The organism is Streptomyces sp. NP160 (assembly GCF_006335115.1).
Lineage (GTDB): Bacteria > Actinomycetota > Actinomycetes > Actinomycetales > Quadrisphaeraceae > Quadrisphaera.
The window spans coordinates 54,698-112,368 of record NZ_VDMJ01000003.1; the positions used below are offsets into that span (position 1 = coordinate 54,698).

Consider the following 57,671-nt stretch of genomic DNA (forward strand, 5'->3'; position numbering starts at 1 on the left):
AGCTGGGCCACCACGACCTGGTGGATCAGCGGCACGTTGGTCTGGACGTCGAAGACGGAGCCCGGCAGCGTCGCGGAGCCGGAGGCGGAACCGTCCGGGCCGATGACGTCGACCGTGCGGTCGGCGGGGGCCGTGTCCAGGATCTCGGTGGTGGTCATGGGGCTCAGCCCTCCTGAGCGGCCTTGGCCGCGGTCTTGAGGACGACGACGGCGCCGCGCGGGCCCGGGACGGCGCCCTTGACCAGCACGTAGCCGCGCTCGGCGTCGACGGCGTGGACGAGCAGGTTCTGCGTGGTCTGGCGCTCGCCGCCCATGCGGCCGGCCATGCGCAGGCCCTTGAAGACGCGGCCGGGGGTGGCGCACCCGCCGATGGAGCCCGGCTTGCGGTGGTTGCGGTGCGCACCGTGGCTGGCCGAGACGCCGGCGAAGCCGTGGCGCTTCATGACGCCCGCGAAGCCCTTGCCGCGCGTGGTGCCGCCCACGTCGATGCGCTGGCCGGCGCTGAACAGCTCGACCGTCAGCTCCTGGCCGGCCGCGTACTGCCCGGCGTCGGGGGTGCGCAGCTCCGCGACGTGGCGGCGGGGGGTGGTGCCGGCCTTCTCGAAGTGGCCGGACAGCGGCTTGTTGACCTTGCGCGGGTCGATCGCGCCGAAGGCGATCTGCACAGCGTCGTAGCCGTCGGTCTCGGGGGTGCGCACCTGCGTCACCACGCACGGGCCCGCCTGGATGACGGTCACCGGCACGAGGCGCCCGGCCTCGTCCCAGACCTGGGTCATCCCCAGCTTGGTGCCCAGCAGGCCCGCGACGCGGCGCGGCGCGTCGGTGGTCGTGCTCATCGTCGTTCTCCTCGCAGCTCTGTCTGTTCCGTGACCAGGCTCAGAGCTTGATCTCGATGTTGACGTCGGCGGGGAGGTCGAGGCGCATCAGCGAGTCGACCGCCTTCGGCGTCGGGTCGATGATGTCGATCAGCCGCTTGTGCGTGCGCATCTCGAACTGCTCGCGGCTGTCCTTGTACTTGTGCGGCGAGCGGATGACGACGTACACGTTCTTCTCGGTCGGCAGCGGCACCGGGCCGACCACCGTCGCACCGGCGTTGCTGACCGTGTCGACGATCTTGCGCGCGGAGCTGTCGATGACCTCGTGGTCGTACGACTTCAGCCGGATGCGGATCTTCTGTCCCGCCATGGCCCGTCCCTCTCTCGTCCCGCTGTGCCACGGGGCGGCCACCGGCCCCCGAGGTCGGGCGTGTCGCCCTTCCCCGAGCGCTCTGGCGCGCTGCCACCTGTGGAGGTCTGCTGTCCTGCCCGGTCTCCCGGGCGCCGGCGATCCGTGATGCGCGCCCGTTGGGGGCCCGCAGCGGGGCGCCCCCGCACTGGGCGGGGGCGCGCACGCCGAACGACCCGCCCATCTTGCCAGACGAGACCCTCGCCGGTCCAATCCGCTGGCGGGGCCCCGGGGCGCCCGTCCGGGGCGGCTCGGCACGCCCACCTCCGCGCCCTGCTCCTGGAGCCCCTCGGCGGGGCCCGGGCAGCACGAAGGGCCCGGGAGCTCAGCTCCCGGGCCCTTCGCCGTCATCGTCGCCCCGGAGGGCTCAGATCACTTGATGATCTTGACGACCTGACCGGCGCCCACGGTGCGGCCGCCCTCGCGGATGGCGAAGCGCAGGCCCTCCTCCATGGCGATCGGCTGGATCAGGGCCACCGTCATCTCGGTGTTGTCGCCCGGCATGACCATCTCGGTGCCCTCGGGCAGCGTGATGACGCCGGTGACGTCGGTCGTCCGGAAGTAGAACTGCGGACGGTAGTTCGAGTAGAACGGGTTGTGACGGCCACCCTCGTCCTTGGACAGGATGTAGACGCGCGCCTCGAAGTCGGTGTGGGGGGTGATCGACTTCGGCTTGCAGACGACCTGGCCGCGCTCGACGTCCTCGCGCTTGAGGCCGCGGAGCAGCAGACCGACGTTCTCGCCGGCCTGGCCCTCGTCGAGCAGCTTGCGGAACATCTCGATGCCGGTCACGGTCGTGGACTGCGACGCGGTCTTGATGCCGACGATCTCGACGGTCTCGTTGACCTTGAGGATGCCGCGCTCGATGCGGCCGGTCACCACGGTGCCGCGGCCGGTGATCGTGAAGACGTCCTCGATGGGCATGAGGAACGGCTTGTCGACCTCGCGCTCCGGCTGCGGGATGGAGGCGTCCACCGCGTCCATGAGCTCCATGAGCTTCTCGCCCCACTCGGCGTCGCCCTCGAGCGCCTTCAGCGCGGAGACGCGGACGACGGGCAGGTCGTCACCCGGGAACTCGTAGGAGGACAGCAGCTCGCGGACCTCCATCTCGACGAGCTCGAGGATCTCCTCGTCGTCGACCATGTCGGCCTTGTTCAGCGCCACCACGATGTAGGGGACGCCGACCTGGCGGGCCAGGAGCACGTGCTCCTTGGTCTGCGGCATCGGGCCGTCGGTGGCGGCGACGACGAGGATCGCCCCGTCCATCTGGGCCGCACCGGTGATCATGTTCTTGATGTAGTCGGCGTGCCCGGGGCAGTCGACGTGCGCGTAGTGGCGCGACTCGGTCTGGTACTCGACGTGCGCGATCGAGATCGTGATGCCGCGCTGCTTCTCCTCCGGCGCCTTGTCGATCTGGTCGAACGGCGTGAAGGGGTTCAGGTCCGGGTACTTGTCGTGCAGGACCTTGGAGATCGCCGCGGTCAGCGTCGTCTTGCCGTGGTCGATGTGCCCGATCGTCCCGATGTTGACGTGGGGCTTGGTCCGCTCGAACTTGGCCTTGGCCACTGGGTGTTCCTCCTCGAGATCTGTCTGTCGATGATGCTAACGAACGACCCGACGGGGTCGACAGGTCACTCGCCGCGAGCCTTCTTGATGATCTCCTCGGCCACGTTGCGCGGGACCTCGGCGTAGCTGTCGAACGTCATGGTGTAGACGGCGCGGCCCTGGGTCTTCGACCGGAGGTCTCCGACGTAGCCGAACATCTCCGACAGCGGGACGGACGCCCGGACGATCTTGGCGCCGGAGATGTCCTCCATGGCCTGGATCTGGCCGCGGCGGGAGTTGAGGTCGCCGATGACGTCGCCCATGTAGTCCTCGGGGGTGCGCACCTCGACGGCCATGACGGGCTCCAGGAGCACCGGGTCGGCCTTCTTGACGCCCTCCTTGAGGACCATGGACCCGGCGACCTTGAAGGCCATCTCCGAGGAGTCGACCTCGTGGTACGCGCCGTCGAGCAGGGTGGCCTTGATGCCCACGAGGGGGTAGCCGGCCACCACGCCGAGCTGCATCGCGTCCTGGATGCCCGCGTCGACGCTGGGGATGTACTCGCGCGGCACGCGGCCGCCGGTGACGGCGTTCGCGAACTCGTACATCTGGCCCTCGGAGGTGTCCAGGGGCTCGAACTTGACCTGCACCTTGGCGTACTGGCCGGAGCCGCCGGTCTGCTTCTTGTGGACGTAGTCGATCTTCTCCACCGTGCGGCGGATCGTCTCGCGGTACGCCACCTGCGGCTTGCCGACGCTCGCCTCGACCTTGAACTCGCGGCGCATCCGGTCCACCAGGATGTCGAGGTGGAGCTCGCCCATCCCCTTGATGATGGTCTGGCCGGTCTCCTCGTCGAGCTGGACCTGGAAGGTCGGGTCCTCCTCGGCGAGCTTCTGGATCGCGGTGCCCAGCTTCTCCTGGTCGGCCTTCGTCTTGGGCTCGATGGCCACGGAGATGACGGGCTCCGGGAAGGTCATCGACTCGAGGACGATCTGCGCCGACGGGTCGCTCAGGGTCTCGCCGGTGGTCGTGTCCTTGAGCCCGATCACCGCGTAGATGTGACCGGCAGCCGCCTCGTCGACGGGGTTCTCCTTGTTGGAGTGCATCTGGAAGATCTTCCCGATGCGCTCCTTCTTGCCCTTGGTCGAGTTGATGACCTGGGCGCCCGAGGAGATCCGGCCCGAGTAGACGCGGATGTAAGTGAGCTTGCCGAAGAACGGGTGCGCGGCGATCTTGAAGGCGAGGGCCGAGAAGGGCTCCTCGTACTTCGCCTGGCGCGTGAGCACCTTCTCCTCGTCGTTGGGGGCGTGGCCCTCGACGTCCGGGACGTCCAGCGGGGAGGGGAGGTAGTCGACGACGGCGTCGAGCATGGGCTGCACGCCCTTGTTCTTGAACGCCGAGCCGCACAGCACCGGGTAGAGCTGCGAGGCGATCGTCATCTTGCGGATGGCGCCCTTGATCTCCTCGGGCGTCAGCTCCTCGCCGCCGAGGTACTTCTCGAGCAGCTCCTCGTCGGACTCGGCCACCGTCTCGATGAGCTGGTGGCGGTACTCCGCCGCCTTCTCCGCGAGCTCGGCCGGGATCTCCTCGATCTCGTAGGCCTCGCCCTTGCCCGTCTCGCCGCGCCACACGAGGGCGCGGTTGTAGACCAGGTCGATGCAGCCGATGAAGGTGCTCTCGGAGCCGATCGGCAGCTGGATGACCAGCGGCGTCGCGCCGAGGCGGTCCTTGATGGTCTGGACGGTGAAGTAGAAGTCCGCGCCCAGCTTGTCCATCTTGTTGACGAAGCAGATGCGGGGGACGTCGTACTTGTCCGCCTGGCGCCACACGGTCTCGGACTGGGGCTCGACACCCTCCTTGCCGTCGAAGACGGCGACGGCGCCGTCGAGGACGCGGAGGTTGCGCTCCACCTCGACCGTGAAGTCGACGTGGCCGGGCGTGTCGATGATGTTGAGCTGGGTGCCCTCCCAGAAGCAGGTGGTGGCAGCCGAGGTGATGGTGATCCCCCGCTCCTGCTCCTGCTCCATCCAGTCCATCGTGGCGGCGCCGTCGTGGACCTCGCCGATCTTGTAGTTGATCCCCGTGTAGAAGAGGATCCGCTCGGTCGTCGTGGTCTTGCCGGCGTCGATGTGCGCCATGATGCCGAAGTTGCGGACCTTGTTGAGGTCCATCAGCACGTCGAGTGCCACGCTGTGGTCCTGCCTGTCCGGCCCGCGAGGGGCCCTAGGGAGTGGTGGAGTGCGTCCGCGCCGCCCGGTGGGCGGCGCGGACGGAAGATCACCAGCGGTAGTGCGCGAACGCCTTGTTCGACTCGGCCATCTTGTGGGTGTCCTCGCGGCGCTTGACCGCAGCCCCCAGGCCGTTGCTGGCGTCGATGATCTCGTTCATGAGGCGCTCGGTCATCGTCTTCTCACGGCGCGAGCGCGCGTAGCTGGTCAGCCAGCGCAGCGCGAGCGTCGTGGAGCGACCGGCGCGCACCTCGATCGGGACCTGGTAGGTCGCGCCGCCGACGCGGCGGGACTTGACCTCGAGGGCCGGGCGGACGTTGTCCATGGCCTTCTTGAGCGCGACGACCGGGTCCTGCCCGGTCTTCTCGCGGGTGCCCTCGAGGGCGCCGTAGACGATGCGCTCCGCGACGGACTTCTTGCCGTCGACGAGGATCTTGTTGACCAGCTGGGTGACCAGCGGGGACCCGTAGACCGGGTCGACGACGAGCGGCCGCTTCGGGGCCGGTCCCTTGCGAGGCATCAGTTCCCCTTCTTCGCGCCGTAGCGGCTGCGGGCCTGCTTGCGGTTCTTGACGGCCTGGGTGTCCAGGGCGCCGCGCACGATCTTGTAGCGCACGCCCGGGAGGTCCTTCACGCGGCCGCCGCGGACCAGGACGATCGAGTGCTCCTGGAGGTTGTGGCCCTCGCCCGGGATGTAGGCGGTGACCTCGACCTGGCTGGAGAGGCGCACGCGGGCGACCTTGCGCAGCGCCGAGTTCGGCTTCTTCGGGGTGGTCGTGTACACGCGGGTGCACACGCCGCGGCGCTGCGGGCTCCCCTTGAGCGCCGGCGTCTTCGTCTTCGTCGCCTTGTCCTGGCGGCCCTTGCGGACCAACTGCTGGATGGTGGGCACTGAGTCTCCGTGGGTCGTGACGTGCGTCTGGCTGTGTCGGGCTGCCGGCGACCGGGGATCCCCCGCCCACCTCTCGTACTGCCTGGCCCCCGTGGTCGGGCACGTCCGACTGCCTGGCGGGCTTCCCCACCGGACCCGGCCCGGACTGCGGTCCTCCTGGGAGCGGGACGGTCCTGGCGCACGGAGGCCCGGGCGCACCCGGGCTTCTGTCGAGGGTACGCGGTGCGCGATACACCAGTCAAAACGCCCCCGGCGGCCGGGGTGTTCCCCTGCCGCCGGGGGCGTCCCGGCGCAGCTCCCGGCGGCCGCTCCCCCTGCGGGGTCGCGGCCACCGGGCGTGCGGTCAGCGGCCGTAGCCGCCGATGTCGTACTCCTCGAGCGGGACGGCCTGGCCGGAGCCGGCGCCGAAGTAGCCCTCGTAGTCCGTGTCGTCGTAGCTCGGGATGGCGTACATCGCGGCCTTCGCCTCCTCCGTCGGCTCCACCTTCACGTCGCGGTAACGCGCGAGGCCGGTGCCGGCCGGGATCAGCTTGCCCAGGATGACGTTCTCCTTGAGGCCGAGCAGCGGGTCGCTGCGGCCGTTGAGCGCCGCCTCGGTGAGCACCCGGGTGGTCTCCTGGAACGACGCCGCGGACAGCCACGACTCCGTCGCCAGGGAGGCCTTCGTGATGCCCATGAGCTCGGGGCGCCCCGCCGCCGGCGTGCCGCCCTCGGCGACCACGCGGCGGTTCTCCGACTCGAAGCGCGAGCGCTCCGCCAGCTCGCCGGGCAGCAGCTCGGCATCGCCGGAGTCGATGATCGTCACGCGGCGGAGCATCTGCCGCACGATGACCTCGATGTGCTTGTCGTGGATGCCCACGCCCTGGCTGCGGTACACGGCCTGCACCTCGTCCACCAGGTGCTTCTGCACCGCGCGCGGACCGAGGATGCGCAGCACCTGCTTGGGGTCGACCGAGCCCTGCACGAGCTGCTGGCCCACCTCGACCCGCTGGCCGTCGGCCACCAGCAGGCGCGCGCGCTTGCTGACGAGGTGCGAGACCTCCTCGGAACCGTCGTCCGGGGTGACCGTGATGCGGCGGGTGCGGTCGGCGTCCTCGATGGACACGCGGCCGACGGCCTCCACGATGGGCGCCTGGCCCTTGGGCGTCCGGGCCTCGAAGAGCTCCTGGACGCGGGGCAGGCCGTGCGTGATGTCACCGCCCTCGGAGGCGACACCACCCACGTGGAAGGTGCGCATCGTCAGCTGCGTGCCCGGCTCGCCGATGGACTGGGCGGCGATGATGCCGACCGCCTCGCCGATGTCCACGAGCTTGCCGCTGGCCAGCGAGCGGCCGTAGCACAGCGCGCAGGTGCCGACCTTGGACTCGCAGGTGAGGACCGAGCGGATCTTCACCTCCTCGACGCCGCGGGCGACCAGGGCGTCGATGAGGACGTCGCCCACGTCGGCGCCGGCGTCCGCCAGCACCTCGCCGTCGACCGTGACCGCAGCGGCCAGGGTGCGGGCGTAGACGCTGGTCTCCACCGTGTCGAGCAGCCGCAGGACGCCGTCGGCGCCCCGCGTGCCGATCGGCAGCGTCAGGCCGCGGGAGGTCCCGCAGTCGTCCTCGCGGACGATGACGTCCTGCGACACGTCCACCAGACGACGGGTCAGGTAGCCCGAGTCGGCGGTGCGCAGCGCGGTGTCCGCCAGGCCCTTGCGGGCGCCGTGCGTGGAGATGAAGAACTCCAGCACCGACAGGCCCTCGCGGAAGGAGGACTTGACGGGGCGGGGGATGATCTCGCCGCGCGGGTTGGCCACGAGGCCCTTCATGCCGCCGATCTGGCGCATCTGCATCCAGTTGCCTCGCGCGCCCGAGGTGACCATCCGGAAGATGGTGTTCTTCGGGTCGATCGAGGACTCGAGGTCCTCGGCGACGCGGTTGGTGCCGACGGTCCAGATCTCGATGAGCTCCTGGCGGCGCTCGTCGTTGGTGATGAGGCCGGCCTCGTACTGCTGCTGGACCTTCTCGGCCCGGGCCTCGTGCTCCTCGAGGATCGCCTGCTTGTTGTCGGGCGAGACCAGGTCGGAGATGGCGATGGTCGTGCCGGACCGGGTGGCCCAGTGGAAGCCGGCCGCCTTGAGGGCGTCCAGCGTCGCGGCGACCTGCACCTTCGGGTAGCGCTCGGCGAGGTCGTTGACGATCGCCGAGAGCTGCTTCTTGTCCACGACGGCGTCGACGAACCGGTAGTCCGTCGGCAGCGCCTCGTTGAACAGCGCGCGGCCGAGGGTCGTCTCCAGGACCAGGGGCTCCCCCTGCGTCCAGCCCTCGGGCACCGAGGCGCCCGCGGGGGGCACGACGCCCTGCAGCCGGATGCGGACCCTCGCGCCGAGGTCCAGGGCCTTGGCGTCGAAGGCCATGATCGCCTCGGACACCGAGCCGAAGGTGCGGCCCTGGCCGGCGCCGTCCTCGACGACCGAGGTCAGGTGGAACAGGCCGATGACCATGTCCTGGGTGGGCATCGTCACCGGGCGGCCGTCCGCCGGCTTGAGGATGTTGTTGCTGGACAGCATCAGGACGCGGGCCTCGGCCTGCGCCTCGGCGCTCAGCGGCAGGTGCACGGCCATCTGGTCACCGTCGAAGTCGGCGTTGAACGCGCCGCAGACGAGCGGGTGCAGGTGGATGGCCTTGCCCTCGACCAGCTGGGGCTCGAAGGCCTGGATGCCGAGGCGGTGCAGCGTGGGAGCGCGGTTCAGCAGCACCGGGTGCTCGGTGATGACCTCCTCGAGCACGTCCCACACCACGGGGCGGGCGCGCTCGACCATGCGCTTGGCCGACTTGATGTTCTGCGCGTGGTTGAGGTCCACGAGCCGCTTCATGACGAAGGGCTTGAAAAGCTCGAGCGCCATCGGCTTCGGCAGGCCGCACTGGTGCAGCTTGAGCTGCGGGCCGACCACGATGACCGAGCGGCCCGAGTAGTCGACGCGCTTGCCCAGCAGGTTCTGGCGGAACCGGCCCTGCTTGCCCTTGAGCATGTCGGACAGCGACTTCAGCGGGCGGTTGCCCGGCCCGGTGACCGGGCGGCCGCGGCGGCCGTTGTCGAACAGCGCGTCGACGGCCTCCTGCAGCATCCGCTTCTCGTTGTTGACGATGATCTCGGGCGCGCCGAGGTCGAGCAGCCGCTTGAGGCGGTTGTTGCGGTTGATCACGCGGCGGTACAGGTCGTTGAGGTCGGAGGTCGCGAAGCGGCCACCGTCCAGCTGCACCATCGGACGCAGGTCCGGCGGGATGACCGGGACGGCGTCCAGCACCATGCCCAGCGGGGAGTTGGTCGTCGTGAGGAACGCCGAGACGACCTTGAGGCGCTTGAGGGCGCGGGTCTTGCGCTGGCCCTTGCCGGTGGCGATGGTCTCGCGCAGCGACTCGGCCTCGGCCTCGAGGTCGAAGGAGGCCAGGCGCTTCTGGATCGCCGCAGCGCCCATGCCGCCCTCGAAGTACAGGCCGTAGCGGTCGCGCAGCTCGCGGTACAGCACCTCGTCGCCCTCGAGGTCGGCGACCTTGAGCTTGGCGAAGCGGTCCCACACCTGGGTGAGGCGCTCAACCTCGGCGTCCGCGCGGCGGCGGATCGCGTTCATCTCGCGCTCGGCGGACTCGCGCAGGCGGCGGCGCACGTCGCCCTTGGCGCCCTCGGCCTCGAGCTCGGCCAGGTCGGCCTCGAGCTTCTGGGCGCGGGCCTCGACGTCGCTGTCACGACGGTCGGCGACCTGCTTCTTCTCGACGTCCATCTGCGCCTGCAGCGACGGCAGGTCGCGGGAGCGCGACTCGTCGTCCACCCAGGTGATCATGTACGCGGCGAAGTAGATGACCTTCTCGAGGTCCTTCGGCGCGAGGTCGAGGAGGTAGCCGAGCCGGGACGGGACGCCCTTGAAGTACCAGATGTGCGTGACGGGCGCGGCCAGCTCGATGTGGCCCATCCGCTCGCGGCGCACCTTGGCGCGGGTCACCTCGACGCCGCAGCGCTCGCAGATGATGCCCTTGAAGCGGACGCGCTTGTACTTGCCGCAGTAGCACTCCCAGTCCCGGGTGGGACCGAAGATCTTCTCGCAGAAGAGCCCGTCCTTCTCCGGCTTGAGGGTGCGGTAGTTGATGGTCTCCGGCTTCTTGACCTCGCCGTGGCTCCAGGTGCGGATCGAGTCGGCGGTCGCCAGGCCGATGCGGATCTCGTCGAAGAAGTTGACGTCGAGCACGGATGTCCTCTCGGTGGTGCTCACGGGGCGCTCAGGGTGCTGAGCGCGGGGTGCTGGGAGAGGGGTTCGTCACCGCGGCCCCCCAGCGGGGGCCGCGGTGACGGGAGGTCAGACCTCCTCGACGCTGGACGGCTCGCGGCGGCTCAGGTCGATGCCGAGCTCCTCCGCGGCGCGGAAGACGTCGTCGTCGGTCTCCCGCATCTCGATGCTCGTGCCGTCGCTGGAGAGGATCTCCACGTTCAGGCAGAGCGACTGCATCTCCTTGATGAGCACCTTGAAGGACTCCGGGATGCCCGGCTCGGGGATGTTCTCGCCCTTGACGACCGCCTCGTAGACCTTGACGCGACCGAGGACGTCGTCGGACTTGATGGTGAGCAGCTCCTGCAGCGCGTAGGCCGCGCCGTACGCCTCGAGCGCCCACACCTCCATCTCGCCGAACCGCTGGCCGCCGAACTGGGCCTTACCGCCCAGGGGCTGCTGCGTGATCATGGAGTAGGGGCCGGTCGATCGCGCGTGGATCTTGTCGTCGACCAGGTGGTGGAGCTTGAGGATGTACATGTAGCCGACCGAGACCGGGTACGGGAACGGCTCGCCGGAGCGGCCGTCGAACAGCCGCGCCTTGCCGGACTCGTCGACGAGGCGGTCCCCGTCGCGGGTGAGCGTGGTGCAGCCGAGCAGGCCGGTGATCTCGTTCTCCGAGACGCCGTCGAAGACCGGGGAGGCGACCGGGGTGTTCGGGGCCACCTCGCGGGCGACCTCCGGGATGCGCGCGGCCCACTCGGGGTCGCCCTCGATCTTCCAGCCCTGCTTGGCGATCCAGCCCAGGTGCAGCTCGAGGACCTGGCCGACGTTCATGCGGCCGGGCACGCCCAGCGGGTTCAGCACGATGTCGACCGGGGTGCCGTCCTCGAGGAACGGCATGTCCTCGACGGGGAGGATCTTGGAGATGACGCCCTTGTTGCCGTGGCGGCCAGCGAGCTTGTCACCGTCGGTGATCTTGCGCTTCTGGGCCACGTAGACGCGCACCAGCTGGTTCACGCCCGGGGGCAGCTCGTCGCCGTCCTCGCGGTCGAACACCTTGACGCCGATGACCGTGCCGGACTCGCCGTGGGGCACCTTCAGCGAGGTGTCGCGCACCTCGCGCGCCTTCTCGCCGAAGATGGCGCGCAGCAGGCGCTCCTCGGGGGTGAGCTCGGTCTCGCCCTTGGGCGTGACCTTGCCGACCAGGATGTCGCCGGGGACGACCTCGGCACCGATGCGGATGATGCCGCGCTCGTCGAGGTCGGCGAGGACGTCCTCCGCGACGTTCGGGATGTCGCGGGTGATCTCCTCCGGGCCCAGCTTGGTGTCGCGGGCGTCGACCTCGTGCTCCTCGATGTGGATCGAGCTCAGGACGTCGTCCTGGACGATCCGCTGGGAGAGGATGATCGCGTCCTCGTAGTTGTGGCCCTCCCACGGCATGAACGCCACGAGGAGGTTGCGGCCCAGCGCCAGCTCGCCCTGGTCGGTGGACGGGCCGTCCGCCAGGACGGTGCCCGCCTCGACGTGGGTCCCCTCGACCGCCAGCACGCGCTGGTTGTAGGAGGTGCCCTGGTTGGAGCGGCGGAACTTCGCCAGGCGGTAGGTCGACGTCGTGCCGTCGTCGTTGGCGACGGTCACGAGGTCGGCGCTCACGGAGGTCACGGCGCCGGGCTTCTCGGCGACGATGACGTCACCCGCGTCCACGGCGGCGTGCAGCTCCATGCCGGTGCCCACCAGCGGCGCCTCGGCGCGCACCAGCGGCACGGCCTGGCGCTGCATGTTGGAGCCCATGAGCGCGCGGTTGGCGTCGTCGTGCTCCAGGAACGGGATCATCGCGGTGGCGACGGACACCATCTGGCGCGGCGAGACGTCCATGTAGTCGACCTCGGCGGCCGGCACGAACTCCGCCTCGCCGCCCTTGGCCCGGACCAGGACGCGCGCCTCGGTGAACTCCTGGCGCTCGCCCAGGGGGGCGTTCGCCTGGGCGATGACGTGCTCGTCCTCCTCGTCGGCGGTGAGGTAGTGCACCTCGTCGCTGACGACGCCGTCGACGACGCGCCGGTAGGGCGTCTCGACGAAGCCGAAGGGGTTGATGCGCCCGTAGCTCGACAGCGACCCGATCAGGCCGATGTTCGGGCCCTCGGGGGTCTCGATCGGGCACATGCGGCCGTAGTGCGACGGGTGGACGTCGCGGACGTCCATGCCGGCGCGGTCGCGGCTCAGACCGCCCGGGCCCAGGGCGCTCAGGCGGCGCTTGTGGGTCAGACCCGCCAGCGGGTTGGTCTGGTCCATGAACTGGCTCAGCTGGCTGGTCCCGAAGAACTCCTTGATGGAGGCCACGACGGGACGGATGTTGATGAGCGTCTGCGGCGTGATGGCCTCGACGTCCTGCGTGGTCATGCGCTCGCGCACGACGCGCTCCATCCGGCTCAGGCCCGTGCGGACCTGGTTCTGGATGAGCTCGCCGACGGCGCGCAGGCGGCGGTTGCCGAAGTGGTCGATGTCGTCGACCTCGACGCGGATGTCCGCCTCGGCGCCGCCGCGGGTGCCCTTCATCGTGCTCTGGCCGGCGTGCAGCGTGACCAGGAAGCGGATGGTGGCGACCACGTCCTCGACGCGCAGCGTCCCCGCGCTCAGGGGCTCCTCGAGCCCGAGCTTGCGGTTCAGCTTGTAGCGGCCGACCTTGGCGAGGTCGTAGCGCTTGGGGTTGAAGTACAGGTTGTCGAGGAGGGTCTGGGCGGCCTCCTTCGTCGGCGGCTCGCCCGGACGCAGCTTGCGGTAGATGTCGAGGAGGGCCTCGTCCTGGCCGGACGTGGAGTCCTTCTCGAGCGTCGCGCGCATCGACTCGAACTGGCCGAACTCCTCGAGGATCTGCGCGTCGGTCCAGCCGAGCGCCTTGAGGAGCACGGTGACGGACTGCTTGCGCTTGCGGTCGACGCGGACGCCGACCATGTCGCGCTTGTCGACCTCGAACTCCAGCCACGCGCCGCGGCTGGGGATGACCTTCGCCGAGTAGACGTCCTTGTCGGACGTCTTGTCGATGGTGTGCTCGAAGTACACGCCCGGGGAGCGCACGAGCTGGGACACCACGACGCGCTCGGTGCCGTTGATGACGAAGGTGCCGCGCGGGGTCATGAGCGGGAAGTCGCCCATGAAGACCGTCTGGCTCTTGATCTCGCCGGTGGTGGCGTTCATGAACTCCGCGGTCACGAACAGCGGCGCGGCGTAGGTCATGTCCCGCTCCTTGCACTCCTCCAGGGAGTACTTGGGCGGCTCGAAGCGGTGGTCGCGGAAGCTCAGGGACATCGACCCCGAGAAGTCCTCGATCGGGGAGATCTCCTCGAAGATGTCCTCCAGGCCGGAGGTGCTGGGGACCTCACCCTCCTTGGAGGCGGCGGCGACGCGCTCGCGCCAGCGCTCGTTGCCGAGGAGCCAGTCGAAGCTCTCGGTCTGCAGGGCCAGGAGGTCGGGGACGTCGAGCGGCTCGCGGATCTTCGCGAACGACACACGGCGGGCTGTCGAGGTGGAACCGTTGGAGCTGGGGCGGAGCGAGGTGCGCGAGGCGACCAAGAGGAGTCCTTCCACGGGCCTGCGGACGGTGCGGGCGCATGCCAGCGAGCCCCTAGCTGGGTTCGACCAGCGTCAGGGCATGCAGGAGTGTGCGCAAGGGGCTAGCGTACTCTCCTGCCTCGCACAAGTCCAGCCGCCGTCACCAGCAGTTCCGGGGCAGCTCCGCCCCGGGCCCGACGTCGTCGTCGAGCTCCTGGATGACCGCGGGCTGCTGGTTCAACTCCGGCGACGTCGAGGATGCCCTCGCTCTCCGCGCGCGTCAAGCAGGCTCGCGGCAGAGCGCCGCCGACCCTGCACGCGGCAGCGGCGCCGACCCCGGGGGCCGGCGCCGCTGCGCTGGGTGGTGCTGGGTGGTCCGGGTCAGCCGGTCGCGGCCTCCCGGACCCGTCTCACTTGACGGAGACGGTGGCGCCAGCGCCCTCGAGCTGGGCCTTGGCCTTCTCGGCGGCGTCCTTGGCGACCTTCTCCAGGACGGGCTTGGGGGCGCCGTCGACGAGGTCCTTGGCCTCCTTCAGGCCGAGGGAGGTCAGGGCGCGCACCTCCTTGATGACCTGGATCTTCTTGTCGCCGGCGGCCTCGAGGATGACGTCGAACTCGGACTGCTCCTCGACCTCCTCGGCGGCGGCGCCGCCAGCGGCGCCACCAGCGGCGGCGACGGCGACGGGCGCGGCGGCGGTGACCTCGAAGACCTCCTCGAACTTCTTGACGAAGTCGGAGAGCTCGATGAGCGTCATCTCCTTGAAGGCGTCGAGCAGCTCGTCAGCAGACAGCTTGGCCATGGTGGTTCTCCTCGTGACTCGTGCGGTGCGGTGTCTGGTGGTGGCTCAGAGCCGTGGTCGGCTCAGGCCTCGTCGGCCGCGGGAGCGGCCTCGTCGGCGGCCTCGGCCGGCGAGCCGGCCTCGACCTTGGCGCGCAGGGCGTCGACGGTGCGGGCGGCCTTCGACAGCGGCGCGTTGAACGCGTACGCGGCGCGGTTGAGGGAGCCCTTGAGCGCGCCGGCCATCTTGGCCAGCAGGACCTCGCGGGGCTCGAGGTCGGCGAGCGCCGTGACCTCGGCCGCGGTGAGCGGCTTGCCCTCGAGGAAGCCGGACTTGATGACCAGCTGCGGGTTGGTGCGCGCGAAGGCGCGCAGGCCCTTGGCGGCCTCCACCGGGTCACCGGTGATGAACGCGATGGCCGACGGGCCGGCCAGCTGGCCCTCGAACGCGTCGACGCCGGCGTTCTTCGCGGCGATCGCGGTGAGGGTGTTCTTGACGACGTTGTAGCTGCCGTTGTCGCCGATCGCGCGGCGCAGCTCCTTGAGCTGCGCGACGGTCAGGCCGCGGTACTCGGTGAGCACGCCGGCGTTCGCCTCGCGGAAGAGCTCGGTGAGCTCTGCGACGGCTGCTTCCTTCTCAGCGGTGGGCACGATCCTCCTTCCGGGGGTGCGTGTCTTCTCTGCGGCGGGCCGCTCCCCCGGTCTCCCGGTGGTGCTGCCCGGCCACCGGCTGGCCCGGACCCGCAGACGACGAGAGCCCCGGCGCCAGGCGCACGGGGCTCGCAGGGGATCTGTCCACGAGGGCGCTCTCGCGCCGACGGACTGCTGCTGGTCTCGCTCACCTGCGCTGGACGCCCGCTGCTGCGGACCTTCGGTCGCTCCGCGCTCTGGGCGCGAGGCGACGACCGGCGGTCTTCGGTGGCCCCAGTCTACACGCGCGCAGCGGTGGCCCTGACCGCTCGGGCGGCGCGGAGGCGCACCACCCGCACGCAGGACGGCCCCCGCCCGGCTGGTGCCGGACGGGGGCCGCTGCGCGGGGAGGGCTCAGGCCGAGGTGACCGCGCCGTCCTCGAGGAGGTTGCGGGTGCGCGCCGGGTCCACGGGGATGCCCGGGCCCATGGTGGTCGCGATGGTCGCCTTGGAGATGTAGCGGCCCTTCGAGGCGGCCGGCTTCAGGCGCAGCACCTCGTCGAGCGCCGCGGCGTAGTTCTCCACCAGGGAGGCCTCGGAGAAGGAGGTCTTGCCGATGATGAAGTGCAGGTTGGAGTGCTTGTCCACGCGGAACTCGATCTTGCCGCCCTTGATGTCCGTGACGGCCTTGGCCACGTCCATCGTCACGGTGCCGGTCTTCGGGTTCGGCATGAGGCCGCGCGGGCCGAGGACGCGGCCGAGGCGGCCGACCTTGCCCATGAGGTCAGGCGTGGCCACGGCGGCGTCGAAGTCGAGGAAGCCCCCGGCCACGCGCTCGATGAGCTCGTCACCGCCGACGATGTCGGCACCGGCCGCCTCGGCGGCCGCGGCGCGCGGGCCGACGGCGAAGACCAGCACGCGGGCGGTCTTGCCGGTGCCGTGGGGCAGGTTGACCGTCCCGCGGACCATCTGGTCGGCCTTGCGCGGGTCGACGCCCAGGCGGAAGGCGACCTCGACGGTGGCGTCGTACTTGGTGACCGAGGTGTCCTTGGCGAGCTTCACGGCCTCGAGGGGGCTGTGGAGGACGTCGCGGTCGATCTTCTCGGCGGCGGCCCGGTAGGCCTTGCTGTGCTTCACGGTGCTCTCTCCTCTGTGGTCAGGCGGACCGGGTCGTCCCCGGCCCTCCCACGACTGCTGGGGGTGCTGCCTCGGTCGGTGCCGGCCGGGAGCAGCGGTGGGGCGGGATCAGCCCTGGACGGTGATGCCCATGGAGCGTGCGGTGCCCGCGATGATCTTGGAGGCCGCCTCGACGTCGTTGGCGTTGAGGTCCTGCATCTTCTGCTCGGCGATGGCGCGCACCTGGTCCGCGGTCAGCGAGGCGACCTTGGTGGTGTGCGGCGTCGAGGAGCCCTTGGCCACGCCAGCGGCCTTCTTGATGAGCTCGGCGGCCGGCGGCGTCTTGAGCACGAACGTGAACGAGCGGTCCTCGTACACGGTGATCTCGACGGGCACGACGTTGCCGCGCTGCGACTCGGTCGCGGCGTTGTACGCCTTGCAGAACTCCATGATGTTGACGCCGTGCTGGCCCAGCGCGGGACCGATGGGCGGGGCCGGGGTGGCCGCGCCGGCGTTGATCTGGAGCTTGATGAGTCCGGAGACCCGCTTCTTGGGGGGCATGGCTCTTCTCTACCTCGTGGACGTGGGACGTCGTGGCGCCTGAGGGGCCCAGGCGCTGGCGACCTGACGGCAGCCGGTCAGATCTTGGCGACCTGGCCGAAGGACAGCTCGACCGGCGTCTCCCGGCCGAAGATGGAGACCAGCACCTGCAGCGTGCGCCGGTCGGTGTTGATCTCGGAGATCGTGGCGGGCATCGTCTCGAAGGGGCCCTCCATGACGGTGACCGACTCGCCCACCTCGAAGTCGACCTCGGTGACCGGGGCGGCCTTCGCGGCGGACTTGGCGCTCTCCTTGGGCTGCAGCGCCGGGGCCAGCATCGAGAACACCTCGTCGGTGCTCAGCGGCACCGGCTGGTGGGTGTTGCCGACGAAGCCGGTGACGCCCGGGGTGTGGCGGACCGCGCCCCAGGACTCGTTGGTGAGGTCCATGCGCACCAGCACGTAGCCCGGGATCCGCACGCGGCGCACGAGCTTCGGCTGGCCGTTCTTGATCTCGCGGACCTCCTCCATCGGCACCTCGACCTGGAAGATGTAGTCCTCCATGTTGAGGCTGCCGATGCGGTTCTCGAGGTTGCTCTTCACGCGGTTCTCGTAACCGGCGTAGGAGTGGATGACGAACCAGTCGCCGGGGGCCCGGCGCAGCTGCGCCTTGAACTCCTCGACCGGGTCGACCTCGTCCTCGTCCTCGTCCTCGTCGGCGTCGTCACCAGCGACCTCGTCGGCGTCGTCACCGGCGACCTCGTCGGCGGCGTCGCCACCAGCGGCCTCGACCGCCGGCTCCTCGGCGGCGTCCCGCTCCGGGGCCGCAGCCGCGCCGTCCGCCTCGAGGGTCTCGTCGGCGGCGTCGGCCTCGAAGGTCTCGGGGGCGTCGTAGGACTGCTGGGACACGATGGGGGGGCCTGCTTCCTGTCTGCGGGTGCTGCTGGTGCCGGGTCGCGGTGCGGTGGGCGGCTCAGCTGCCGCCGAGCGCCCAGAGCACGAGGCGCCCGAAGCCGAGGTCCAGCAGGGACACGTACGTCATGACGACCGCGACGAACACGAGCACGACGGACGTGTAGGTGACGAGCTCGTCACGGGTGGGGTAGACCACCTTCTTGAGCTCGCCGACCACCTCGCGCAGGAACACGAGCAGGCGGGCGAGGGGGCCGCCGCGACGACGGGTCGCCGCCGCCGCACCCGAGGCGCTGCCCGGCTGGGTGTCCGTCACGTCGGTCGCACCTCCTCGGCCGGCGTGCGCCGGCGCTCCGCTGTGGTCGTGCTGCTGGCTGGTCCTGCTGTGTCGGTCTGGTCGTCCCGTCGCAGGGCAGGCGGGACTCGAACCCGCAACCGCCGGTTTTGGAGACCGGTGCGCTACCAATTGCGCCACTACCCTCTGGTGGCCCGCTCCGCCGCGCTGGGACCGGACCTGTCGGAGCGTCCGGACGCAGGCAGCACACGACCACCGACCCGCAAGCATACCTTTCGCCGAGGGTGGGTGTGACCGGGTGCTGGCTGCTGCGAGAGGATCGGTCCCGTGAGCGCCGCCTCCGCCACCCAGCCAGCCCAGCAGACCGGCTCCCAGCGCCGGGTCTCCGCCCGCCTCGCCGCCATCGCGGAGTCGGCGACGCTCGCCGTCGACGCCAGGGCCAAGGCGCTCAAGGCCCAGGGCCGCCCCGTCATCGGCTTCGGGGCGGGCGAGCCCGACTTCCCCACCCCGGCCGACATCGTCGAGGTGGCCGCAGCCGCGTGCCGCGACCCGCGGAACCACCGCTACACGCCGGCCGGCGGACTGCCGGAGATGAAGGCCGCGGTGGTGTCCAAGACGGCCCGCGACTCCGGCTACGAGGTGGCCCCCGAGCAGGTGCTCGTCACCAACGGCGGCAAGCAGGCCGTGTACACGGCCTTCGCCGCGCTGTGCGACCCGGGTGACGAGGTCATCCTCCCCGCCCCGTACTGGACCACCTACCCCGAGGCGGTGCGCCTCGCGGGCGGCGTGCCCGTGGAGGTCTTCGCCGGCGAGGACCAGGGCTACCTCGTGACGGTCGAGCAGCTCGAGGCCGCGCGGACGCCGCGCACCAAGGTGCTGCTCTTCTGCTCCCCCTCCAACCCGACCGGCGCCGTCTACGACGAGGCGCAGGTGCGCGCCATCGGCGAGTGGGCCCTCGAGCACGGCGTCTGGGTGGTCACCGACGAGATCTACGAGCACCTCCTGTACGACGGCGCGACGGCGCCGTCGATGCCCGTGGTGGTGCCGGAGCTCGCCGACACCACGCTCGTGCTGAACGGCGTGGCGAAGACCTACGCGATGACCGGCTGGCGCGTGGGGTGGCTCATCGGCCCGCGCGACGTGGTGAAGGCCGGCACGAACCTGCAGAGCCACCTCACCAGCAACGTCGCCGACGTCTCCCAGCGCGCCGCCGTCGCCGCGCTCACCGGCTCCCTCGACGCCGTGGCGTCCATGCGCGAGGCCTTCGACCGGCGGCGGCGCACCGTGGTGGAGATGCTCTCGGCCATCGACGGGGTCGACTGCCCGACGCCCCGCGGTGCCTTCTACGCCTACCCCTCGGTGAAGGGCCTGCTGGGACGGACCATCCGCGGTCGCGTCCCCACCACCAGCGCCGAGCTCGCCACGCTGCTGCTGGAGGAGGCCGAGGTCGCGGTGGTGCCCGGGGAGGCCTTCGGTCCCTCCGGCTACCTGCGCCTCTCCTACGCCCTCGGCGACGAGGACCTGGTGGAGGGCGTCAGCCGGATCCAGCGGGTGCTCGGCGAGGCCCGCTGAGCACTGCCGGACCCACCGCGCGACAGGGCGGGTCCCTCACCGGGCGGCGGGCCGGCGTAGGCCCGCCGCCACCACCGCGGCGCTGAGCGCCACCAGCGCGACCACCCCCAGCAGGAGCACCGCGGGCGGGGCCAGCGGAGCGGCCAGCGAGAGCGCCTCCGGCAGCAGGAACCCCAGGTAGGTGGCGCTGTAGTACCAGCCGGTCAGCGCCCCGAGGTCCCTCGGCGTGGCGACGGCCTGGACCTCCACGAGCCCCGCCACCAGCACGACGCCGTACGCCGCTCCCAGCACCGCGGAGGTGAGGAGCGCGAGCGGCAGCGACGGCACCGCGGCCACCACCGCGCACAGCACCGTCCCGAGCAGGGCCGCCGCCAGCCCCACGAGGAGCTGGCGCCCGCCCGTGAGGACGGCCAGCCGGGGGACCCACGGCTGGACCAGCGCACCCACCGCCAGCCCCACCACGCACAGCAGCGCCGCGCTCGCCACCGCCAGGCCGCCCGTCCGCTCCGCGACCAGCGCCGGCGTCACGGCGTAGGCCAGGGCGGCCGCCCCGAACACCCAGGGGGCCGCGGGCAGCACCACGCCCAGGAAGCGCCGCCGCGCGCGGGGCGGCACCCGCAGGTCCTCCACGAGCTGCGCCGCCGACGGCCGGCGCCGGCGCCCGGACGCCGTCGCCGGGCGGGTCTCCGGGGCCGCCAGCAGCGGAACCAGGGAGACCAGGGCCAGCAGCGACTGCACGGCGTACGGCAGCACGGTGGGGACCGGGCCCCACTGCGCGAGCGCGCCGGAGACGCCGGCGCCCACGCCGAAGCCGGCCGTGAGCACGAGCGCAGCCCGCCGGGCGCGTCGGGACGGGTCGGCGCCGTCCTCGAACGGCGGCGCCGAGAGCTCCTTGACCCAGGAGGTGCCGACCACCATGGCCGCCGCCACGCTGAGGCCCGCGAGGAAGCGGCCCGCGCACATGAGCACGACGCCGCCGGACCCCACCGCGAGCACCGCGCTCGCAGCCATCCCGAGCACCACGGCCACCACCGCGGGCCGCTTGCGCCCCACGAGGTCGGACAGCGGCCCGGCGAGGAGGAAGCCCGGCACGAGGCCGACCACGTAGAAGCCGAAGAAGAGGTCGACGACGACGGCGGAGTAGCCCTCGACCTGGCGGTACAGCAGCAGCAGCGGCGTGAAGTGGTTGCCGCCCCACGCGCAGGCCAGCAGGGCGGGGGCGACGCGCCGCCAGGGGCGCTCCACCGGGGCTCCCTCCGAGCGCACCCGCGCTCCGCCCGCCTCGGCGCCGGGCGTCAGAGGGAGCAGCCGACGAGCTCGGGCTCCGGAACGAGCTCCACGCCGAAGCGCTCACGGACGCCGTCGCGGACGGCGCGGGCCAGCGCGAGCACGTCCGCGGCGCTCGCCCCGCCGCGGTTGGTGACGGCGAGGGTGTGCTTGGTGGACAGCGCGGCGCGGGGGTCGGCGGGATCGAGGGCGTGGCCGCGCCCGAAGCCCGCGTGCTCCACGAGCCAGGCGGCAGAGGTCTTGACCAGGCCGCTGGCAGCGTCGGGGTGGCGCGGGGCGCCCTCCGGCAGGGCTGCGGCCTGCTCCGGCGCGAGCAGCGGGTTGGTGAAGAAGGAGCCGGTGGACCAGGTGTCGTGGTCGGCCTCGTCGAGCACCATGCCCTTGCGCCGGCGCAGCGCGAGCACGGCCTCCCGGACGTCGGCGAGCGGGCGCCGCTCCCCCGGCGCGGTCCCGAGCCGCTCGGCGAGCTCGGCGTACCTCACGGGCGCCGCGAGGTCGTTGACGGGGAGCTGCAGGACCACGTCGAGGATGACGTAGCGCCCCGGCTCGTCCTTGAACAGCGAGTCGCGGTAGCGCAGCCGCAGGTTCGAGGCGGGGATGGTGCGCAGCCGCCCGTCCCGCCGGTCCCAGGTCTGCACGCTGGCGAGCACGTCGGACAGCTGCTGGCCGTACGCGCCGACGTTCTGCACCGGGGTCGCGCCGACGGTGCCGGGGATCCCGGACAGGCACTCCACGCCCGACCAGCCGTTCGCGACGGCGCGGGCGACCAGGGCGTCCCAGTCCTCTCCGGCGTCGACGTGCAGGAAGGCACCGCCGCACCAGTCCCCGGACTCGAGCTCGACGCCCTTCGTGCGGACGACGACGACGGTGCCGTCGAAGCCGTCGTCCCCGACGACCAGGTTCGAGCCGCCGCCCACGACGAGCACCGGCTCCCCCGCGGCGTCGGCCGCGCTGACGGCGCCGACGACCTGCTGGCGCGTGGTCGCGACCACCGTGCGGGCCGCGGGCCCGCCGACGCGCAGGGTGGTGAGGTCGGCGAGGCGGGCCGCCTGCGCTGCGGGGGCGTCGACGTCGGGACGGGTCGTCACGCCTGCAGGCTAGGCGGTGCCGGCGCCGCGGCGTCGCGGCGCTCGCCGGGGGTGCCGGCCGCCGGCCGGGCCACCCGGCTGACCAGGAGCGAGGGCACCGCCACGAGGGCCACCACGAGCAGCGCGTCGAGGACCCCCACGTGCTCGCCGAGGAAGCCCAGCAGGGGCGGGCCCGCGAGGAACGCCGTGTAGCCGATGGTGGTGACCACGCTCACGCGCACGGCGGCGCGCTGCGGGTCGTCGGCCGCGGCGCTGATGCCCACCGGGAACCCGAGCGCCGCTCCCGCGCCCCACAGGACCGCGCCCACGAGCGCGAGCGGCAGCCACTCGCCGAAGACGACCAGCAGCGCGCCGACGGCGCCGAGCCCGGTGGTGGTGCGCAGCACCGGCACGCGGCCCCAGCGGTCGAGGGCCCACTGCCCGCCGAGGCGCGCGGCCGTCATGGCGGACAGGAACACGGCGAAGCCGACGGCACCGACCGCGGCGGAGGCGCCGTAGCCGTCGACCAGGGCGATGGCCATCCAGTCGTTGGCCGTCCCCTCGGTGAACGCGGCCGACAGCACGAGGACGCCGATGAGCAGCGTGCGCGGCTCGCGCCAGGCGCCCAGGGCGCTCAGCCGCGCCGGTGCGACGGTCCCGGCGGGGTCCGCCGCCGCGTCGCGGGACGGCGACGGCTCGGCGTCCGCGGCCCCGGGCGCGCGCCCGTCCTCGGGCAGGAAGCGGCCGCTGGACCACCACAGCAGCGCCAGGGAGACGACGGCGACGGCGGCGGCGTGCACCCAGACCGGGACGTCGCCCCACGCCATCGCGGCGCCGAGCCCGGCGGAGAGCACGGTGCCGCCGCTGAAGCCGGCGTGGAAGGCGGGCATGATCGACCTGCCGAGGTGCTGCTCGACCAGCGCGCCCTCGAGGTTCATGCCCACGTCCCAGGCCCCGATGCCGACGCCCATGAAGACCATGCCCAGCACGGTGAGCGGGACCGAGTGCAGGGCCGAGGCCGAGAAGGACGCCCACGCCAGCCCCCCGAGGCCGAGCACGGTGGCCAGGCGCACCAGGCGGGTGGTGCCGATGCGGGCGGCGAGCGGCCCGGCGGTGGGCAGCGCGGTGACCGACCCGACGGCGATGCACAGCAGCAGCAGGCCCAGCTGCGCCTGGGACAGGCCGAGGTCGTCCCGGGTGGTCGGCAGGCGCGAGGCCCAGGTGGCGAAGGCGATGCCGTTGAGGGCGAAGACGACGAAGACGGCCGTGCGCGCGGCGCGCACCTGCGGCGGCGGCTGCGCGCGGCGGGCGGCCTGCACGCCGGCGCCGGCGGCCGAGGGGGTGGTGGACACGGGGGCTCCAGCGCTGCGGTGGTCGGTGGGGCGGTCACGGCCGCGCCACGATCGAATCGATTCGACGGCTAGGCTCGCACCCGTGCGGGAGGCGGGTCAAGGCGACGCGGGGACCGGCGGCGCGGCGGGCCGCCCCGCGCGCCCCACCCTGAAGCAGGTGGCGGTCCGCGCCGGCGTCTCCACGTCCACGGCCTCGCTCGCCTTCTCCGGGGACGCCAGGGTGCTGGCGGCGACGCGGGACCGGGTGCTCGCCGCCGCCGCCGAGCTCGGCTACGCCGGTCCCGACCCGCTGGCCCGCTCGCTGCGGCGCGGCCGCTCCCGCGTGGTCGGCGTCGTGGTGGGAGACCGGCTGGGCTACGCCTTCGCCGACCCGCTCGCCGTGGTCCAGCTGGACGCGCTCGCCGAGGAGGTCGGCGCGCTCGGCGCCGGGCTGCTGCTCATCGGCGGCGTCGAGGACGACCCGGCCCGGCTGGCCGTGGTCGAGCAGGCGCCCCTGGACGCCGTCGTGTTCGCCACCTGCGGCGGCGACGACGACCCGGCCCTGGACCTCCTGCTGCGCCGGCGCGTGCCGGTGGTCGGCGTCGAGGGCCCCTACCGGGACGGCGTGCACCTCGTCGACCTCGACAACCGCGGCGCGGCGCGGCAGGTGGCCGGGCACCTGGCGGACCTCGGGCACGCGGCAGCGGCGGTCGTGGCGCTGCCGTGGGGGCCCCACCGGCGCCGGGGCTGGCTGGAGGGTCCCCGCCGCGGGCTGCGCGGCTACAACGACGCGTGGGAGCGCCTGGCCGGCACCGAGGACGTCCTGCGAGCGGCGGGGGGCCCGCCGCTGCGGACCTGGGAGGCGGCCGCGAACTCCCGCGAGGAGGGCGAGGTCGCCGCGCGGGCCCTGCTCTGCGACGACGGCGGAGCTCCGCTGCCCGCCGGCCGGCGACCGACGGCCGTCGTCGCCCAGTCCGACCTGCTGGCCGTGGGCGTCGTCCAGGCGGCCCGGGCGCTGGGGCTGCAGGTCCCGGCGGACCTGTCCGTCACCGGCTACGACGGCGTCGAGACGCCCTGGCTCGGCGAGGACCGGCTCACCACCGTGCGCCAGCCCGCTGCGGCGCGCGGGCGCGAGGCCGGGCGCATGGTGGCCACCCTGCTCGCCGGCGGGGTCCCGGCGCCGGTGCACCTGCCGGTCGAGCTGGTGGTCGGGTCGACCAGCGCCAGTCCTCCCCGCTGACCACCGCTGACCGGCGGGGCGGCGCCAGGCGGGGGCCTGCGGCGGGGGGGCGTCAGGCGGGGAGGCGCACGACGGCGCGGGCGCGCCCGAGCACGCGCGCGCCGCCGCAGGTGGCGGTGAGGTCGATGCGGGCGGTGCCTGCCGCGGGGTCCACGGCACCGACGACGCCGCTGACCTCCAGGTCGGCACCCGTCTCGGCGTCGACCGGGACCTGCCCGGTGAACCGGGTGCCGTAGTCGACGACGGCACCGGGGTCGCCGCACCAGTCGACGACCACGCGGACCGCCAGTCCCATGGTCAGCATGCCGTGGGCGATGACGCCCGGCAGGCCCACCGAGCGCGCCACGTCGTCGGACTGGTGGATCGGGTTCTGGTCGCCGCTGGCGTCCGCGTAGCGCACCAGGTCCGCGCGGGTGAGGTGCACGGTCGTCGACCCGACGACGTCGCCCACGGCGACCTCGGAGAGCTTCGGCACGGTCACTCCCCGCGGACCACGAGCATGGAGGTGGACGTGCACACGGGCTCCCCCTCGGGGGTCGTGATCTCGTTGCGCGTGGTCACGAGGTCGTTGCCGGCCATCCGGCGCACCGACTCGACGGTGAGGGCGGCCACGAGCCTGTCCCCGGCGACGACCGGCCGGTGGAGGGTGAAGCGCTGCTCGCCGTGGACGACGCGGGCGAAGTCGACACCGGACGCGGGGTCCTCCACGAAGCGCGCGTCGCTGGACTGCGCCAGACCCACGAGGAAGGTCGGCGGCGCGACGACGTCGGCGTGCCCCAGCCCTCGCGCCGCGTCGACGTCGACGTGGGCGGGGTGGGTGGCACCGGTGGCCTGCGCGAAAGCAGCGATGGCCGCCCGGGTCACCTCGTAGGTGTCACCGGGCGGCCACGTGCGGCCGACCTGGTCGGCGGGCGTCGGCACTGCGGGTGCGAGCGCGGCGCTGCGGGACCGCGTCAGCGGGTCTCGCGGTGGGTGGTGTGGCGGCCGTCGCGCGGGCAGAACTTCTTCATCTCCAGGCGGTCCGGGTCGTTGCGACGGTTCTTCTTGGTGATGTAGTTCCGCTCCTTGCACTCGGTGCACGCGAGCGTGATCTTCGGCCGGACGTCGGTCGACTTGCTGGCCACGGCAGGCCGTCCTCTCACATCTGCGACAGCCGTCCGCACGGGGTGCGGCGGCACGGGTTCGGCGCAGCAGTCTACGCGGCGCCCGGACCGGTCGTGACCAGCCGGCGCCCGGGGGACGACGTGCAGCGCGTAGCGGGAGAGGGACTCGAACCCTCGACCTCACGATTATGAGTCGTGCGCTCTCGCCGACTGAGCTACCCCGCCAGGGGGGCTGGCCCGCCGCTCGCGCCGCTGACCAGCCGTGGAGCCCCGATAGGGAATCGAACCCTAGACCTTCTCCTTACCATGGAGACGCTCTGCCGACTGAGCTATCGGGGCCGGCGACCGCGAGCCTACACGGCCTCCGGAGGAGGGCCGCGCAGACCCGCGGACTCGCGTGGCAGGTGCAGGATTCGAACCTGCGAAGGCATTGCCGGCTGATTTACAGTCAGCTCCCATTGGCCGCTCGGGCAACCTGCCGCGGCTGCCTACGATAGCAAGCCCTCTCGCCGGGTGCGGCGCAGTCCCCCCGGGGCGCGCCCCCGGAGCGCGAGGAGCCCCGCCCAGCAGCACCCCCCAGCACCCCCAGCACGCAGGAGGCACCCCCGTGGCCAGCGAGTCGTCGTTCGACGTCGTCAGCAAGCTCGACCGCCAGGAGGTCGACAACGCGCTGAACCAGGCCGCCAAGGAGATCGCCCAGCGGTACGACTTCAAGGGCACCGGCGCCTCCGTGGAGTGGAGCGGGACCGAGGCGATCGCCATGAGCGCCAACAGCGAGGAGCGCGTCAAGGCCGTCCTCGACGTGCTGCAGACCAAGCTCATCAAGCGCGGGGTGTCCCTGAAGGCGCTCGACGCGGGCGAGCCCCGCCTGTCGGGCAAGGAGTACCGGCTCGACGCCTCCCTCAAGGAGGGGCTGAGCCAGGAGGACGCCAAGAAGATCGGCAAGATCGTCCGCGACGAGGGCCCCAAGGGGGTCAAGACCCAGGTGACGGGCGACGAGCTGCGCGTGTCGGCCAAGAGCCGCGACGACCTCCAGGCGGTCATCGCGCTGCTCAAGGGCGCCGACCTCGACGTCGCGCTCCAGTTCGTCAACTACCGCTGACGCACCGCCCCGCCCCGCCCCGCGCCGGCGGGCGCGGGGCGGGGCGGGGGTCAGGCGTCGCGGCGGTGGGCCCGCGCGGCCACGGCCACGACCAGGACGCCGACGGCGGCGGTGAGGGCCACCCCGGCCGCCGCCGTGCCGACGGCCCAGGTGGGCCCGGCCGCCACGGGCGGCAGCGCCACCAGGCGGGCTGCGGCCGCCGCCGGGAGCAGCTGCTCGGCGGCGTCCCCCCACGCGGAGCGCGGCAGCACCAGGCCCAGCACCGGTTCGGCGACCAGGGGCCAGGCGACCACCGCGGCCACCGCGGCCACCGCGCTGCGCAGCAGCGAGGCCAGGGCCAGGCCCGCCAGGCCCTGCAGCACCACGACGGCGGCGTGGCCGAGCAGCGGCAGCACCACGACGAGCGGCCGCGGGGCCTGGGCCACGAGCTGCTGACCGGGCCAGAGCAGCACGACCGCCGCGGCGGCCAGGACCGCGGCGAGCGCCAGCACGGCGGCCCACGCGGCCACCAGGGCCGCCCGCGCGGTGAGGAGCGCTCCCCGCCGCGGCACCACCACGAGGGCCGTGCGCTCGGCCCCGTGGCGCGCGTCGCCCGCCACGACGAGGGCGCCCGCCAGGGCGGCGAGCGCCCCCACCACCGACAGGCCCGAGGCGCTGCCACCGGTGAGGGCGTCCAGCAGGCCACCGCGGCCCAGGTCGGTCCGCTCACCCAGGGCGCACAGGGCTGCGGCGCCCGCAGCGCCGGCAGCGGCCGCGAGGACGAGCAGCACGGCGGTGGAGCGGACGGTCAGCAGCCGGACCACCTCCAGGCGCCAGGCCGCGGCGAGCGCGGCGGACGGGCTCACGCCGTCACCGCCGGGGCGGCGGTGCCGCCGGCGGCGGCGCCGTGGGCGCGGGGCCCGGGCAGCAGCGCCGTCTCCGGCAGCTGCAGGGACTGCAGCGCGGCGTCCAGGTCCGCCGCGCGCTGGTGCAGCTCGTGGACGGCGACCCCCTCGGCGCGCGCCACCTCGCCCACGGCCGCCATGTCGAGCCCCGTCACCAGCAGCGCGCCGTCGGGCTCGGGGGTGACGGCGCCGCCCCAGCGGAGCACGGCGCCGGCGAGCAGGCCCGGGTCGCTGGCGCGGACGAGCACGGCGCCGCCCGCACCGGCGAGCAGCTCGGCCGCCGGTCCGCGGGCGCCGAGCCGCCCGCGGCGCAGCACCACGAGACCGTCCGCGCACGCGACGACGTCAGCGGCCCGCGAGGCCGCCACGAGCGCGCTGCCGCCGGCCTCGGCGTGGCGGCGCAGGAGCCCGTGCAGCCACGCGCGGTCATCGTCGTCGAGACCCGCGAAGGGGTCGTCCAGGAGCAGCGCGCGAGGTCGGCCCAGGAGCGCTCCGGCCACGGCCAGGCGCTGGGCGGCACCGCGGCGGAAGGCGCCGGGACGCGCGCGCTCGGCACCGACGAGACCGACCCGCTCGAGGACCTCCCCCACCCGGCGGCGGGGCACCCCGGCGCCCGCCGCGAGCACCCGCAGGTGGCCCAGGGCGGTGCGCCCGGGGTGCAGTGCTCGCGGGTCCAGCGCCGCGCCCACGGCCTGCGCCGGGCGGGGCAGGGCGGCGAAGGGGACGCCGTCGAAGAGCACCAGCCCGCTGCCGCGGTCCAGCCCGACGGCGAGGCGCAGGACGGTCGTCTTGCCCGCGCCGGCCGGTCCCAGGAGGCCGGTGACGGCTCCGTCGGGAACGGTGAAGGAGAGGTCGTCGACGGCGAGGCGGCTGCCGTGGCGCTTGCTCAGCGCGAGGGCCTCGATCACCGGTCGAGAGTCGCACAGGAGGGGGTGGCGGGGGGCCGGTTTCGGCAGCGCGGCAGCCCCCCGGCGCGTCGCGCGCCCGAGCGGCCGCCGGGAGGTCCGGCGGCCGCTCAGGAGGCGCGGTCAGCGGGCGCGGTAGCCGTACGCCATCTCCTCGAGGCGGGCGATCCGCTCGGCCATCGGCGGGTGGGTGCTGAACAGCTTGGAGACGTCCTGGGCGCGGAACGGGTTGGCGATGAACAGGTGCGCGCTGTTCTGCACCTGGCGCTCCGGCGCGAGGGGGCGGACCTGCGTGCCCCTCTCGAGCTTGCGCAGCGCGGACGCGAGCGCCAGCGGGTCGCCGGTGAGCTGCGCGCCGTCCTCGTCGGCGTCGTACTCGCGGGTGCGGCTGATGGCCATCTGCACCACGCCCCCGGCGAGGGGGCCGAGGAAGAGGATGAGCATGGCGGCCAGCGGGTTGGAGCGCTCGTCGCGGCTGCCGCCGAAGAACATCGCCATGTAGGCGAGGTAGGTGATGACCGAGGCCATCGCCGCGGCGATGGAGCTGGTGAGGATGTCGCGGTTGTAGACGTGCATGAGCTCGTGCCCGAGCACCCCGCGCAGCTCGCGCTCGTCGAGGATGTCGAGGATGCCCTGGGTGGCGCAGACCTTGGCGTTCCTGGGGTTGCGGCCGGTCGCGAAGGCGTTGGGGGCCGAGGTCGGGGAGACGTAGAGCTGCGGCATCGGCTGGCCCGCGCGCTCGGAGAGCTCGCGGACGATGCGGTGCATCGCCGGCTGCTCCGCCTCGGTGACGGGCCGGGCGCGCATGGCGCGCACCGCGACGGAACCCGACGTCCAGTAGGCGATGCCGTTGACGACGAGCGCGATGACCAGCCCGATCGTCAGGGCCTGGGCGTTGCCGCCGAACAGCAGGAAGCTGGCCAGCAGCACGACGCCGCCGAGCAGGCCGAACAGCACCGCGGTCTTGACGCCGTTGAAGTGCCCGTGGGCCATGGGGTCCTCTCCCGAACCTGGTTCTTGACTCTCTCTTGACCTGCAACGCCCCGCCCCTGCGCCGCGTTCCCGCGCTGGGCCGCTCGTGGGACGTCTCACAGGAGGTTCCCAGCACAGGGCCGCACGCGGTGCGCGGCCGTAGCATCGATGCACGTGAGCACCGGATCCGACACCGCACGGGAGACGCCAGCCCCGTCGACTCCGCAGCCCTCCTCGCCCGACAAGCGCGTGGAGGTGCTCGACCGCGTCGTCATCCGCTTCGCCGGGGACTCCGGCGACGGCATGCAGCTCACCGGCGACCGGTTCACCGCGGAGACCGCGTCCCTCGGGAACGACCTGGCCACGCTGCCGAACTTCCCCGCGGAGATCCGCGCCCCCGCCGGCACGCTGCCGGGCGTCTCCAGCTTCCAGCTGCACTTCGCCGACCACGACGTCACCACGCCCGGTGACGCGCCCGACGTGCTGGTGGCCATGAACCCCGCGGCGCTGCGCGCCAACGTCCACGACGTCAAGCCCGGCGGCACGCTCATCGTCGACACCGACGACTTCACCGCGCGCAACCTCGCCAAGGTGGGGTACGGCACCTCGCCGCTGGACGACGGCAGCCTCGAGGGCTACCGCGTGCACGCGCTGCCCATGCAGTCCATGACGGTGGAGGCCCTCAAGGACCTCGGCCTGTCGCGCAAGGACGCCGAGCGCAGCAAGAACATGTTCGCCCTGGGGCTGCTGAGCTGGCTGTACGAGCGCCCCACGGAGCAGACCGAGCGGTTCCTCACCACCAAGTTCGCCAAGCGGGCAGCGGTGCTGGAGGCGAACCTGCGCGCCTTCCGCGCCGGCTGGGCCTTCGGGGAGACCACCGAGGCGTTCCCGGTGCGGTTCACGGTGCCGCCGGCACCGGCCGAGAGGGGCACCTACCGCAACGTCACCGGCAACACCGCGCTGGCGTACGGCCTGGTGGCCGCCGCGCACCGCGCGGGCCTGCCGCTGGCGCTCGGCTCCTACCCGATCACCCCGGCCTCCGACATCCTCCACGTGCTCTCCGGCCTCAAGCGGCTCGGCGTGACCACGCTGCAGGCGGAGGACGAGATCGCCGCCGTGGGCATGGCCCTCGGCGCCTCCTTCGGCGGGGCCCTCGGGGTCACGACGACGAGCGGGCCCGGCCTGGCGCTCAAGAGCGAGACGATCGGCCTGGCGGTGGCCCTGGAGCTGCCGCTCGTCATCGTCGACGTCCAGCGCGGCGGTCCGTCCACCGGCCTGCCCACCAAGACCGAGCAGTCCGACCTGCTGCAGGCCATGTACGGCCGCAACGGCGAGTCGCCGGTGCCGGTGGTGGCGCCGTCGACCCCGGCGGACTGCTTCGACGCGGCGGTGGACGCGGTGCGGATCGCCGTGCGCTACCGCACACCGGTGCTGCTGCTCTCGGACGGCTACCTCGCCAACGGCTCCGAGCCGTGGAAGGTGCCGACGGCGCACGACGTGCACGCCGTGGACCCGGACTTCTCCACCGACCCCAACTCCACCGCCGCCGACGGCGTGACGCCGCAGTTCCGGCCGTTCCTGCGTGACCCCGACACCCTGGCCCGCCCGTGGGCCGTGCCGGGGACCGCGGGGCTCGAGCACCGCGTGGGCGGCCTGGAGAAGGCCGACGTCACCGGCGAGATCTCCTACGACCCGGCCAACCACGACCGCATGGTCAGGCTGCGCCGGGCGAAGGTGAAGGGGGTCGAGGTGCCCGACGTGGTCGTGGACCACGGCGGCCCGGGCGGTGGAGAGCACCACGACGGGGACCTCCTCGTGCTCGGCTGGGGCTCCACCCGCGGCCCCATCACCGCCGCCGTCCGCGAGGCCCGCCGCCGCGGCCTGCGGGTGGCCCAGGCGCACCTGCGCCACCTCAACCCCCTGCCCGCCAACCTCGGCGAGGTGCTGCTGGCGCACGAGCACGTGCTGGTGCCCGAGATGAACCTCGGGCAGCTGGCGCTGCTGCTGCGGGGCCGCTACCTCGTCGACGTCATCAGCTGCAACCAGGTGCGTGGGCTCCCGTTCACGTCCACCGAGATCGTGGAGGCCATCGAGGACGTCGTGGCCGGCCGCGTGCGCGAGACCCCCCGGAGGGACGCTCGATGACCACCCCCCTGTCCATCCCCCTCGGCCTGCCGACCCTGCGGTCGGGCAGCTCAGGCACAGCCGGCGTTCCTTCGCTCCCGGAGGGCGTGCGCCTGGGCAAGAAGGACTTCACCTCCAGCTCCGAGGTGCGCTGGTGCCCCGGCTGCGGCGACTACGCCGTGCTGGCCGCCGTCCAGGGCTTCCTGCCCGAGCTGGGGCTGCGCAAGGAGAACGTCGTCTTCATCTCGGGCATCGGGTGCTCCTCCCGGTTCCCGTACTACCTCGACACCTACGGGATGCACTCCATCCACGGGCGCGCCCCCGCCATCGCCACGGGCCTCGTGGCCACCCGCCCGGACCTGTCGGTGTTCGTGGTCACCGGCGACGGCGACGCGCTGAGCATCGGCGGCAACCACCTCATCCACGCGATGCGCCGCAACGTCAACATGACGATCCTGCTGTTCAACAACCGGATCTACGGCCTCACCAAGGGCCAGTACTCCCCCACGTCCGAGGTCGGCAAGGTCACCAAGTCGACCCCGTCGGGCTCGCTGGACGCGCCCTTCAACCCGGTGTCGCTGGCGCTGGGGGCCGAGGCGAGCTTCGTGGCGCGCACCCTCGACTCCGACCGCAAGCACCTCACGTCGGTGCTGCGCGCGGCCGCCGAGCACCGCGGAACCTCGCTGGTGGAGATCTACCAGAACTGCCCGATCTTCAACGACGGCGCCTTCGACGTCCTCAAGGACCGCGACGAGTCCGTCGGGCGCCTGGTGCGGCTCGAGCACGGCCAGGAGGTCGTCTTCGGCGCGGAGGGCTCGCAGAAGGCCGTCGTGCGGTCGGCGTCGGGCTTCGGGGTGGAGGTGGTCGGCCTGGACGAGGCCCGCGCCTCGGGGCGCGAGGTGGTGGTCCACGACGCCGAGACCGCCGACCCGTCGCTGGCGTTCGCGCTCTCCCGCCTGGACGAGCCGACCATGGCGCACGTCCCGGTGGGCGTCTTCCGCGCCCACAGCCGCCCCACCTACGACGACGAGGTGCGCGCGCAGCTCGACGCCGCCCGTGAGGCCAGCGGCGGCACGCCCGAGTGGCGCGCCTCCGACGCCGACCTGGAGGCGCTGCTGCTCGGCAGCGACACCTGGTCGGTGGAGTGAGCCGGCCGGGACCGCTCGCGCACCAGGGGGCCCCGCAGGAAGCCGCGTCCTCCCAGGGGCGCGGCACCCTGCTGGGGCTGTCCGCCTACCTGCTGTGGGGCCTGTTCCCGCTGTACTTCCCCCTGCTCGCGCCCGCCGGCTCGGTCGAGGTGCTCGTCCACCGGGTGCTGTGGACGGCGGTCCTGTGCGTGCTGCTGCTCTCGGTGCTGCGGCGCTGGCAACCGCTGCTGGCGCTGGCGCGGTCCGGCCGGACCGTCGGCATGCTGGCCCTCGCGGCGGTGGTGATCGCCGTCAACTGGGGCGTCTACATCTACGCGACCCAGACCGCGCACGTGGTCGAGGCGTCGCTGGGCTACTTCATCAACCCGGTCGTCACCGTGGCGCTCGCGGTGCTGCTGCTGCGGGAGCGGCTGCGCCCGCTGCAGTGGGCGGCCGTGGGCGTGGGCGTGCTGGCCGTCGTCGTCATCACCGTCGACTACGGGCGGCCCCCGTGGATCTCCCTGGTGCTGGCGCTGAGCTTCGGCACGTACGGGCTCGTGAAGAACCGGGTGGGCAGCACCGGCCCTGGCGGGAAGGGCCTGTCGGCGCTGACGAGCCTGTCCGCCGAGACGCTGCTGCTCGCTCCCCTGGCGCTGGTGGCGCTCGCCGTGCTGGAGGCCCGCGGCACGGGCACCTTCGCGGTGGACCCGCCCTGGCACGCGCTGCTGCTCGCCTCCACGGGGGTGGTGACCGCGGTGCCGCTGCTCCTGTTCGCCGCCGGCGCCGCCCGGGTCCCGCTCACCACCACGGGCCTGCTCCAGTACGTCACGCCCGTGATGCAGCTGGTCCTCGGCGTGGCGGTGTTCCACGAGGCCATGCCGGCGTCGCGGTGGGCGGGCTTCGCCCTGGTGTGGGTGGCGCTGGTGCTGCTGACCGCGGACCTCCTCGGCGCGGGCGCGCGGAGGACACGAGGAGGGTTAGGGAAGGCACGAGTGAGTAAATCCGCCCTCTCCTGACAGTTCACCTCGGCGCCACCCTCCTGACACTGCGGCTCCTCGTGGGCCGCACAGCGTCCTCCTCGAAGCACACGAGACGTCGAGGAGCCTGTGATGTCGCTGTCCCCTTCCCGCACCCCGCTCCCCATGGCGGGCCACACCCGGGGCAACCGCTCCGCGGCCACCTGCCACTTCAAGTGCGGTGACGCCTGCCTCAAGGCCGAGGGCAGCACCTCGACCTCGCCGTCGTTCGCGGCGGTCGCCGAGGCCTCGCTCTCCCGCCGGAACCTGCTGCTCGGCCTCGGCGTGGTCGCCGTGGCGGCCGGCAGCAGCGCCGTGACCGCCCAGCCCGCGGCCGCCGCGCCGGGGAAGGGCGCCGGCGGCGGCCCCGCCGCGGGCGCACCCGGCACCGTCGGGCCGAAGGGCCTGGCGTTCACCCCGATCGCCTCGGTCGCCAGCACCGTCGACGAGCTGACCGTGCCGCAGGGGTACACCTGGAAGCCGCTCATCAGCTGGGGCGACCCGGTCGTGCAGGGAGCCCCCGCCTTCGACCTCGACCGCCAGAGCCCCGAGGCGCAGGAGAAGCAGTTCGGCTACAACTGCGACTACCTCGCGATCCTCCCGCAGGGCCGCGGGAAGGCGCTGCTCGTGTCCAACCACGAGTACACGAACGAGAACCTCATGTACCCGGGCTTCACCAGCGAGGAGGCGCTCACGCCTGCGCAGCTGCGCACCTCGATCGCCGCGCACGGCCTGTCGGTGGTGCAGCTGCGCCGCGGGAAGGACGGCTTCTGGGAGGTGGAGCCCTCGAAGCTCGGCCGCCGCTTCACCGGCCTGTCCACCGAGTTCGAGCTGCGCGGCCCGGTGGCCGGCAGCGACCTCCTGAAGACCGCGAAGGACCCGTCGGGCCGCAGGGTCGTCGGCACGCTGAACAACTGCGCCGGAGGCACCACCCCGTGGGGCACGGTCCTGTCCGGCGAGGAGAACTTCGACCAGTACTTCCGCGGTGACGCCGCCGGCGACCCCCGCAACCGCGACACCTACGGCCTGGTCGACAAGGACGGCAAGGTCGGCAACGGCCGCTACTGGTACAAGGTCGACGACCGCTTCGACGTGGCGAAGACGCCGAACGAGATCAACAGGTTCGGCTGGATCGTCGAGGTGGACCCCCGCGACCCGCGCTCGACGCCCGTCAAGCACACCGCCATGGGCCGCTTCAAGCACGAGGGCGCCACCACCATCGTGGCGAGGAAGGGCAACGTCGTCGCGTACATGGGCGACGACACCGCCAACCAGCACCTGTACAAGTTCGTCAGCCGCGACCGCGTCGGCGGGGGTGGCAAGGGCGGCCGCAGCGAGGTCCTCGACGCCGGTGACCTCTACGTGGCGAAGTTCTCCGCCGAGGGCGACGTCACCACCGACCGCGACGGCACCGGCGAGTGGATCCCGCTGACCAAGGACGGGCAGTCCGCCGTCCCCGGCATGAGCCTGGAGGAGGTGCTCGTCTTCACGCGCGCCGCCGCGGCGAAGGTCGGCGCCACCCCGATGGACCGCCCCGAGGACGTCGAGCCCGACCCGCGCACCGGCTACGTGTACGTCGCGTGCACGAACAACTCCTCGCGCAAGGCCGCCGGGCCGGCCAACCCGCGCACCGCCAACAAGTACGGCCACGTCATCGAGCTGCGCGAGTCCGGGGACGACGCGACCGGCACCCGCTTCGACTGGTCGCTCCTGCTGGTCTGCGGCGACCCGGCGGACCCGACCACGTACTTCTCCGGCTTCCCGGCCGACAAGGTCTCGCCGATCTCCTGCCCGGACAACGTGGCGTTCGACAAGGACCAGCCCGGCCTGTGGGTCTCCACCGACGGCGCCCCGAGCTCGATCAAGCGCAACGACGCCCTGCACTTCGTGCCGCTCACGGGCCCCGAGCGCGGGCGCGTGTCGCAGTTCCTCGCGGTGCCCACGGGTGCCGAGACCTGCGGCCCGTGGATCGACGCCGCTGACGGCTCGGTGTTCGTCAACGTGCAGCACCCCGGCGAGGTCGACGGCGCCGTGGTCGACAGGCCCGCGTCGAGGTTCCCCTACGGCGCCGGCTCGCAGCGCACCCCGCGCCCGAGCACGGTGCAGGTCCGCCGCACCGGCAAGTAGCCCGCACCCCCGCCGTGATCATGGGCGCTTAGCCTGGGAGCGACACCCGCCGCACCGTCTGGAGCACCGTGCCCCTCCCCTCCCCGGCCCGGGCCCTCGCCGCGCTCGGCGCGGCCGCCGCCCTCGCCGCCGCCTCGCTCGCCGCCGCGCCGGCCGCACTGGCGCACGACTCGCTGTCCACCAGCACCCCCGGCGACGGCACCACGGTGACGAACGCCCCCGAGGCCGTGTCGCTCGGCTTCAGCGAGGCCCCGCTGGAGCTCGGGGTGCAGGTGGTGGTGACGGCTCCCGACGGGAGCGCAGTGGCGCAGGGCTCCCCCACCGTCGTGGGGAACGACGTCGTGCAGGGACTCGCTCCCGACCGCCCCGCCGGCACCTACACGGTCGACTGGCGCGTGACCTCCAGCGACGGCCACCCCATCCAGGGCAGGGTGGCGTTCACCGCCGAGAGCGGGGTCGGCGCGAGCCCGGCCGGCACGAGCCCGAGCGCGTCGACGTCGGCGTCCCCCTCTCCGGAGGCCTCCTCGAGCGAGGCGACCGCCACCCCGAGCACCACCCCGGCCGCTGCCGAGGACGACGGCGGGTCGGAGATCTCGGGTGCCACCTGGGCGTGGACCATCGCCGCCGGGGCGGCTGGCGCGGCGATGGGCGTGCTGCTGGTGCGCGCCCGCCGCCGCTCCGGCTCCTGACCTCAGGCCGGGAGGCGGCGGCGCAGGACCCGCGCCTCCCACGGGCGCAGCGCCGCCAGACCTGACCGCGCGGCCCCCTGGTCGTCGTCGTGCCAGTTGCCGAGGACGAGCTCGGCGGCGTCCCACGCGGCGGCCTCCTCCCCCAGCTCCGCCGCAACCGCGTCGAGCGGCTGCTCCTCACCGCTGACGGCGACCACCACCAGCAGCTCCGTGGTCGCCGTGGCGCGCCTGTAGGCGTACACGTGCGGGTGCGTGGCGGCGAGCATCGTGAAGTCGCCGGTGGCCACGCAGGGCTCCGCCTTCCGCAGCGCGATGAGCGCGCGGTGGTGCGACAGCACGGAGGCCGGGTCGTCCCGCTGCGCCTCGACGTTGAGCCAGGAGGCGTTGTCGTTGACGCGGAACCACGGGGTGCCCGTGGTGAAGCCGCCGTGGGGTGAGGCGTCCCACTGCATGCCGGAGCGGGCGTTGTCGCGGTTGAGCTTCGCCATGGACGCGACCATCCGGGACACCTCGGCCTCGTCGGCACCGCCCTCGACGGCCTCGCGCAGGTGGTTGACGGCCTCGATGTCGGAGTAGTCCTCCACGGACGCGAACGGCAGGTTGGTCATGCCGATCTCCTCGCCCTGGTAGACGTACGGCGTCCCCCGGTGGAGGTGGAGCAGGGTGGCGAGCGCCGTGGCGCTCTCGCGCCACCAGCGGCCGTCGTCGCCCCAGCGCGAGACGATGCGCGGCTGGTCGTGGTTGTCCCAGTAGAGGCTGTTCCAGCCGCGCTCGGCCATGCCCGCCTGCCAGCGCCCGAAGCTGGCCTTGAGGTCGAGCAGGGAGAAGGGCTGCGGGTCCCACTTGCCGCCCGTGCCGTGGTCGAGGTTGACGTGCTCGAACTGGAAGACCATGTCGACCACGCCGGTGCTCGCGTCCGTCAGCGCGACGGCGTCGTCCACGGTGATGCCCGGCATCTCCCCCACGGTGAGGAAGTCGCCGTCGCGCCCGCCGAACACCTCGCGCCGCAGCTCGGCGAGGTACTCGTGCAGGCGCGGACCGGTCATGAAGTACGGGCCGCCGTCGCCCCACAGCCCGCCGTCCGGCCAGGGCGCGCCGTCGGGCAGCGAGCCGTCAGCGGCGTAGCGCTTGGAGATGAAGTTGATGACGTCCATGCGGAAGCCGTCGACCCCGCGGTCCAGCCACCAGCGCATCATGTCGGCCACCGCGGCCCGGACCTCGGGGTTCTCCCAGTTGAGGTCGGGCTGCTTGCGGCTGAACAGGTGCAGGTAGTACTCGCCGGTCGTCTCGTCGAGCTGCCAGGTGGAGCCGGAGAACGCCGAGCGCCAGTTGGTCGGCTCCGCGCCGGGGTCGCCGGCGGCGAAGCCCTCGCGCGGCGGGCGCCAGACGTACCAGTCGCGCTTCGGGGAGTCCTTCGACGAGGCGGACTCGACGAACCAGGCGTGCTCGTCGCTGGTGTGGTTGACCACGAGGTCCATGACCACCTTGATGCCGCGCTCGTGCGCGGCGGCGATGAGCGCGTCCATGTCGGCGAGCGTGCCGAAGGAGGGGTCGACAGCCCGGTAGTCGCTGATGTCGTAGCCGTTGTCGTCCTGCGGGGAGGCGTACACCGGGCTCAGCCACACGACGCCGACGCCGAGGTCGGCGAGGTGGTCGAGCCTGCTCGTGATGCCGGGCAGGTCGCCGACGCCGTCTCCGTCGGAGTCGGCGAAGCTGCGCGGGTACACCTGGTAGACGACGGTCGAGGCGAACCAGGGCGCCTGCTGCGACGACGGGGAGCTCACCCGCCCACCCTGGCAGGCGGGCCCGACCGGCAGCCAGCCCGGTCGCAGGAGCCGGGCACGGCGGCCGGGTGCTGCCAGGGCTGCGGTCAGCGCTCCCGGTGCCACTGGACGACGCCGACGCACGTCAGCGCCAGCACCAGGAGCGACAGCGCCGCGCTGCGGCCCGCCACGTCACCCGTGCGCCGTGCGGTCAGCACGGCCGCCGCGTCGAGACCGGTCAGCAGCAGGGTCACCTCGCTCGTGCGGCGGGCCTGCGGCGGCGGGCTGACCAGCAGCGCCGCACCCATCGCGATGTTGCGGGCGGCGACCAGCCGCACGAGCAGCGGCAGCGCCGCGTCGCGGCGGGTGGCGTCGGGGCGCACGCCCAGCAGCCGCGTCACGGCCCGCGGTGCGAACAGCGCCACGGTGCCCAGCCACACCGACAGCGCACCGATCGTGCGGCGCTGGTCCCACCAGACCCGGGCGTCGTGCTCCTCGCTCATGGCGCTCCCGTTCCCCGAGCGGAGGTCACTACGCACGCCGCGCTGCGCCGTCACGGGCCACGAGGACGACGACGAGGGCCAGGTACGGCAGCGTCAGCGCGCTCGCGACGACGTCGCTCACGGCTGCGACCGTGAAGGCGCCCACCGGCGGGTCGCCCAGCGGGCCCAGCACCGAGCGCCACCCGAGCGCCGCCACCGACGCGGGCAGCGTCACGAGCGCCGAGACCGCACCGCCGGTGAGCACTCCGGCGAGCACCGCCCCGGGACCGCGGCGCACCGCGGTGACGGACAGCCGCACCCCGCGGCGCAGCGCACCCGCTGCGCGCCACGGATCGCCGTCGGGGAGGGCCGACAGCGCTCCGACCAGCCACAGCTGCGCCACGAGCCCGGTGAGGAAGCCGAGGACGTCGACGGCGAGGGCGGCGGCCCGGCTGGGGCTGTCCCACACGGCGACCTGCCGCAGCACGTCCGGGACGGTGTTGACGGCCGTCGCCACCGCCGCCGCGGCGTACGCGGCCCCCGCCCGGCGCCCCAGGAGCGCGAGCGCGGCACCCAGCACCGGCCCGTCAGCGGCCATCAGGCGCCGGCGCGGACCGCGACGGCCTGCACCACCCGGTCGCCGAACCACCGCCGGGTGCGCTCCGGCGCGGTCTCGAACCCCGCCGCGCGCACCGCAGCGAGGAGCTCCTCGGAGCTGAAGCGGTCGGCGGGGTGGCGGGAGACCGCCCGCAGCCACGGCGCGTCGACGAACCGCGACGTCATCTCGGTCAGGGCCAGGCGGCCGCCGGGCCGCACCACGCGGGCGGCCTCGGCGAGCACGGCGCGCCAGTCGTCGGCGTGGTGGAGGAGGTGGAAGGAGACCAGCAGGTCGGCGCTGCCGTCGGGCAGGGGCAGCGCCGCGGCGTCGGCCACGCCGACGTCCACCTGCACGCCCGGGAGGGAGGCCAGGTCGCGCGTGCGGCGACGGGCCGCGTCGACGGAGGCGGGGTGCACGTCGACTGCGGTCACCCGCCGCGCGCCGAACCTCTCCACGGCCACCCGCGTGCCGAGGCCGCGCCGCCCGGTGCCCACCTCCACGCACACCGCGCCCCGGGCGCCCAGCCGCGCCAGCGCCGGGCCCTCCAGGTGGAGGCCGACGAGGTGGCGCACACGGGAGTCGACCCAGGTGCGGTTCGCGTCGACGTACGTGGGAGGGGGCGGGGGTGCTGCCACGAGCCGCCCCTACCCCCTGCGCCCTGCGTCAGACGGAGCGGGCGACGCCCGCGGGGGTCAGCGGTCGCGCTCGGTGGTGCTGCGCGCGAAGGACGTGAGCGCCTCGCGCACCGGCCCCTCGGGGAGCACCTCGAGGGCCTCCACCGCCGAGGCCGACCAGTCGCGCGCCGTCTCCTGGGCGGCGGCCGCGTACGGGGACGCCGCGAGCGCGTCGACGGCGCGGGCGAGCGCCTCGTCGGTGGTCAGGTCCGCGTCGAGCAGCTCCACCAGCGCGGCGGCCTCGGAGCTGCCGGCCGCGGAGGCCCGGCGGGCGAGCAGCACCGGGAGCGTGGCCACGCCCTCGCGCAGGTCCGTGCCGGCCGCCTTGCCGGTGGCGGCGACGGAGTCCTCGAGCGAGCGCGACAGGTCGAGGACGTCGTCGGCGAGCTGGAAGGCCACGCCGACGCGCTCGCCGTACAGGCGCATCACCTCGACGACCTCCGGGCCCGCGCCCGACAGCTGCGCGCCGAAGCGACCTGCGAGGGCGATGAGCGAGCCGGTCTTGTCGGACAGCACCTGCAGGTGGTGGGCCACCGGGTCCTCGTCGGGTCGGGGGCCGACGGTCTCGTGCATCTGCCCGAGGCACAGGCGCTCGAAGGTCTCCGCCTGCTGCCGGACCGCGTCGGGGCCGAGGTCGGCCACGAGGCGCGAGGCCCGGGCGAAGAGCAGGTCCCCGGTGAGGATGGCGACGTCGTTGCCCCACTTCGCCTGCGCGGCCGGCGCGCCGCGGCGCAGCGGGGCGTCGTCCATGACGTCGTCGTGGTACAGGCTCGCGAGGTGCACCAGCTCGACGACGACGGCGGCCGGCACGACGCCCGGGGCGTCGGGGTCACCGAGGTGGGAGGCGAGCAGCGTGAGCATCGGCCGGACGCGCTTGCCGCCCGCCTCGACGAGGTGGCGGGACGTGGCGTCGGCCAGGCGGTCGGTGTGGCGGACGGCGACGCGCAGGCGCCCCTCGACCACGTCGAGGCCGGCGAGCACGTGCGCGGTGAGCGCCTCGTCGACGTCGGGGACGGCGGCAGCGCCGCGCGCCCGGGCGAGGACAGGCTCCGGGGGCGCAGGAAAGACCGCTCCCCTGACCACGGTCACAGCCTAGGTCACCTCCCCGCGGGGGCCAGGCGCGACAGCGCGGTGACCACGCGGTCGGCCGCATCGCCCCCGGTCGGCTCGGCGAGGTTGGCGAGCAGCTTGACCACGAGGTGCATCACCGAGCGGCGGGGCAGGCCGAGCCTCACGGCCGCCGAGAGGACGGGCGGGTGCGCGATGACCTTCGCGAACGCCCTGCCCAGCGCGAAGTAGCCGCCGAGCTCGGTGCGCAGCGCCGCCGGGTAGGCCTGCAGGGCGCGGTCCCTGCCGCGGACGCCGAGCACCCGCTCGGCGTCGAGGGCGTCGGCGACCACCTCGGCGGCCAGCCGGCCGGAGTGCAGGGCGTACTCGATGCCCTCGCCGTTGAAGGGGTTGACCATGCCGCCGGCGTCGCCGAGCAGCAGCACGCCGTCCTTCGCGTGCGGGGTGCGGTTGAAGCCCATGGGCAGCGCGGCGCTGCGCACGGGCCCCTCGAGGTGGTCCTCGTCGAGGGTCCAGTCCGCCGGCGTGGTGGCCAGCCACTGCTTCAGCACGGCCTTGAGGTCCACCGGCTGGGAGGCGTCGATGACGCCGAGGCCCACGTTGGCTCGCCCGTCACCGAGCCCGAAGATCCAGCCGTAGCCGGGCAGCAGCGGGGAGCGGCGCGGCTCGCCGGACCACAGCTCCAGCCAGCTCTCCATCCACGGCTCGCGGCTGCGCGGGGTGCGGTAGTAGGCGCGCGCCGCGACGCCCAGGGGCCTGTCGGGGCGGCGCTCCAGCCCGAGGGCCACCGCGGTGCGGCTGGAGACGCCGTCCGCGGCGAGCACGACGCGGGCGCGGTGCAGCACCTCGGGGCCGCTGGCGCGTCCCCGCTCGTCGACGGGCTTCGCCCGCACCCCGGTGACCAGGCCGGTGCGCTCGTCGAGCACGGGGGCGGTGGCGGCGGTCCGCTCCAGCAGGCGCGCACCGCGCCGCTGGGCGTGGCGGGCGAGCACCTCGTCGAAGTCGTTCCGGGTGCGCACGAGCCCGTGGTCGGGGAAGGAGGCCAGCTCGGGCCACGGGATGTCGTAGCTGCGCCCGCCGCCGACGAGCCGCAGGCCGCGGGTGCGCGCCCAGCCGCCCTGCTCGCCCTCGCCGATGCCGAGGTGGGCCAGCTCGCGCACGGCGCGCGGGGTGAGGCCGTCGCCGCAGACCTTGTCGCGCGGGAACGCGGCCTTCTCCAGGACGACGACGTCGAGCCCGGCCGCCGCGAGGTGCGCCGCCGCGGAGGCCCCCGCCGGGCCGGCACCGACGACGACGACGTCGGCGCTGGTGCCCTCGGCGGCCGCGGCGCCGGTCGCGCTCGTCGTCGTCGTGCTGGTGGTGGTCACGGGCGGGTGGCGCGGTGCAGCGCGACGATCCCGCCGGTGAGGTCCTTCCAGGCCACACCGGTCCACCCGGCGCCGGCCACCCAGCGGGACAGGCCCGCCTGGTCCGGCCAGGCGCGGATCGACTCGGCCAGGTAGACGTACGCGTCGGGGTTGCTGGCCGTCCGGCGGGCGATGGCCGGCAGCGCGCGCATGAGGTACTCGGTGTAGACGGTGCGGAAGGGCGCCCACGTGGGGTGGGAGAACTCGCAGACCACCAGGCGGCCGCCCGGACGGGTGACGCGCAGCATCTCCGCGAGCGCGGCCTGCGGCTCGACGACGTTGCGCAGCCCGAAGCTGATGGTCACCGCGTCGAAGGCGCCGTCCGCGAAGGGCAGCCGGGTGGCGTCCCCGGCCACGAAGGACAGGTCGGGGCGGCGGCGGGCGCCGACGGCGAGCATGCCGCGGGAGAAGTCGCAGGCCACCGGCTTCGCGCCGAGGGCGGCGAAGGGCTCGGTGGAGGTGCCGGTGCCGGCGGCGAGGTCGAGCACCTTCTCGCCGGGGCGCAGGTCGAGCGCCTTCACGACGGCGCGGCGCCAGGACCTGTCCTGGCGCAGGCTCAGGACCGTGTTGGTGAGGTCGTAGCGGCTGGCGACGCCGTCGAACATGGCGGCCACCTCGTGGGGGGCCTTGGCGAGGTCGGCGCGCGTCACCCGCCCATGGTCCCCCACCTGCGGTCCGACCTCTCGCCGTGATCCCCCGCCTGCCGCGTGACCCGCACCACCACCCCCGTGACCACGGCGGGAGAGCGCTCCGGAGGTCCATGATCACGGGGAGGGGTGGAGGCAGGCGGCGCCGTAGGATCTGCGGCCGTGAGCAGCACGTCCGTCGACGCCAGCACCGACGCCCCCGGCGCCACCCCCTCCGACGCCGCCGGCGCTGTCAGGGCCGCTGCGCAGCGCGCGGCGGCCGCGTCGGCGGCGCTGCGCACCGCGCCGGACGCGCAGGTGAGCGAGGCGCTGTCCGCCGCCGCCCGGCGGGTGGCCGGCGCCGCGCCGGCCGTGCTCGCCGCCAACGCCGACGACGTCGCCGCCGCGCAGGCCGGGGGCATGAGCGCGGGCCTGCTCGACAGGCTCCGCCTCGACCCGGCGCGCCTGGAGTCCGCGGCGCAGCAGCTGCGCGAGATCGCCGCGCTGCCCGCCCAGCCCCGGATGTCCTTCGTGCGCGACCTGCCCGGCGGCGAGGGCGCCGTCTGGGAGCGGCGGGTGCCCGTCGGCGTCATCGGCGCCACCTACGAGGCGCGCCCCGCCGTCACCCTCGACGTGGCCGGCCAGGTGCTGCGAGCCCGCAGCGCCGCCGTCCTGCGCACGGGCTCCGCGGCCCTGCGGACCTCCGCCGTGCTGGTCGACGAGGTGCTGGCCCCCGCCCTGGCCGCCGCAGGGCTGCCCGACGGCGCCGTCGAGCTGGTCCGCCGGCCCGGTCACGACGCCGCCGAGGCGCTCGTCGCCCAGCCGGACCTCGTGCCCCTCGTCATCGTGCGCGGCTCCGGGGAGACCACCCGGCACCTGTCGCGCCTCGGCGCGGCGGCGGGCACCCGGGTGCTCGCCCACGCCGACGGCGGTGGCGTCATGTACGCCGACGTCGCCGCCGACCTCGACAGGTTCCGCGCGCTGCTGCGCTCCGGCGTCGACAGGCTCGGCGTCTGCAACCGGCTCAACCTGCTGCTCGTGCACAGCGCGCGCTGGGAGGAGCTGAGCCAGGTGGCCGTCGAGGTGCTCGGCGAGGCGGGCGTGGAGGCGCTCCTGCCGCCGCACGCGCACGAGCTCGGCCACGAGTGGGCGCTCGACTCCGGCCGCGAGGCCCGCGTGACGGTGGCCCCCGTGGCCGGGGCCGTCGAGGCGACGGCGCTCGCGGCGGCCGAGACCAGCGGCATCGCCGCCACCGTGGTCACCGAGGACGCCGGCACCGCCGCGGAGTTCCTCGGCGCCTGGGGCGGCACGGGAGGCTTCTGGAACACCACCACGCGCCTGCTCGACGGCTACAAGCTGCTCGGCGTGCCCGAGACGGGCATCAGCGTCGACTCCGTGCCCGGCCCCCGCGGGCCCGTCACCGGCGGTGACCTGGTGCTGCGCCAGTTCGTCGTGCTGCCGGCCGGGACCAGCGGCGCCGACGCCGTGCAGGGCTCGCTGGCCGGCTGAGCGGCCTCAGCCGGCCAGCGAGGGCCGCGACGGGGAGAACGCCGCCACGGCGTCGTCGACGGCGGCGCCGAGGCCGTGCGACTGCCCGAGCACCGCGGCCGCGGCGGCGCGCGCCAGCGCCGAGGAGGTCTGGATGCCGAAGCCGCCCTGCCCGGCCAGCCAGAAGAAGCCCTGCTGGCCGTCGTCCCAGCCGACCACCGGCAGCCCGTCGGCCGGCCCGGTGCGCAGCCCGGTCCAGGAGCGCCGCACCCGGACGGCCCCGAGGTCGAGGACGGCGTCCAGCCCGGCGAGCAGGGCGTCGACGTCGGCGGGGACCGGCTGCGCGTCGCACGGCTCGCTGGGCACCGCCTCGGCGGGCGAGGCGAGCAGGTCGCCGTCGACGTCGCGCCCCGGGCGCGCGTAGAGGGTCTCGGCGACGTCGGCCACCATCGGCCAGTGCTCGCCGACGGCGCGCTCGTCGTCCGCCACCACCACGGTGCGGCGCTTGGGCACCAGCCCGCGCCGCCGCACCCCGGCCACCCCGGCGACGACGTCGGCCCACGGGCCCGCGGCGTCCACGAGGGTCCCGGCGCTGATGCGGTGCTCCCCCGCCGTGACGTCCCACCCCCCGGCCCGGCGCACCGCCGAGGTCACCGGCGCACCCACCAGCACCCGCACGCCGCCGCGCCGCGCGCGCTCGACGTGGTGCTCCACGAGCACGGGGACGGCGACCTCGCGCGCGTCGTCGTCGACGGCCACGGCGTGCACGGCCTCCGGGCGCAGCAGCGGGAACCTCTGCAGGGCCTCGGACGCCCCGCTCGTGCGCAGCGAGGGCACCTGGGCCAGCAGGGCCGCGAACGCCTCCCGGCCCGTGGCGCCCCCGACGGCGTCGACCCACAGCAGCGGCCGCTCCCGCAGCACCCGCCGGCCGGTCGCCTCCTCCGCCAGGGCCACCAGCGGCAGGCTCGCGGCGGTCAGCGCCTGCACCGGCGGGGGGCCGTAGCTGGGCTGCATCTGCCGGGCGGAGCGGGCGGAGGTCTGCGTGGCCAGCGCCCCCTGCGCCTCGACGAGCACCACCGAGGCGGAGCCCCCCGACTGCTCTGCCAGCTCGGCGGCCAGCGAGGCACCGGCGATGCCACCGCCGACCACGAGCACGTCCGCGCGCAGGCCGGCGGCGGGCGGGGAGCCGGCGGCGCTCGTCGCCGTGCTCGTCGCCGTGCTGGTCGGCGTGCTGGTCGAGGTGGGGGGCTGGGCTGATGTGGTGGACGTCATCGCCAGCGGAGGCTAGTGCGGGCTGCGCACCCGTGGGAGGCGCCTAGCCTTGTCAGCGATGACCACGACCGTCGGCCGCTCCGGCCGTCCGCCCCAGCCCCGCTCGCTCGAGCCGGGCGAGCCGGGGCCCGGGCTGTCGTCCGGCAGCAGGCTCCGCTGGCGCACCACGCGGGTGGCCGACCCCGGCCCCCTGCTCGAGCTGCTCGCCCGCCGCTCGCCGTCCGCGAGCCCGCTGGCCTGGGTGCGCCGCGGGGAGGGCCTGGTCGGCTGGGGCGAGGCCGCGCGCGTCCAGGCCGGCGGCGAGCACCGCTTCGCCACCGCCGCGGCCGCGTGGCGGGACCTCGTGCTGGGCGCCCCGGTGGTGGACGACGTGCGCCTGCCCGGCACGGGCCCCGTGGCCTTCACGTCGCTGTCCTTCGACGCCTCCTCGGCCGGTGGCGGCGTCCTCGTGGTCCCCGAGGTGCTCGTCGGGCGCCGGGGCGACGTGGTCTGGGTGACCACCGCCGAGCCGGTGGACTCCCCGGTCGGCTCCGCGAGCGCCTCGGCGGCGTCCGCGGTCGCCGCGGGGGACCCCGTGGAGCCGGTCCACGGCCCCGGTGGTGTGCGGTACGCCGACGGCGCGCTGTGCGGGCCGCGCTGGGCGACCGCGGTGGCGCGCGCGGTGGCGCGCATCCAGGCCGGCGAGCTGGAGAAGGTGGTGCTCGCCCGCGACCTCGTCGCCGAGGCCGAGCACCCCGTCGACGCCCGCTGGCTGCTGGCGCGCCTCGCCGAGGCCTACCCGTCCTGCTGGTCGTTCTCCGTGGACGGCCTGGTCGGCGCCACCCCGGAGCTGCTGGTCCGCCGCGAGCGGGGCCTGGTGCACTCGCGCGTGCTGGCCGGCACCATCCGCCGCACCGGTGACGAGCAGCGCGACGCCGCGCTGGCGGGCTCCCTGGCCCGCTCGGGCAAGGACCTCGAGGAGCACGAGTACGCGGTGCGGTCGGTGGTCTCGGCCCTGGCGCCCCACTGCCGGACGACCACGGCGCCCGACGCCCCCTTCGTGCTGCACCTGCCCAACGTCATGCACCTGGCCTCCGACGTCACCGGCGTCCTGGACGACGCCCGCCCCGGGGGTGCGCCCGGCGTGCTGGAGCTGGCCGCCGCGCTGCACCCGACGGCCGCGGTCTGCGGCACGCCGACGCCCGCGGCGGCAGCGCTCATCGCCGAGCTGGAGGGCATGGACCGCGACCGCTACGCCGGCCCCGTCGGATGGGTCGACGCCGGCGGCGACGGCGAGGTCGGGCTGGCGCTGCGCTGCGCGCGCATCGACCCCGACGACGCGCGCCGGGTGCGCCTGTTCGCCGGCTGCGGGGTGGTGGCCGGCTCGGACCCGATGGCCGAGCTGGCGGAGTCGGACGCGAAGCTCGTCCCCGTGCGCGACGCGCTCGGCGGGGCCTGAGGCGCTGCCCCCTCCCGGCTGGGCAGCCGCCCCCGGCTGGTCAGCCGCCGCTGGTGGCGCTGCGGACGCGGCCGCGGATCCTGGCGTGCAGGTCCCGCAGACCGGACCTGTCGGCGGGGACGACGAGCACCTCGCACCCCCGCACCGGGGCCGCGAGCGCCGCGCGCAGGCCGGCGAGGTCGGTCACGCGGCGCGCGGGGACGCCGAGCGCCCCGACCAGCGCGACGAGGTCCCGTCCGTGGGGCGTGCCGAAGAGCCGCTCGAACACCCGCGACCGGTCCGGGTGGGCCGGGTCGCCGTGCTCGAGCCCGGTGAAGATGCCGCCGCCGTCGTCGTCGAGGACGACGACGCGCAGGTCCGGCGCGGGCTCGCCCGGCGGCAGGAGCAGGCCGTTCGCGTCGTGGAGGGCCGCGAGGTCACCGACCAGCGCCGTGGTGGGCGCACCGGCGCCCAGCGCTGCTCCCACGGCGGTGGACAGGGTGCCGTCGATGCCTGACAGGCCGCGCCCGGCGAGCACGAGGGGCGCTGAGGCCGGGACGGTCCAGGGGGCGGCGGCGAGGTCGAGGTCGCGGACGGCGTTGGAGGCGGCGGTGACCAGCAGCTCCCCCGGCCGGGCCGCGGCGGCGACCTCGCGGGCGAGGAGCGGACCGGTGAGGCGGCCGGCGCGGGCCTCGTCGTCGAGCACCGCGTCCAGGACCGCCTGCGCCGCCAGGCCTGCGCGCTGCCAGCGCCGGAGCCACGCCGTGGGCGCGGCGCCACCGCCGTCGTCGCCGTGCTCGTCGCGCTGGTCCGGCGGCACCAGCACGCGGCGGTGCCGGCGGCCGGAGCCCGGGCCGGGGTCGTCGGGGTGGGCCACCAGCTGGACCAGCTCGACGTCCGCGCGGGCGAGCAGCGCGCTCACCGGGCGGCTCAGCGTCGGTCTGCCCACGGCCACGACGCGCTCGACCGCGCCCCCGAGGTCCGGCAGGTCGAGCAGGAGGCGGTAGGCGGCCACGGCGCCGGGCCCGCTGCGGGCCCCGGAGCTCGGCTCGGCGAGCAGCGGCCAGGCGCAGCGCTCCGCGAGCGCGCGGGCGAGGGCGCCGAGCGCGGGCGGGCCGTCCCCGGCGACCACCACCGTGCGCTCGGGCCCCCCGGCGAGCTCCTCGTCCGCACTCCCCGCGGGAAGTGCGGAGGAGGGAGCCGCTGGCGCACTCCCCGCGGGAAGTGCTGGAAGGGCGGGAGGGGTCCAGGGGACGTCGGGCACGAGCGGGTCGGCGAAGGCCAGGTCGCCGTGCACCGGGCCCGGGCGCCCACCGCGCTCGCCGCGGGCGGCGGCCACCAGGTCGGCGACGCCCGCCGCCCAGGTGGCCCGCGCCCGCGCGAGCGGCTCGCGCGGGCCCGGCACCGGCAGGTCCAGCGCCAGGCGCGCCGCAGCGCCGAAGAGCCCCGCCTGCAGCGCGGTGGTCTGGTTGGCCCACGTCCCGCGCACCCCGTGGGGGCGGTCGGCGGAGAGCACCAGCAGCGGCACCGCGGACTCGGCCGCCTCCAGGACGGCCGGGTGGAGGTTCGCGACCGCGGTCCCCGAGGTCGTCACCACCGCAGCGGGCAGGCCGGTGGCACGGCCCACCCCGAGCGCGGTGAACGCGGCGGCGCGCTCGTCGTGGCGCACGTGGAGCCGCAGCAGGCCCGCCGCGTCGGCGTCGTGCAGGGCGTACGCCAGCGGCGCCGACCGCGACCCGGGGCACAGCACCACCTCGCGCACCCCCGCCTGCGCGAGGGCGAGGACGACGACGCGCGCGAGCAGCGTGGAGGGCTGCGTCGAGGGCTGCTCGTCGGACGGCGCGGAGGGGGACGGCACCGGCCCATCATCGCCAGGGCGGCTGGTCACAGCAGCGCGTGGCAGCGCCGCAGCCGCTCCAGCCACCACGCGCGCCGCGCGGGAGGCGCGGCGTGCCGCTCCAGGAGCGCCGGGTCCGGTGCGACGGCCCCCACCGCCAGGGCGCCGTCCGCGAGCGCCCGCGGCGCAGCGACGTCCGCGGCGAACAGCGACCCCGTGCCCAGCCCGCTGGCCAGCTGCTCCTCCCCCGGCGCCAGCGGCAGCGCGGCCGCGGCGGCGAGCCCGGCGGACAGCCCGACCGCCGTGTCCAGCGCGCTCGACAGCACCACCGGCACGGCCCGCCCGTGCCGGGCCAGCCCTGCGGCCCGCAGCTGCTCCGCCAGCGCCAGCACGGCCCGCACACCACCCATCGGCGGCACCTTGAGGACGGCGACGTCGGCCGCGCCGGCCCGCACGACCGCCAGGGGGTCCGCGGCGCGGCGGATGCTCTCGTCGGCGGCCACCGGGACGACGACGCCGTCGCGCGCCAGCCGCTCGCGCAGGGCCACGAGCTCGTCCACACCCGCGCAGGGCTGCTCGGCGTACTGCAGCGGCCCCTGCCCCGGGGCCGAGACCAGCGCGGTGAGCGCCCGCGCGGCCTCGTCGACCGTCCAGCCGCCGTTGGCGTCCACCCGCACCCGGCCGCCGCCGTCTGCGCGCCCGGCCAGCACCTCGCGGACCGCCGCCACACGGGCGAGGTCGTCGGCGAGCCCCTGCCCGCGCTCGGCGACCTTCACCTTGGCGGTGGTGCAGCCGGGGAACCGGGCCAGGACCTCCGGCACCCGCTCGGCGGGCACCGCGGGCACGGTGGCGTTGACGCCGACCCGCTCGCGCAGCGGCGCCGGCCACCCGGTCCACGCGGCCTCGACGCCGGCGGCGAGCCAGGCGGCGGCGGTCTCGTCGTCGTACTCGGCGAAGGGCGCGAACTCCCCCCACCCGGCCCGGCCGCGCAGCAGCACCGCCTCGCGCACGTCGATGCCGCGGAAGCGCACCCGCAGCGGCAGCGAGACCACCGCGGCCCCGGCCAGCAGCTCCTCCAGCGGCGGCACGGGACCGGGGGTGCCGGAGCTCTGCGGGGCCACGGCCCCACGCTCTCAGGTCATCCCCCGGGCTGACCCGCGCACCCCGGCGCCGCGGCCGCGGGCTGACGACGGCGGCCACCGCCGCGCAGGAGGCTCGGCGCATGAGCGCCGCAGCCCCCGCCGCCCCCCTCCGGCGCGCTGCCCGCGCTGCCCGCGCAGGCCGTCTGAGCCGTCCCGGCCGCCCGGAGCGCCGCCCCGCCTCCGCCGTCACGGCCCACGCGGTGGCCGCGACCACCGCCGCGACCGCCGCCGCCGTGATGCTGGGCGCCGCCACCGAGGCGGCGCAGGGGGCGCTGCCCACGGCGTGGGGCCCGCTCGCGAACTCGGTGACGGCCTGGGTGCTGCTGCCGGCGGCGCTGACCACCGCCGTGCTCGCCGCCGTCCCGCGCCGGGGCACCGGCACGGGCCTCCCGCTGGCGCTCGCGGCCGGCCTCGCCACGACGCAGGGCCTGGTGGCGGGCTACTACGGCTGGGCGGCGCTGGTCAGCGGCACGCCGCACGCGTGGTCCTCCGTGGTGCTGTGGGCAGCCGCCGGCCTGGTCAGCGGTGCCCTCGTGGGCGCCGTGGCGCTGGTGCGCGCCACCGAGCGCGGCGCCGTGCGCGGTGCGGCCACCGGCCTGCTCGCCGCGGTGCCCCTGGCGGACGGGGGCCGCACGGTGCTGCTGTTCCCGTGGCAGGCGGCAGGCGGCTGGGCGTTCGCCGCGCTCGCCGTCGTCGTCCTGCTGGGGGTGCTGCGCCGCGGTGAGCGCGCAGCGGGGTGGATGACGGCCGCGGCGGCGCTGGCCGCGGGCGCCGGGGCCTTCGCGGTGCTCGACGCCGCGGTGCGCCTCGCGACCCTCTGAGGCGCCGGCCCGTCAGCCGGCGAGCGCGGACCGCACCGCCGGCAGGTCCAGCACCTCGGTGAGCGAGCCCACCACGCTCCGCTCGTGCGGCGGGGCGGACCCCGTCCTGTCGACGAGCACGGCGTGCAGCCCGGCGGCGCGGGCCCCGAGGACGTCGACCTCGTGGTCGTCCCCCACGTAGAGCACCTGGTCCGGGGCCAGGCCGAGCCGCTCGCAGACCGCGGCGAAGGCTCCCGGTCGCGGCTTGGCCACCCCGAGGGCGTCGGCCGCGAACAGCGGGCCGGTGGCACCGGCCAGCCCGAGGCGGTCGACCTTGTCCCGCTGCAGCTCCTCCACGCCGTTGGTCAGGACGGCGGTGGCCAGCCCCCCGTCGCGCAGCGCGGCGAGGACGACGAGGGCGTCGTCGAAGGCCCGCCAGTGGCGGCGGAACTGCGCGAGGAACCCGGCGAACTCGCGGTCGAGCTCGGCCGGGGTCCCCGCCTGCCGCCCCACGAGCGGCAGGAACGCGCGCAGGCGCTCGCGGCGCTGCTCGTCGTGGGTGATCTCACCGTCGCGCCAGCGGGTGAAGTGCTGCTCCTCCAGGGCGAGCCAGCGGGCCTCGAGCTCCGCGGTGGGCTCGACGCCGCGCTCGGCCAGCCACGCGCGCAGGCCCGCGGTCGCAGCGCCCACGTGGTCGACGAGGGTCGCGTCCAGGTCGAAGACGACGGCTCTCAGCACCGGCGGACCGTCCCCGGGTCAGGCGGGGACGCCGACCATCTCGGCGGAGCGCTCCCACAGCCCGCGGGCCAGGGCGACGTCGTCGGCCTGGCGGTTCGGGCGGCCGGGGGCGAACCTGTCGAGGTAGGCGCCGTCGACGGTCTCCGGGTCGGGGCGGGTGGCCAGCGCGAGCAGCGGGGCCGCGCCCTCCTCGGCGGTGATGGTCAGCACGCGGCTGAGCGGCGGGCTGTAGAGCACGCGGAACAGGGGCGAGTCGGCGCCGAACGCCGTGCCCACCACCCCGGGGTGGAAGCACGACGCGGTGGCGCTCCCGCCGAGGCGGCGGGACAGCTCCCGCGTGAACAGGACGTTCTCGAGCTTGGTGGTGCCGTAGACCTTGAAGCTGCGGTAGCGGCCGGAGCTGGTGTCGAGGTCGTCGAGGTCGACGCTGCCGAAGGAGTTCGCCCGGCTGGACGTGGTGATGACCCTCGCTCCGGGCGTCGCCTCGACCCGCTCGCGCAGCAGCGCGGTCAGCAGGAACGTGGCCAGGTGGTTCACCTGGAAGGTCTTCTCGTGGCCGTCCTCCGTGGTGACGCGCTGCGGGAAGGTGCCGCCGGCGTTGTTGGCCAGCACGTCGATGCGCTCGCAGCGCTCCAGCACCTCGGCCGCGGCGCGGCGGACGTCGGCGAGCCGGGTGAAGTCGGCCAGGACGGGCTCGACGCCGAGCTCCGCGGCCAGCGCGCCGGTGCGCTGCGGGTCGCGCCCCAGCGGCACGACCGTCGCGCCGGCGGCGGCGAAGCGGCGCGCTGCGGCCGCGCCGATGCCGGAGCTGGCTCCGGACACGACGACCGTGCGGCCCTCCAGGCGGGGCAGGGCTGAGCCGGGGGTTCGGGGCGCAGGGGTCACCCCGACAGGATCTCCGCACTCCTGCGCGGCGGCCATCCGGCGGGTCCGGCCCCGTCCCCCCGGCGGGCGGGCGGCGCGCACCTAGCCTGGGGACGTGGCGTGGCTGGTGGTCGCGGCGGCGACCGCCGCGCTCGCGGCGGGGATGACGCGCCTCGGGGTCCCGTCGGCGGCGCTGTTCGCCGCGGTGCTCGCCGGGCTCGCCGTGGCCCTCACCGGCTGGCCGCGGACGCGCTGGCGCCGCGGGGAGCGCCTGGAGCTGGCCAGGCCGGTCTCCAAGGGCGCGCAGGCGGTGCTCGGCGTGCTGTCGGGAGCGCTGCTGCAGCCGGCCACCCTGGCCGAGCTGGCGGGCTCGTGGGCCCCGGTGCTGGCCGCCGTGCTCGCCACGCTCCTGGTCAGCGTGCTGGCCGGGCTGCTGCTGGGGCTGCGGCGCGACGTCGACGCCGCCACCGGGTCCTTCGCCATGGTCGCCGGTGGGGCGTCGGGTCTGACCGCCATCGCGGGTGAGCTGGGCGCCGACCAGCGCGTGGTGGCGGTGGTGCAGTACCTGCGGGTGCTGCTCATCCTGCTGGCGATGCCGGTGGTGGCGGTGCTGCTGGGCGGCGGGTCGAGCGGGACCGGCGGCGGTGCTGGCAGCGGCTCCGGGGGTGGCCTGTCCGCGAGCGCGGCGCCGTGGTGGGCCGACGTGCTCTTCACCGCGGCCGTGGCCGCGGTGGGGATCTGGCTGGCGCGCCTGGCGAAGCTGCCGGCCGGGCCGCTGCTCGGGCCGATGGTGGTGGCGGCGGCGGTCTCGGCGACCGGCCTCACGCAGGGGGCGACGGTGCCCGCTCCGGTGCTGCAGGTGGCGTTCGCGCTGATCGGCCTGCAGGTGGGCCTGTCGTTCACGCGGTCGAACCTCAGGACCGTCGGGCGGGTGCTGCCGACGGCGCTGGTGCTCATCGTGGGAGTCGTCGCGGCGACCGCAGCCGTGGGCGTCCCCCTGCTGCGCCTCACCGGCGCCTCCACGCTGGACGCCTACCTCGCCACCACGCCGGGCGGCCTGTACGCGGTGGTGGCGACGTCGGCGGACAGCGGCGGTGACACCACCCTGGTGCTGGCCGTCCAGGTGCTCCGCCTGCTGGTCATGCTGCTGCTGGCGCCGGTCGTCGGGGCGGCCCTGGGACGGCGTCGCGGCAGGCCACCGGGCGGCTGATCGCCGGCGCGGGTGCGACCCTGGACCGTGCCACAGGACCGGGAGCTGTTCGCCGACCGCTCGGAGGCGGGCCGGCTCATGGCTGCGACGGACTGGGCCGCCACACCGGTGGGCCCGGTCAGCTCCTGGCCGCAGTCGCTGCGCGCGGCCGTCAGGACCGTGCTCTCCTCGCGCTACCCGATGCTGCTGCTGTGGGGCGAGCAGTACACGCAGCTCTACAACGACGCCTACTCCCAGCTGATCGGTGACGGCCACCCCGCGGCGATGGGCGGCGACGTGCGCGTCACCCTCGCCGACGGCTGGCCCGTGCTGGCGCCCATCGTCGACGGGGCGATGGCGACCGGCGTCGCCAGCTGGGTGCCCGCCCTGCAGCTGCTGCTGACGAGGTCGGGCTACCGCGAGGAGGCGTACTTCAGCGTCTCCCACGCGCCGGCGCGCGACGACGACGGCGTCGTCCGGGGTGTGCTCACGGTGTGCAGCGAGGTCACCGAGCAGGTGGTCGGGGAGCGCCGGCTGCGCCTCCTGCACGAGCTGGCCGTCCCCACCGACCCCACCGCGACGCTGGAGCGCACCGCCGGCGCCCTCGCCGAGGTCATCTCGCGCCACCCGCTCGACGTCCCCCTCGCCGCGCTGTACCTGGCCGACGCCCCCGCGACACCCACCGCCGACGGCCCCGGCGCCGGGGTCCTGCGCCGCCTCGTCCCCGAGGACGGCCCGCTGCCGCAGCAGGTCCGAGCCGGTGGGGACGACGCCTGGCAGCTGGGCAGGGCGGCGTCCGGGCACGTGGGCCACGTGCACGACCCGGCGGGCGTGCGGGGCCTGGGCGGCGTCCGCGGCGGCCCCTGGGACGACCCGGTCACCGACGTGCTCGCCCTGCCGCTGGCCCCCGACGAGGCGGGCCGCCCGCTCGGCGTGGCGCTGGTGGCCGCCAGCCCCGCGCGCGCCCTCGACGAGGGCTACCGCTCGTTCTTCGACCTGCTGGCCCAGCAGGTCGGCGGCTCGCTGCGCACGGCGCTGGCCTACCAGCGCGAGCGCGCCCGGGCCGAGGCCCTCGCCGAGCTCGACAGGGTCAAGACGCGGTTCTTCACCAACGTCAGCCACGAGTTCCGCACACCGCTGACGCTGATGCTGGGTCCGCTCGGCGACGCCCTGGCCGACACCGCTGCGCCGCTGGACCCCGCGCAGCACGAGCGCGTGGAGGTGGCCCGCCGCGGGGCCGTCCGGCTGCTGAAGCTCGTCGACGACCTGCTCACCTTCACCGAGCTGGAGGCCGGAGCACCGCGGGGCCCCGCGGCCGCGGTCGACCTGTCGGAGCTGACGGCCGACCTCGCCAGCGCCTTCCGCTCCGCGGTCGAGCGGGCGGGGCTGTCCTTCACCGTCGAGTGCGCCCCCCTGCCCCGCCCCGTCGCGGTGGACCCCGGCGACTGGGAGAAGGTGGTCACCAACCTCGTCTCGAACGCGCTGAAGTTCACCTTCGTCGGGGGCATCCGCGTCTGTCTCGGGGCGGACGCGGCCGGCGCCCGGCTGGTCGTCGCCGACACGGGGATCGGCATCGAGCCCGCAGACCTGCCGCGGCTGTTCGAGCGGTTCCACCGCGTGCACGGGGCGCGCTCGCGCAGCCACGAGGGGTCGGGCATCGGCCTGGCGCTGGTCCGTGAGCTGACGCGGCTCCACGGCGGCGAGGTGGAGGTCAGCAGCACCCCGGGGGCCGGCACGGCCTTCACCGTGACGCTCCCCTGGGCCCTGCCGGGCGAGACGACCGCCTCCGCCGGCCCGCAGCACGCCGCACCGCCGGCGCCCGGGGCCTCCCGCGCGCTGGCCGCCGCCGTCGAGGAGGCGGTCGGGTGGCTCCCGCCCGAGCGGGCGGAGGACGGGGCCGGCGCCGCGACGGAGGCGGAGGCGGACCCCGCAGCCCTGCGCGTGCTCGTCGCGGACGACAACGCCGACATGCGGACCTACCTGGTGCGCCTGCTCACCGCCCGCGGGTGGCGCGTGGAGGCGGTGCCCGACGGCGCAGCAGCGCTGCACGCCGCGGTGCGCCAGGAGCACGACGTGCTCCTGACGGACGTGATGATGCCCGGCCTGGACGGCTTCGAGCTGGTGCGGACGCTGCGCCGCGACCCGCGGACCGCCGCGCTGCCCATCGTCGTCCTGTCCGCCCGGGCCGGCGAGGAGGCCGGTGTCGAGGGGCTCGAGCTGGGCGCCGACGACTACGTCACCAAGCCCTTCGCGGCGGCCGAGCTGGTCGCCCGGCTGCGGAGCACCGTGCAGCTCGCGCGCCTGCGCAGCCAGCACACCGCCCACCTGGCGGCGCTGGCCGACACGGCCGGCGAGCTCAGCTCCGACCGCGCCTTCGAGGACAGCCTGCGCACCGTGACCGCTCAGGCCCGGGCCCTTCTGGGCGGCCGCGCAGCCGTCCTGGCGCTCGACGCCGTCGACGGGCGCCCCCCGGCGCACGTCATCGACCCGCCCGTGCCGGGCGAGGCCGCGCCGCCGGGGGACCTCGCCGTGGTCGAGGTCCGCGGGCGCGGCGGCCGGCTCCTGGGCACCCTCGCCGTCCACCCCGCCGCCGGGCGGCGCTGCACGCCCGAGGACCAGGTGCTGCTGCGGCCCGTCGCGCAGATGGTCGCCGCGCTCGTCGAGGGGACCCTGCGCTTCGGGCGGGCCCACGAGGTCGCCGCCACGCTGCAGCGCAGCCTGCTGCCCGACCACCTGCCGGACGTCGCCGACCTCGACCTCGCCTTCCGCTACCTGCCGGCGAGCAGCGAGGTGAGGGTGGGCGGCGACTGGTACGACGTGGTGGAGCTGCCCGACGGGGGCGTGGCCCTCAGCGTGGGCGACGTCGCCGGGCACGGTCTGGACGCGGCGGCCGTCATGGGGCAGCTGCGCGTCGCCGCACGCGCCCACTGCCTCGTGGGCCTGGCCCCCTCCGAGGTCGCGGGCCGGCTGGACGGCCTGGTCGCCGCCCTGCCGGGCGACGTGATGGCGACGTACCTGCTCGTCCAGGTGCGTCCCAGCACCGGGGACCTGCTGTGGTGCTCCGCCGGGCACCCCCCTGCCGTCGTCACCGACGGCGCCGACGCGCGCTGGCTCGACGGGCCCGTGCAGCCGCCGCTCGGGACGGGCCTGTGGCGGCCCGACGGCGACGCGGCGGCTCGCCTGCCCGTGGGCGGGCACCTGCTGCTCTACACCGACGGCCTGGTGGAGGACCGCGACCACCAGCTGGACGCCGGGCCGGGGCGGCTGCTGTCCCGGGTGCGCGAGGCGCTGGCCGCGGGCGGTGGACCGGCGACGGCCGAACGGCTCGTGCAGGCCGCGCTGGACGCTCCCGAGGCCGGCGACCGGCCCGACGACGTCGCCGTCCTGGCGGTGCGCCGGACGGAGGCCGCGCCCTCCGCCGCGGCCCGCACCGACGTCGACACCCGCCTGGTCTACCCGGCCGTCTTCGCGTCCGGCGCCCAGCTGCGCCGCGACCTGCGACGGCTGCTGGGCGGGGCGCGGGTCCCGGAGGACGCCGTGGCGGACCTGCTGCTGGCGGCTTCGGAGGCGTTCAACAACGCGGTGGAGCACGCCCGGGACCCGAGCCGGCCCGAGGTCGAGGTGTCGGTGCGCTCGAGCGCGAGCGAGACCGTGCTGGAGGTGCGCGACCACGGCCGGTGGCGACCGCGGCGCTCGAGCATGGACCGCGGCCACGGCTCGGCGCTCATGAGCGCCGCCGGCGACGTCCACATCGACCCGGGACCGGACGGGACCACGGTCGTGATCCGCCGCTCCCTGGCGCGCTGAGG

49 protein-coding genes and 4 tRNA genes (1 of these 53 cut by a window edge) are annotated in these 57,671 nt (G+C 74.7%); 13 read left to right on the forward strand and 40 right to left on the reverse strand.

Annotated features, from left to right (window positions below; all coding sequences use genetic code 11):
* The 16 genes from rplD to FHN55_RS01505 all read right to left on the reverse strand — a co-directional run.
* Positions 1-158 carry the start of a 50S ribosomal protein L4 gene (gene rplD, locus FHN55_RS01430; RefSeq protein WP_139710064.1) on the reverse strand. Its footprint begins 526 nt before the window's first position, so the window shows 158 of its 684 coding nt (coding positions 1-158); the start codon lies at positions 156-158; its stop codon lies beyond the left edge, outside the window.
* 5 nt (positions 159-163) lie between these two features.
* Positions 164-835 (reverse strand): 50S ribosomal protein L3, encoded by a 672-nt coding sequence (rplC, locus tag FHN55_RS01435; RefSeq protein WP_180357564.1) that lies wholly within the window; start codon positions 833-835, stop codon positions 164-166.
* Between the two features lie 40 nt (positions 836-875).
* Positions 876-1,184 carry a 30S ribosomal protein S10 gene (rpsJ, locus tag FHN55_RS01440; protein ID WP_109773091.1) on the reverse strand — a complete coding sequence of 103 codons (309 nt, stop codon included), beginning with the start codon at positions 1,182-1,184 and terminating at the stop codon, positions 876-878.
* A gap of 411 nt (positions 1,185-1,595) precedes the next feature.
* Complete coding sequence (tuf, locus tag FHN55_RS01445; RefSeq protein ID WP_139710066.1) at positions 1,596-2,789, reverse strand: elongation factor Tu; 1,194 nt, start codon at positions 2,787-2,789, stop codon at positions 1,596-1,598.
* 65 nt (positions 2,790-2,854) lie between these two features.
* A complete protein-coding gene (fusA, locus tag FHN55_RS01450) occupies positions 2,855-4,939 on the reverse strand; it encodes an elongation factor G (protein ID WP_218974262.1) in 2,085 nt (694 codons plus the stop codon).
* Positions 4,940-5,045: 106 nt separating this feature from the next.
* Entirely contained in the window at positions 5,046-5,516 is a 471-nt protein-coding gene (gene rpsG / locus FHN55_RS01455) for a 30S ribosomal protein S7 (RefSeq protein WP_109773094.1), read from the reverse strand.
* Complete coding sequence (rpsL, locus tag FHN55_RS01460; protein WP_109773095.1) at positions 5,516-5,887, reverse strand: 30S ribosomal protein S12; 372 nt, start codon at positions 5,885-5,887, stop codon at positions 5,516-5,518. Before rpsL ends, rpsG begins: the two co-directional genes overlap by 1 nt.
* 343 nt (positions 5,888-6,230) lie before the next feature.
* Positions 6,231-10,112, reverse strand: a complete 3,882-nt coding sequence (locus tag FHN55_RS01465; RefSeq protein ID WP_139710323.1) for a DNA-directed RNA polymerase subunit beta' — start codon at positions 10,110-10,112, stop codon at positions 6,231-6,233.
* A gap of 108 nt (positions 10,113-10,220) precedes the next feature.
* Positions 10,221-13,703 (reverse strand): DNA-directed RNA polymerase subunit beta, encoded by a 3,483-nt coding sequence (rpoB, locus tag FHN55_RS01470; RefSeq protein ID WP_139710325.1) that lies wholly within the window; start codon positions 13,701-13,703, stop codon positions 10,221-10,223.
* 389 nt (positions 13,704-14,092) lie between these two features.
* Entirely contained in the window at positions 14,093-14,482 is a 390-nt protein-coding gene (rplL, locus tag FHN55_RS01475) for a 50S ribosomal protein L7/L12 (RefSeq protein ID WP_139710069.1), read from the reverse strand.
* Positions 14,483-14,544: 62 nt separating this feature from the next.
* The gene (gene rplJ, locus FHN55_RS01480) at positions 14,545-15,111 is read right to left on the reverse strand and encodes a 50S ribosomal protein L10 (protein WP_139710071.1); all 567 of its coding nucleotides are present in this window, start codon (positions 15,109-15,111) and stop codon (positions 14,545-14,547) included.
* A 393-nt stretch (positions 15,112-15,504) separates the two neighbouring features.
* Positions 15,505-16,227 (reverse strand): 50S ribosomal protein L1, encoded by a 723-nt coding sequence (gene rplA / locus FHN55_RS01485; protein ID WP_139710073.1) that lies wholly within the window; start codon positions 16,225-16,227, stop codon positions 15,505-15,507.
* Between the two features lie 108 nt (positions 16,228-16,335).
* A complete protein-coding gene (gene rplK / locus FHN55_RS01490; RefSeq protein ID WP_139710076.1) occupies positions 16,336-16,767 on the reverse strand; it encodes a 50S ribosomal protein L11 in 432 nt (143 codons plus the stop codon).
* Between the two features lie 77 nt (positions 16,768-16,844).
* Positions 16,845-17,654 carry a transcription termination/antitermination protein NusG gene (nusG, locus tag FHN55_RS01495; RefSeq protein WP_257570615.1) on the reverse strand — a complete coding sequence of 270 codons (810 nt, stop codon included), beginning with the start codon at positions 17,652-17,654 and terminating at the stop codon, positions 16,845-16,847.
* A 64-nt stretch (positions 17,655-17,718) separates the two neighbouring features.
* Positions 17,719-17,973, reverse strand: coding sequence for a preprotein translocase subunit SecE (gene secE / locus FHN55_RS01500; RefSeq protein WP_139710080.1), 255 nt, complete (start codon positions 17,971-17,973; stop codon positions 17,719-17,721).
* Between the two features lie 92 nt (positions 17,974-18,065).
* Positions 18,066-18,138, reverse strand: a tRNA-Trp gene (locus FHN55_RS01505).
* A gap of 141 nt (positions 18,139-18,279) precedes the next feature.
* Here FHN55_RS01505 and FHN55_RS01510 point away from each other — a divergent pair.
* Positions 18,280-19,524: a pyridoxal phosphate-dependent aminotransferase gene (locus FHN55_RS01510; RefSeq protein ID WP_139710081.1), complete on the forward strand. Its 1,245-nt coding sequence runs from the start codon at positions 18,280-18,282 to the stop codon at positions 19,522-19,524.
* Positions 19,525-19,560: 36 nt separating this feature from the next.
* Here the strand turns inward: FHN55_RS01510 and FHN55_RS01515 are convergent, their stop codons facing one another.
* The 3 genes from FHN55_RS01515 to FHN55_RS01525 are packed head-to-tail and all read right to left on the reverse strand — an operon-like array spanning position 19,561 to position 23,230.
* Entirely contained in the window at positions 19,561-20,769 is a 1,209-nt protein-coding gene (locus FHN55_RS01515) for an MFS transporter (RefSeq protein ID WP_139710083.1), read from the reverse strand.
* Between the two features lie 50 nt (positions 20,770-20,819).
* Positions 20,820-21,899 carry a UDP-N-acetylmuramate dehydrogenase gene (locus FHN55_RS01520; protein WP_139710085.1) on the reverse strand — a complete coding sequence of 360 codons (1,080 nt, stop codon included), beginning with the start codon at positions 21,897-21,899 and terminating at the stop codon, positions 20,820-20,822.
* Positions 21,896-23,230, reverse strand: a complete 1,335-nt coding sequence (locus tag FHN55_RS01525; RefSeq protein ID WP_218974242.1) for an MFS transporter — start codon at positions 23,228-23,230, stop codon at positions 21,896-21,898. The genes FHN55_RS01520 and FHN55_RS01525 overlap by 4 nt, the downstream gene beginning before the upstream one ends.
* Positions 23,231-23,312: 82 nt before the next feature.
* Between FHN55_RS01525 and FHN55_RS01530 the strand changes: the two genes are divergently transcribed.
* Positions 23,313-24,449 carry a LacI family DNA-binding transcriptional regulator gene (locus tag FHN55_RS01530; RefSeq protein ID WP_218974243.1) on the forward strand — a complete coding sequence of 379 codons (1,137 nt, stop codon included), beginning with the start codon at positions 23,313-23,315 and terminating at the stop codon, positions 24,447-24,449.
* A 52-nt stretch (positions 24,450-24,501) separates the two neighbouring features.
* Here the strand turns inward: FHN55_RS01530 and FHN55_RS01535 are convergent, their stop codons facing one another.
* The 6 genes from FHN55_RS01535 to FHN55_RS01560 all read right to left on the reverse strand — a co-directional run bounded on the left by FHN55_RS01535 (position 24,502) and on the right by FHN55_RS01560 (position 26,032).
* Entirely contained in the window at positions 24,502-24,924 is a 423-nt protein-coding gene (locus FHN55_RS01535) for a MaoC/PaaZ C-terminal domain-containing protein (RefSeq protein ID WP_180357565.1), read from the reverse strand.
* A gap of 2 nt (positions 24,925-24,926) precedes the next feature.
* Complete coding sequence (locus FHN55_RS01540) at positions 24,927-25,370, reverse strand: MaoC family dehydratase N-terminal domain-containing protein (RefSeq protein WP_139710091.1); 444 nt, start codon at positions 25,368-25,370, stop codon at positions 24,927-24,929.
* 32 nt (positions 25,371-25,402) lie between these two features.
* Positions 25,403-25,573 carry a 50S ribosomal protein L33 gene (gene rpmG, locus FHN55_RS01545; protein ID WP_109773109.1) on the reverse strand — a complete coding sequence of 57 codons (171 nt, stop codon included), beginning with the start codon at positions 25,571-25,573 and terminating at the stop codon, positions 25,403-25,405.
* 130 nt (positions 25,574-25,703) lie between these two features.
* A tRNA-Met gene (locus FHN55_RS01550) sits at positions 25,704-25,777 on the reverse strand.
* A 38-nt stretch (positions 25,778-25,815) separates the two neighbouring features.
* A tRNA-Thr gene (locus FHN55_RS01555) sits at positions 25,816-25,891 on the reverse strand.
* A gap of 59 nt (positions 25,892-25,950) precedes the next feature.
* Positions 25,951-26,032 (reverse strand) — tRNA-Tyr (locus FHN55_RS01560).
* 127 nt (positions 26,033-26,159) lie between these two features.
* Here FHN55_RS01560 and FHN55_RS01565 point away from each other — a divergent pair.
* Positions 26,160-26,654 carry a YajQ family cyclic di-GMP-binding protein gene (locus tag FHN55_RS01565; protein WP_180357566.1) on the forward strand — a complete coding sequence of 165 codons (495 nt, stop codon included), beginning with the start codon at positions 26,160-26,162 and terminating at the stop codon, positions 26,652-26,654.
* A gap of 50 nt (positions 26,655-26,704) precedes the next feature.
* Here the strand turns inward: FHN55_RS01565 and FHN55_RS01570 are convergent, their stop codons facing one another.
* The 3 genes from FHN55_RS01570 to htpX all read right to left on the reverse strand — a co-directional run bounded on the left by FHN55_RS01570 (position 26,705) and on the right by htpX (position 29,436).
* Positions 26,705-27,499 (reverse strand): hypothetical protein, encoded by a 795-nt coding sequence (locus tag FHN55_RS01570; protein WP_139710094.1) that lies wholly within the window; start codon positions 27,497-27,499, stop codon positions 26,705-26,707.
* Positions 27,496-28,446: an ATP-binding cassette domain-containing protein gene (locus FHN55_RS01575; protein ID WP_218974244.1), complete on the reverse strand. Its 951-nt coding sequence runs from the start codon at positions 28,444-28,446 to the stop codon at positions 27,496-27,498. Before FHN55_RS01575 ends, FHN55_RS01570 begins: the two co-directional genes overlap by 4 nt.
* A 120-nt stretch (positions 28,447-28,566) precedes the next feature.
* Positions 28,567-29,436, reverse strand: coding sequence for a zinc metalloprotease HtpX (gene htpX, locus FHN55_RS01580; RefSeq protein ID WP_139710099.1), 870 nt, complete (start codon positions 29,434-29,436; stop codon positions 28,567-28,569).
* 147 nt (positions 29,437-29,583) lie between these two features.
* On the opposite strand from htpX, the gene FHN55_RS01585 reads away from it, so the two are divergent.
* From FHN55_RS01585 to FHN55_RS01605, 5 genes are all read left to right on the forward strand, one after another.
* Positions 29,584-31,560, forward strand: coding sequence for a 2-oxoacid:acceptor oxidoreductase subunit alpha (locus FHN55_RS01585; protein WP_139710101.1), 1,977 nt, complete (start codon positions 29,584-29,586; stop codon positions 31,558-31,560).
* Entirely contained in the window at positions 31,557-32,687 is a 1,131-nt protein-coding gene (locus tag FHN55_RS01590) for a 2-oxoacid:ferredoxin oxidoreductase subunit beta (RefSeq protein ID WP_139710103.1), read from the forward strand. Before FHN55_RS01585 ends, FHN55_RS01590 begins: the two co-directional genes overlap by 4 nt.
* Positions 32,684-33,682 carry an EamA family transporter RarD gene (gene rarD, locus FHN55_RS01595; protein ID WP_139710104.1) on the forward strand — a complete coding sequence of 333 codons (999 nt, stop codon included), beginning with the start codon at positions 32,684-32,686 and terminating at the stop codon, positions 33,680-33,682. Before FHN55_RS01590 ends, rarD begins: the two co-directional genes overlap by 4 nt.
* Before the next feature lie 93 nt (positions 33,683-33,775).
* Positions 33,776-35,809, forward strand: coding sequence for a PhoX family phosphatase (locus tag FHN55_RS01600; protein ID WP_139710106.1), 2,034 nt, complete (start codon positions 33,776-33,778; stop codon positions 35,807-35,809).
* Positions 35,810-35,877: 68 nt separating this feature from the next.
* Complete coding sequence (locus tag FHN55_RS01605; protein WP_139710108.1) at positions 35,878-36,498, forward strand: copper resistance CopC family protein; 621 nt, start codon at positions 35,878-35,880, stop codon at positions 36,496-36,498.
* A gap of 2 nt (positions 36,499-36,500) precedes the next feature.
* Here FHN55_RS01605 and FHN55_RS01610 read toward each other — a convergent pair whose 3' ends face one another.
* The 7 genes from FHN55_RS01610 to FHN55_RS01640 all read right to left on the reverse strand — a co-directional run bounded on the left by FHN55_RS01610 (position 36,501) and on the right by FHN55_RS01640 (position 43,139).
* A complete protein-coding gene (locus FHN55_RS01610; protein WP_139710110.1) occupies positions 36,501-38,282 on the reverse strand; it encodes an alpha-glucosidase in 1,782 nt (593 codons plus the stop codon).
* A gap of 86 nt (positions 38,283-38,368) precedes the next feature.
* Positions 38,369-38,764: a DUF4267 domain-containing protein gene (locus tag FHN55_RS01615; protein WP_139710112.1), complete on the reverse strand. Its 396-nt coding sequence runs from the start codon at positions 38,762-38,764 to the stop codon at positions 38,369-38,371.
* Between the two features lie 28 nt (positions 38,765-38,792).
* Entirely contained in the window at positions 38,793-39,341 is a 549-nt protein-coding gene (locus tag FHN55_RS01620; protein WP_139710114.1) for a hypothetical protein, read from the reverse strand.
* Positions 39,341-39,976 (reverse strand): class I SAM-dependent methyltransferase, encoded by a 636-nt coding sequence (locus FHN55_RS01625; RefSeq protein ID WP_139710116.1) that lies wholly within the window; start codon positions 39,974-39,976, stop codon positions 39,341-39,343. The genes FHN55_RS01620 and FHN55_RS01625 overlap by 1 nt, the downstream gene beginning before the upstream one ends.
* Positions 39,977-40,033: 57 nt before the next feature.
* Positions 40,034-40,996, reverse strand: a complete 963-nt coding sequence (locus tag FHN55_RS01630; RefSeq protein WP_218974263.1) for a polyprenyl synthetase family protein — start codon at positions 40,994-40,996, stop codon at positions 40,034-40,036.
* A 116-nt stretch (positions 40,997-41,112) separates the two neighbouring features.
* Complete coding sequence (locus FHN55_RS01635; protein ID WP_139710120.1) at positions 41,113-42,450, reverse strand: geranylgeranyl reductase family protein; 1,338 nt, start codon at positions 42,448-42,450, stop codon at positions 41,113-41,115.
* Positions 42,447-43,139: a demethylmenaquinone methyltransferase gene (locus FHN55_RS01640; protein ID WP_139710122.1), complete on the reverse strand. Its 693-nt coding sequence runs from the start codon at positions 43,137-43,139 to the stop codon at positions 42,447-42,449. The genes FHN55_RS01635 and FHN55_RS01640 overlap by 4 nt, the downstream gene beginning before the upstream one ends.
* Before the next feature lie 159 nt (positions 43,140-43,298).
* Here FHN55_RS01640 and FHN55_RS01645 point away from each other — a divergent pair, with 159 nt between their 5' ends.
* A complete protein-coding gene (locus tag FHN55_RS01645; protein ID WP_139710124.1) occupies positions 43,299-44,624 on the forward strand; it encodes an aldehyde dehydrogenase family protein in 1,326 nt (441 codons plus the stop codon).
* A gap of 6 nt (positions 44,625-44,630) precedes the next feature.
* Here FHN55_RS01645 and FHN55_RS01650 read toward each other — a convergent pair whose 3' ends face one another.
* Positions 44,631-45,875, reverse strand: coding sequence for an FAD-binding oxidoreductase (locus FHN55_RS01650; protein ID WP_139710126.1), 1,245 nt, complete (start codon positions 45,873-45,875; stop codon positions 44,631-44,633).
* A gap of 58 nt (positions 45,876-45,933) precedes the next feature.
* On the opposite strand from FHN55_RS01650, the gene FHN55_RS01655 reads away from it, so the two are divergent.
* On the forward strand, positions 45,934-47,313 hold the full coding sequence (locus FHN55_RS01655) for an isochorismate synthase MenF (RefSeq protein ID WP_139710128.1): 1,380 nt from the start codon (positions 45,934-45,936) through the stop codon (positions 47,311-47,313).
* A 40-nt stretch (positions 47,314-47,353) separates the two neighbouring features.
* On the opposite strand, the gene menD is transcribed toward FHN55_RS01655, so the two are convergent.
* Positions 47,354-49,150, reverse strand: coding sequence for a 2-succinyl-5-enolpyruvyl-6-hydroxy-3-cyclohexene-1-carboxylic-acid synthase (gene menD / locus FHN55_RS01660; RefSeq protein ID WP_139710130.1), 1,797 nt, complete (start codon positions 49,148-49,150; stop codon positions 47,354-47,356).
* A gap of 26 nt (positions 49,151-49,176) precedes the next feature.
* A complete protein-coding gene (locus FHN55_RS01665) occupies positions 49,177-50,250 on the reverse strand; it encodes an o-succinylbenzoate synthase (protein WP_218974245.1) in 1,074 nt (357 codons plus the stop codon).
* Positions 50,251-50,351: 101 nt separating this feature from the next.
* On the opposite strand from FHN55_RS01665, the gene FHN55_RS01670 reads away from it, so the two are divergent.
* Positions 50,352-51,092, forward strand: a complete 741-nt coding sequence (locus tag FHN55_RS01670; RefSeq protein ID WP_139710132.1) for a DUF6518 family protein — start codon at positions 50,352-50,354, stop codon at positions 51,090-51,092.
* 12 nt (positions 51,093-51,104) lie between these two features.
* Here the strand turns inward: FHN55_RS01670 and FHN55_RS01675 are convergent, their stop codons facing one another.
* Complete coding sequence (locus FHN55_RS01675) at positions 51,105-51,809, reverse strand: HAD family hydrolase (RefSeq protein ID WP_218974246.1); 705 nt, start codon at positions 51,807-51,809, stop codon at positions 51,105-51,107.
* Positions 51,810-51,827: 18 nt separating this feature from the next.
* Complete coding sequence (locus tag FHN55_RS01680; protein WP_218974247.1) at positions 51,828-52,694, reverse strand: SDR family NAD(P)-dependent oxidoreductase; 867 nt, start codon at positions 52,692-52,694, stop codon at positions 51,828-51,830.
* Between the two features lie 94 nt (positions 52,695-52,788).
* Here FHN55_RS01680 and FHN55_RS01685 point away from each other — a divergent pair, with 94 nt between their 5' ends.
* Both FHN55_RS01685 and FHN55_RS01690 read left to right on the forward strand, forming a co-directional pair.
* Positions 52,789-53,883 (forward strand): AbrB family transcriptional regulator, encoded by a 1,095-nt coding sequence (locus tag FHN55_RS01685; RefSeq protein ID WP_218974248.1) that lies wholly within the window; start codon positions 52,789-52,791, stop codon positions 53,881-53,883.
* Between the two features lie 27 nt (positions 53,884-53,910).
* Complete coding sequence (locus FHN55_RS01690; RefSeq protein WP_218974249.1) at positions 53,911-57,669, forward strand: SpoIIE family protein phosphatase; 3,759 nt, start codon at positions 53,911-53,913, stop codon at positions 57,667-57,669.
* The last annotated feature ends 2 nt before the right edge of the window (positions 57,670-57,671 follow it).

What these genes read in the sequence shown, in the direction of transcription:
- rplC (WP_180357564.1), bottom strand. Translation starts at nt 835, where the DNA reads ATGAGCACGACCACCGACGCGCCGCGCCGCGTCGCGGGCCTGCTGGGC.
- rpsJ (WP_109773091.1), bottom strand. Translation starts at nt 1,184, where the DNA reads ATGGCGGGACAGAAGATCCGCATCCGGCTGAAGTCGTACGACCACGAG.
- fusA (WP_218974262.1), bottom strand. Translation starts at nt 4,939, where the DNA reads ATGGACCTCAACAAGGTCCGCAACTTCGGCATCATGGCGCACATCGAC.
- rpsG (WP_109773094.1), bottom strand. Translation starts at nt 5,516, where the DNA reads ATGCCTCGCAAGGGACCGGCCCCGAAGCGGCCGCTCGTCGTCGACCCG.
- rplL (WP_139710069.1), bottom strand. Translation starts at nt 14,482, where the DNA reads ATGGCCAAGCTGTCTGCTGACGAGCTGCTCGACGCCTTCAAGGAGATG.
- rplK (WP_139710076.1), bottom strand. Translation starts at nt 16,767, where the DNA reads ATGCCCCCCAAGAAGCGGGTCTCCGGACTCATCAAGCTCCAGATCAAC.
- htpX (WP_139710099.1), bottom strand. Translation starts at nt 29,436, where the DNA reads ATGGCCCACGGGCACTTCAACGGCGTCAAGACCGCGGTGCTGTTCGGC.
- FHN55_RS01585 (WP_139710101.1), top strand. Translation starts at nt 29,584, where the DNA reads ATGCACGTGAGCACCGGATCCGACACCGCACGGGAGACGCCAGCCCCG.
- FHN55_RS01590 (WP_139710103.1), top strand. Translation starts at nt 31,557, where the DNA reads ATGACCACCCCCCTGTCCATCCCCCTCGGCCTGCCGACCCTGCGGTCG.
- FHN55_RS01600 (WP_139710106.1), top strand. Translation starts at nt 33,776, where the DNA reads ATGTCGCTGTCCCCTTCCCGCACCCCGCTCCCCATGGCGGGCCACACC.
- FHN55_RS01615 (WP_139710112.1), bottom strand. Translation starts at nt 38,764, where the DNA reads ATGAGCGAGGAGCACGACGCCCGGGTCTGGTGGGACCAGCGCCGCACG.
- FHN55_RS01620 (WP_139710114.1), bottom strand. Translation starts at nt 39,341, where the DNA reads ATGGCCGCTGACGGGCCGGTGCTGGGTGCCGCGCTCGCGCTCCTGGGG.
- FHN55_RS01650 (WP_139710126.1), bottom strand. Translation starts at nt 45,875, where the DNA reads ATGACGTCCACCACATCAGCCCAGCCCCCCACCTCGACCAGCACGCCG.
- FHN55_RS01655 (WP_139710128.1), top strand. Translation starts at nt 45,934, where the DNA reads ATGACCACGACCGTCGGCCGCTCCGGCCGTCCGCCCCAGCCCCGCTCG.
- FHN55_RS01670 (WP_139710132.1), top strand. Translation starts at nt 50,352, where the DNA reads ATGAGCGCCGCAGCCCCCGCCGCCCCCCTCCGGCGCGCTGCCCGCGCT.